Below are 42,621 nucleotides of genomic sequence, written 5' to 3' on the forward strand. Positions count from 1 at the left end.
CCGGCCAACTGGCCGCAGGCGGCGTCGATATCGTCGCCGCGGGTCTTGCGGATGGTGGTCACGATGCCTGCATCCATCAGCACCTGCGCAAAGCGCCGGATCTGATCGTTGTTGGAACGCTTCAGGCCCGATTCGGGGAACGGATTAAACGGGATCAGGTTGAACTTGCACGGCACGTCGGCCACAAGCTTCAGCAGTTCCCGCGCATGCTCGACGCCGTCGTTGACGCCATCCAGCATGCAGTATTCGAAAGTAATGAAATCGCGCGGCGCGAATTCCAGATAGCGGCGGCATGCCGCCATCAGTTCGGCCAGCGGGTACTTCTTGTTCAGCGGCACCAGCACGTCGCGCAGGGCGTCGTTGGACGCGTGCAGCGACACGGCGAGAGCCACCGGGAGATCCTTGGACAGCCGGTCCATCATCGGCACCACGCCGGAGGTGGACAGCGTCACGCGGCGGCGCGACAGGCCGTATGCGTTGTCGTCGAGCATCAGGCGCATGGCCGGCACGACGGCGTCGTAGTTCAGCAGCGGCTCGCCCATGCCCATCATCACCACGTTGGAGATGACGCGGTCATCCTTGGGGCCGCGGCCCAGTTGTTCGCGCATGGCGAACTCTGCCATCCACAGCTGGCCGATGATTTCACCGGTGCTGAGGTTGCGCGAAAAACCTTGCTTGCCGGTGGAACAGAACCGGCAGTTGACGGCGCATCCTGCCTGCGAGGAAACGCACAGCGTGCCACGCGTTTCCTCGGGGATGTAGACCGTTTCCACCGCGTTGCCCTGGCCGACGTCGAGCAGCCACTTGCGCGTGCCGTCGGCCGACAGGTTGTCGGTGATGGCGGCAGGCGCGCGGATCTCGGCCCGCGTCGCGAGCTTTTCGCGCAGCGACTTGGCGAGATCCGACATGGCGTCGAAGCGGCTGGCACCGTAGTGGTGGATCCAGCGTTGCAGTTGCCGCGCACGGAACGGCTTCTCGCCGAGCTCGCCGCAATAAGCGGTGAGCGCGTCCGCGTCGAGGTCGAGCAGGTTGACGAGAGCGTTCATGACGGCAAACTCAGCTTCGGTGTCAGTCTAGTCCTGGCAGCAGCGCCGGACAATCAGCGGCTGTAGACGTTCATGCCCGGGAAGAAGAATGCCACTTCCACGGCAGCCGTTTCAGCAGCGTCCGAGCCGTGCACGGCGTTGGCGTCGATGCTGTCGGCGAAATCGGCACGGATGGTGCCCTTCTCGGCCTTCTTCGGGTCGGTGGCGCCCATCAGGTCGCGGTGCTTGGCGATGGCGTTCTCGCCTTCCAGGGCCTGGATAATGACCGGGCCGGAAATCATGAAGTCCACCAGGTCCTTGAAGAACGGACGCTCCTTGTGGACAGCGTAGAACTGCTCGGCTTCGCCGCGCGACAGGTGCACCATCTTGGCAGCAACGATCTTCAGGCCGGCGGCCTCGAAACGGGCGTAGATCTGGCCAATCACGTTCTTGGCCACGGCATCCGGCTTGATAATCGACAGGGTGCGTTCGATCGCCATGAAAAACTCCGAAAAATGAAGGGGTTACAAATGGATTAAACATGGGATTCTAGCACGAAGACTATGACCCTTTCGAGGGTCTTCCCTGCTCTGGCGTGTGTCGAGCCACCCTTGCCGCACAACCCGGCACCAAGTAGATCAAAGAGCACATTACAACCTTGTCATGCCAGGAACACGCCGCCCCGGCTAACATCCAATGTGAGCGGCACCGAACGGGCGCAAAGCATGTGCGAGGTGACTCCTGGGTTACCCCGCCCTTGCAATTCGATCTCCCAGGTGCCACATTGACGATGGTTCCGTCCGGGTTCCATACGAATCTTCGCATCCGAAGCCTCGCAGCCCCGGCGCCTCACCGTTTTGAGACAGGAGTCACCATGGATAACAAGCTGAACACCTACGGTTTCGGCAACAGTGCGTCGACCGTCACTGACGTCGTCGTTCGCAACCGGGTCTTGCGCAACACTTACTGGCTGCTGGCCCTCTCGATGATCCCCACCGTGCTCGGCGCGTGGATCGGCGTGGCCACCGGCTTCAGCTTCATGGCGGGCAGCCCCGGCCTGTCGCTGATCCTGTTCCTGGGCATCGCGTTCGGGTTCTTCTACGGCATCGAGAAGACCAAGAACAGCAGCATGGGCGTGGTTCTGCTGCTGGCCTTCACCTTCTTCATGGGCCTGATGCTGTCGCGCCTGATCGGCGCGACGCTGCAGTTCTCGAACGGGCCGGCGCTGATCATGTATGCCTTTGGCGGCACGGCGGCGGTGTTCGGCACGATGGCCACCATCGCCACGGTCAGCAAGCGTGATTTCTCCGGCCTGGGCAAATTCCTGTTCGTCGGCGTGGTCCTGCTGATCCTGGCCAGCGTCGCCAATATCTGGCTGCAACTGCCCTCGCTGATGATCACGGTGTCGGTGATCGCCATCGGCATCTTCTCGGCGTACATCCTGTTCGATGTGCAGCGCGTGGTGAACGGCGGCGAAACCAACTACATCACCGCCACGCTGGCGATCTACCTGGACGTGTACAACGTCTTCGTCAACCTGCTGGCGCTGCTGGGCATCTTCGGCGGCAGCCGCGACTGACGGCAACCTCCCCTGCAGCATGAAAAAACCGGCCTGATGGCCGGTTTTTCTTTGGTGCGCCCGCCGCGATCAGCCGCGATCGAACACCGCGATCGACTCCACGTGCGAGGTATGCGGGAACATGTTGACCACGCCCGCGCCAGCGAGCCGGTAGCCCGCCTCGTGCACCAGCAGGCCGGCGTCGCGCGCCAGTGTGGCGGGACTGCACGAGACATAGACGATGCGCTGCGGCAGCACGTCGCTGCCCTGCTGCGCCAGTTCGCCCAGCGCCTTGCACACGGCCAGCGCGCCTTCGCGCGGCGGATCGACCAGCCAGCGGTCGAAGCGGCCCAGCGCGGCAATGTCCTCGGCCGTGACTTCAAACAGGTTGCGGCATGCAAACTCGGTCCTGGCCGCCAGCCCGTTGTATTCGGCGTTGGCCAGCGCACGCGTAGTCAGCACCTCGCTGCCTTCGATGCCCATCACCGACTTGCCCTGCGTGGCCAGCGGCAGCGTGAAGTTGCCGATGCCGCAGAACAGGTCGAGCAGGCGGTCCTGCGGCTGCGCGTCCAGCAAACGCAGCGCGCGGCCGATCAGCACGCGGTTGATCTGGTGGTTCACCTGGGTGAAGTCGGTCGGCTTGAACGGCATGCGGATGCCGAATTCCGGCAGCGTATAGGCCAGCTCGGCATCGGCCGGGTAGAACGGATAGACCGTATCCGGGCCCTTGGGCTGGAGCCAGAACTGCACCTGGTGCTGGTCGGCGAAGGCGCGCAGCAGGTCCTTGTCGGCATCGGTCAGCGGCTCCAGGATGCGCAGCACCAGCGCGGTGACTTCCTGCCCCACGGCCAGCTCGATCTGCGGCATGCGGTCGCGGATCGACAGGCCGCCAACCAGCTCGCGCAGCGGCACCAGCATGGCCGACACATGCGGCGGCAGGATCTCGCAACGGGTCATGTCGGCCACATAGCTGCTCTTGCGCTCATGGAAGCCGACCAGCACCCCGCCCTTCTTGGCCACGTAGCGCACGGTCAGGCGCGCGCGGTAGCGATAGCCCCAGTCCGGGCCGGCGATCGGGCGGAACACCACGTCGGGCTTCACCTTGGACAGGTGCCACAGGTTGTCTTCCAGCACGCGCTGCTTGATCGCCAGCTGGGCGCGGGAATCCAGATGCTGCATCGAGCACCCGCCGCAGACCCCGAAATGCTGGCAGCCGGGCTTCACGCGCATCACCGATTCCTGCCGGACCTCGACCAGATGGGCCTGCTCGTAGCTGGGCTTGCGGCGAAAGCTGCGGTAGCTGACGGTCTCGCCGGGCAGCGCGCCCTCGACGAAGATCACCTTGCCGGGCGTGCCGTCCTCGTTCACCAGGCGGCCAACGCCGCGGGCCTCCATGTCGAGGCTGTCGATCGACACCACGGGATCGGCCGCGGGGGCACCAGCGTCGGCGCGGACACGGGACTCTTTTGCGGCGGGAGCAGCACCTTGATCGGCAACAGCGGCCGGGGCTGCCGGCGTTTCTTGTGGGAAGGACACGGCTTGGGACACCAGACGAAACCTGACGTATTGTTTTGCGAAAGCGGGATTGTATGCCAGACCGGGCCCGCACCGGTGGCAGCAGCCTGACGATACAACGGAGACAGCAAATGGAACTGATTTCCTGGAATATCCAGTGGGGCCGAGGCGCCGACGGTCATGTCGACCTGGGGCGCCAGGTCAACACCTTGCGCGGCATTGCCGACGCCGACGTCATCTGCCTGCAGGAGGTCACGCGCGGGTTCGGCGAACTGCGCGGCAGCCCGGGTGAAGACCAGGTGGCGGAGTTGACCGCCTTGCTGCCCGGCTACCACCTGCTCTACGCGCCAGGTGTCGACCGCCGCACCGCCACCGGAGGGCGCAAGCAGTTCGGCAACCTGATCGCCACGCGCCTGCCGGTGCGCGAAGTCTTCCGCCATGCCTTGCCCTGGCCGGCGGACCCGCAGGTCGCCTCGATGCCGCGCGTGGCGCTGGAAGCCACCGTCGAAGTCGGCGGCACCCGGCCGCTGCGCGTGATCTGCACGCACCTGGAGTATTACTCATCACACCAGCGCGCCGCGCAGGCCGAAGCCTTGCGCACCTGGCACGCCGAAGCCTGCGACCATGCGCGCCGCCCCGGCCGCAGCGAGAAATGGCCGGGCCCGTTCACGCCCGAGCCGCGCCCGGCCGAGGCCGTCCTGTGCGGCGACTTCAACAGCAAACCCGACGATATCGCCTACCGCCGCGTGCTCGAGCCCTTTGACGATGCCACGCCGCCCTGGCGCGATGCCTGGCTTCACACGCACCCAGGCCAGCCGCACGCGCCGACCTGCGCCCTGTACGACAAGGAGCAATGGCCGGAGGCGCCGTTCGCCTGCGATTTCATGTTCGTGACGGAGAATCTCGCCGGGCGTATCCGGCGCTGCGAGGTCGATGCCGATACGGCCGACTCGGACCACCAGCCGATCCTGCTGTCGCTGGATCTGTGAATCCGTGTCGGCGCGTCTGCGGCGTCCTCAGTCTTCGAGGTCTTCGGCTTCGGGCGTGAGACGCTGCAGCCGGAATGCCTGCAGGTATTCCATCCACTGCTCGCCGGGCAGCTCGGCCAATGATTCCTGGACGAATTCCATCTCGACGTCGAACTCGCGCGGCGACATGCCGCCGCGCATCAGCTGGAAGCGGCAGTACATCAGGTAGGTGTTGACGACGTCGGTCTCGCAGTAGGCGCGGATCTCGTCGAGCTGGCCTGCCTGGAACGCCTGCCAGACCTTGCTGCCGTCCATCCCCATCTTGCCTGGGAAGCCGCACAGCTTGGCTAGGTCATCCAGCGGCGCGCTGGCGCGGGGCTGGTACATGGCCAGCAGGTCCATCAGGTCCAGGTGCCGCATGTGGTAGCGGCTGATGTAGTTGTTCCACTTGAAGTCGCGGCTGTCGTCGTCGCGGCCCTCGCCCATTTCCCAGTAGCGCGGCGCGGTGACACCGTTGACCAGGCCGCGGTAGTGCAGCACCGGCAGGTCGAAGCCGCCGCCGTTCCATGAAACCAGTTGCGGACTGTAGCGCGCGATCAGTTCATAGAACTTCTGGATCAGCGTGGCCTCGCCGTCTTCCGGCGTACCCAGCGAGCCGACGTGGAACACCGCCGAGCCATCGCGGTGCGTGCGGCGCAGCACGCAGGAAATCGCGGCGATGCGTTGCAGGTAGTGCGGGAGAAAATCGCTGCCGGTCTTTTCGCGGCGGGCGGCAAACGCATGCTCGGCGACTTCGGCGTCGCTCATCGCATCGGGATGGTCATGCAAACGGCGCAGGCCGGCAACATCGGGAATGGTCTCGATGTCGAATACCAGCACAGGGGTCATAGAACGGCGTCCTTCCTGACACCTTGCGAAGCGAAATGCCGCTTGAGCTTGACCAGCGCCTCCTGCTGGATCTGGCGCACGCGCTCGCGCGTGAGGCCCATTTCCTCGGCGAGCTCTTCCAGCGTGGCGGGCTCGATATGGTTGAGGCCGAAGCGGCGCTCCACCACATAGCGATGCTTTTCCGACAGGCGCGCCAGCCAGAGCTTCATCAGCCCTTCCAGCTCGCGGTGGGCCACCTCCTGGTCGGGGGCGGCGTTGTGCTCGTCGGAGAGGAAATCCAGGAGGCTCGAGCCGGGATCGAGATCGAACGGCGTATCGAGCGAGGTGGTATGTTCGTTGAGTGCCAGGACGTCCTGCACTTCGTCCGGCGTCTTGCCCAGCAGGTGGGCGATGTCTTCCAGGCTGGCGTCGCGCCCGTCGGTGCCGCCCTTCTCCAGATGGCGCTTGGCGCGCAGCACCTGGTTGAGTTCGCGGATCACGTGAACCGGCAGGCGGACCGTGCGCGCCTGGTTCATGATGGCGCGCTCGATGCTCTGGCGGATCCACCAGGTCGCGTACGTTGAGAAGCGGAAACCGCGCGACGGATCGAATTTTTCAATCGCGTGCATCAGGCCCAGGTTGCCTTCCTCGATCAGGTCGAGCAGCGGCACGCCGCGATTGAGGTAGCCCTTGGCGATGCTGACCACCAGCCGCAGGTTGCGCTCGATCATGACCTGGCGCGCGGCAAAGTCGCCGTCCTTGGCCAGCGTGGAGAAATGCAGTTCTTCCGGCGCGGACAAGAGCGGCTTGATGCTGATGCGGTTCAGGTAGTGCTGGACGGTATCCGCGGCCAGCTCGGTATGCAGCACGGTGCGGAAATCATCATGCTCGGGGGCGGCGCCGTCGGTGCCATTTTCCGCGCTCTCTTCTTCCTCGTCATCCGACTCGTCCTCTTCGTCGTCGCGCACGATGCGCTCGTTGTCGTCGGCGAGCAGGTCGGCCTCGCGCAGGCCCACCGAAGCGGACGTGGCGATGGGCTCGTCGGTCACGGGAATCAGTTCGGCGGCGAGATCAGGCTCGAAGCCTTCGGCATCGGCGCGCGCGTCGGGATGTGCCACACCAGCCTTCACTTCCGGCTGCTTGGGACGGCGAGCCCTGCTGACGGTTCCGGAGGAGACAGTTTTCTGGCGTGGCATGAACCCTCACTGTGGCGGCAGGTACCGCATCGGATCAACCGGTTTTCCGTTCTTGCGAACTTCGAAGTGAAGCTTTACCCGGTCGGTATCGCTGTTGCCCATCTCCGCAATCTTCTGGCCCTTTCGGACCGCGGATTGCTCAGCCACGAGCACCTTGTCGTTGTGCCCGTAAGCAGTAAGAAATGTCTCATTGTGTTTGATGATGACAAGATTCCCGTAGCCGCGCAAGGGGCCAACGTGAATCACCCGGCCATCGTCCGCGGCCAGCACCGCATCGCCCTTCTTGCCCGCAATATCGATGCCTTTATTGCCCTTGTCGTCGAATTTCCCGACCGTCTGGCCGGTTGCCGGCCAGGCCAGCTTCATCGCGCCATCGGCGACCGGTGCCGCGGCCGCGGCGGGCGCGGCGGGCGTTGCCGCGGGCGCCGAAGCGGCCGCAGCCGGGGCCACCGGCGTGGCGGCCGGGCGGGCCTGGTCTATCGGCTGCGCCTGCACCGTGCCCGGCGCCACCGGCATGGTGGCCACGCCAGGCGCAGTGTTGACGTCGGCACCCGGCGGCACGATGCGCAGCAGCTGGCCGACCTCGATCTGGTTCACATTGCTCAGATTGTTCCACGTTGCCACATCGCGATACGACTGGCCGTTCTCCAGCGCGATACGGTAAAGGGTATCACCTCGCTTGACCCGATAGTATCCGGGGGGCGCCGGTTCCAGCGTCGCGGCCGTGGTACCGGAAGTGGAGGTACGGTCAACCACGGGTGCCGGCATCGGCGAATTGGCGCAGGCGGCCAGCAGGGCCGTCAGCGCCGAGGCCGCAAAAAGTTGTCCGGCGCGTGCGAAATATTGCGATTTCACGATGTTGTGCATAGTTCGACTCAGATGGTGCCCGATTTTAAGGGCACAAAGAAAACGGCTTCAAGCGCGGTTCTGTGAAAGCGATGGCGGTTGCGCCGCTCGATCAGCAACAGCTGCTGCGTGACGGTCTGGCCCGGCACGCCCGCCGGCGGCATCACCGCCACCGGGGCGATCAGGCGCCCGCCGATGGCCAGTTGCTCAAGCAGCGCCTCGGGCACCTCCATGCCGGCCGCGGCCAGGATGATGGCCGAAAACGGCGCCGCCTGGGGCAGCCCCAACATGCCGTCGCCGTAGTGCAGGCGCAGGTTGGGCACGCGCAGCGGCCGCAGGTTCGCCTTGGCCTGCTCGTGCAGCGGGCGGATGCGCTCGATCGAGAAGACTTCGCGCGCCACCTGGCTCAGCACCGCGGCCTGATAGCCGCAGCCGGTGCCGATCTCGAGCACGCGCTCCAGCGGCGCGTCGGCGGCCAGGCCCTCACGCAGCAGCTCGATCATGCGCGCCACCACCGACGGCTTGGAAATGGTCTGCTGATGGCCGATCGGCAGCGCGGCGTCCTCATACGCCTGCGATGCCAGTCCCGGCTCGACGAACAGGTGGCGTGGCACGGTGGCGATGGCCGACAGCACGCGCTCGTCGCGGATGCCCGCGGCACGCAGCCGCGCCGCCAGCGCCACGCGCGCGCGCGCCGAGGCCATGCCGCCGCCGCCTGCGGTGGCCGCCGAGGCGCGTTGCTCGACCGCACTTGCAGGCACCGGCGCGGGCGCCGGTGCGGCGGTGCGTGGCAGGCGCGGCTTGGCCGGCTTGGCTGGCGTGGGCGTGGGCGCGGCCGGCCGCGGCGTGCCCACGGCAGGCATGCCGGCAGTGCGGGCCGGTGCGGGCTTGCGCTCGACTACGGCATCGAGCGGCAGCGGAAACTTGTTGCGACGGGGCGTGGAACTCATCGGGGGCGCGACACTGCGGATCGGTGGCCTACTTCAACCACTGGTCGAGCGCGTCGAGCTGCCCGCGGTGCGTCAGGTCGAGCTGCAACGGCGTGAGCGAGACGTAGCCCGCCGCAGTTGCATGGAAATCGGTGCCCTCGCTGGCATCGCGCGCATCGCCCGCCGGGCCGATCCAGTAGTTGGTGTCGCCGCGCGGATTGACCTGCGTGATCACCGGCTGCGACGGATGACGCTTGCCCAGGCGCGTGGCGCGGTAGCCCTTGATATGTTCGAACGGCAGGTTCGGGATATTGACGTTGAGCAGGAACGGCTCGGCCGGCGGCGTGCCGATGATGCGCTCCACCACGGTGCGCGCCACGCGTGCCGCGGCGTCCAGGTGCTCCCAGCCCTTGTCCACCTGCGAGAAGGCGATCGACGGAATGCCCAGCAGGTAGCCCTCGATGGCGGCGGCGACGGTGCCGGAGTACAGCACGTCTTCGCCCATGTTCTGTCCCTGGTTGATGCCGGACACCACCAGGTCGGGTTTTTCTTCCAGCAGGCCCGTCAGCGCGATATGCACGCAATCGGTCGGCGTTCCGTTGACGAAGCGAAAACCTTTTTGCACGCCTTCGCGCGCTTCGTAGATCGACAGCGGCCGCTGCAGGGTCAGGGAGTTGGAGGCACCGCTATGGTTCTGCTCCGGCGCGATGACCGTGATCCGGCCCAGCGGCGCGAGCGCGGCATGCAAAACGGCCAGTCCCGGCGCGAGATAACCGTCGTCGTTGGCGAGAAGGATATGCATGGCGCGATTGTACCTGAGCGCGCGCGCGCAAGCGGCCCGCGCGCCGCCCTGAAAGCACGTTTCTGGCGCTGTATGCAGGCAGCAAATAACCACCTCCATCGCTTGGGCATGGAACAGAACGACCGTGCTATTTCTGCGCTACACTTGCCCTGCCCGCCCGCATAAGCTTGACTGGCGTGAAATGCCACCAACATCACCGGAGACAAGATGAAAGCCGTAATGTGCAAAGCCTGGGGCCCGCCCGATTCGCTGACCATCGAAACCCTGCCCGACCTGGTGCCGGCCAAGGGCGAAGTGGTCATCGACGTCAAGGCGGCCGCCGTCAACTTCCCGGATGTGCTCATCATCCAGAACAAATACCAGGCCAAGCCTGCCCTGCCGTTCAGCCCGGGCTCGGAGCTGGCCGGCGTGGTCAATGCGGTAGGCGAAGGCGTCACCCACGTCAAGCCGGGCGATAAGGTGATCGCCTACCTGGGCAACGGCGCGTTCGCCAGCCAGGCCAAGGCGCCGGCGGCGTCGGTGGTGCCGATGCCGCCCGGCATCGACTTCGAGACCGCGGCGGCTTTCACGCTGACCTACGGCACCTCGCACCACGCGGTCATCGACCGGGGCGAGCTGAAGGCCGGCCAGACCATGCTGGTGCTGGGCGCGGCCGGCGGCGTGGGCCTGGCGGCGATCGAGATCGGCAAGGCCATCGGCGCGCGCGTGATCGCCGCCGCCTCGACCGACGAGAAACTGGCGGTGTGCAAGGAGCATGGCGCCGATGCGCTGATCAACTACAGCACCGAAGACCTGCGCGAGCGCATCAAGGCACTGACCGACGGCAAGGGCCCGGACGTGATCTACGACCCGGTGGGCGGCATCTATGCCGAACCGGCCTTCCGTTCGATCGGCTGGCGCGGCCGCTACCTGGTGGTGGGATTTGCCAATGGCGAGATCCCAAAGCTGCCGCTGAACCTGGCGCTGCTCAAGGGTGCGTCGCTGGTGGGCGTGTTCTGGGGCGACTTCGTTCGGCGCGAGCCCAAGGCCAACCAGGCCAATATGGCGCAGATGCTGGGCTGGATGAAGGAAGGCAAGATCCGCCCGCATATCTCGGCGCGCTATCCGCTGGAGCAGGCCCCGCAGGCGCTCAAGGACATGGAAGCGCGCAAGGTCACTGGCAAGATCGTGATCGTGCCCTGAGCGGCACGCACGCCGGCGGCGCGCCCTGCCCGCCGGTAAAAGAGGGGCGCAAGGCGTGCGGCTACGCCCTGCGCCCGGCTGAGGCAACGCGCCTCAAGCTGCCAGCCGCCCTGGATGGCGCACACCCATGCGCCAGGCGGCGGGCAGTTCCCAACAGGCCGGTGCGGCCATTCAGGCCACTCAGGCCGCCCCTTCCTCAGAAGCGATGCTGCAGGCCGGCCATGACGCCGGTCTGGTTGTTGGCGAAGCCGACCAGGTCGCGCGAGACGCTGACGTTCTGCCCGTTGCGCGCATCGGCATAGCCCACCGACAGGTAGGCCGCCGTGCGCTTGGACAGCGCGTACTGGCCGCGCAGCGAGAACAGGATCGGGTCGGCATTGTTGCCGCCCTTGATGTTCTGCTTGTAGACCGCACCGTACAGCGTGAAGGCCGGCGTGAAGTCATAGCTGGCGCCGCCCCAGTACATGTCGCTGCGGTCCGTTGCCGCGCCGGTGGTGAAGGTGCGCTTGTAGTTGCGGTAGCCGGCAAACAGCTTCAGGTCGCCGAAATCATAGCTGGCGCCGGCATGGATGCCCTGGATGTAGTCGGTGCTGTCGGCCGGCGTGGTGCTGCTGCCGGCGCCGTTCTGGCGGTCCCAGGTGGCGGCCGCGGCAAAGTTGCCGGCGCTGTAGCCCACCCCCAGCGCGTACTTGGACGAGCTCTTGAAGTCCCCCGCCACTTCGCCCATGGCCACGGTCGCGCCCAGCTTCAGGCCGCCGAAGCTGCCGTCATAGCGGACCGCGTTCGAGGCGCGCGAGAACAGGCCGTCCTTGCGGCCGCCGGTCGCGGTCGATGAGGTGGCCCACGAATAGGCTGGCGCGTAGCCCATCGGGTCGAACGGCAGCATGAAGTCGTAGGTCGTGGTGAAGGTGCGGCCCAGCACCACCTGGCCGTAGCGGCTTGCCAGGCCCACCGTGGCACGGCGGTCGAACAGCGTGTTGTCGGTGTCCAGCTTGCCGGTGTCGATGGCGATGCCGCTTTCCAGGGCGAAGATCGCCTTCAGGCCGCCGCCCAGGTCTTCGCTGCCGCGGATGCCCCAGCGCGAGGTGTTCTTGCCGCCCGAGGTCAGCTTGACCGCCGAGCCGTCCGGGCCCGCGTGGCTGACATATTCGATGCCGGCGTCCACCAGGCCATACATGGTCACGCTCGATTGGGCGGATGCCGACCCGGCTGCAGCCAGACCCATCGCTGCAAATGCCATTGCCGTACGCTTCATGCTATCTCCTTGCTTGTGCTTGTTGTGTGAATCGTTAGCCGGCCGGATGGTAGGGGACGCGCACTTTCAGTTCGCTTTCGGAATGCAGGCTTTTCGCAGGCGCGGCGCCGCAGCGGGGTTGGTGGTTTCCCTAGCTTCTAAGCCGGCACACTTCCCTGTATCTGTCTGGCCTCGGCCGTTCCGGCCGTTTTTCCGTATTGCCGCCTGACTGCCCTGCCCCATGCGTATCCTGCTTGCCGAAGACAATGTGATGCTGGCCAATTCCCTGAGCCAGGCCCTGGGCCAGGCCGGCTTCACGGTCGACTGCATGCACGACGGCCGCAGCGCCGACAACCTGCTCAGCACGCAGGACTACGCGCTGCTGATCCTGGACCTGGGCCTGCCCGGACTGGATGGCCTGGAAGTGCTGCGCCGCCTGCGCCAGCGCCGCAACCCGCTGCCGGTGCTGATCCTGACCGCGCACGGCTCAGTCGAAGACCGCGTGCGCGGCCTGGACCTGGGCGCCGACGACTACCTGACCAAGCCCTTCGACCTGTCCGAACTGGAAGCGCGCGCCCGCGCGCTGATCCGCCGTGCCCACGGGCATGAGAGCACGCAGATCGCCTGCGGCCCGCTGCACTACGACAGCGTCAGCCGTGCCGTCCTGCTGCACGGCGAGCTGCTCCCGCTGACCGGGCGCGAGCGCGCCGTGTTGGAGGTGCTGCTGCTGCGCGATGGCCGCGCGGTGAACAAGGCGGCGCTGTCGGAGAAGATCTTCGGCATCGACGAATCGGTCAACCCGGATGCGATCGAGATCTACGTGCACCGGCTGCGCAAGAAGCTCGACGGCAGCGGCGTGGCCATCGTCACGCTGCGCGGGCTGGGCTACCTGCTCGAAGCGCGGCCGGTGGCATGAAGCGCCCACGACAGGCGCCCAGCCTGCGCCTGCAGCTGTCGCTATGGCTGCTGCTGCCGCTGATGGGCCTGCTCGCCTTCGATGCGTGGCTGACCTATGAGCGCGCCATGTCGGCCGCGCATATCGCCTTCGACCGCACGCTGGAGGCGTCGCTGCGCGCGATGCGCGAAGGCATCCGCCTGCGCGAGGGGCGGCTCCAGGTCGACGTGCCCAACCTGGCACTGGAACTCTTCGACGACCAGGCCGGCCCGCGCATCTTCTACCGCATCCGCGACGAGGACGGTGCCACCGTGACCGGCTACGACGACCTGCCGATGCCGGCCGAGGCACCGCTGCGGCTGTACCGCACCGAGTTCTACGACACCGTCTTCCGCGAGCACCCGCTGCGCATGGCGGCCCAGGCGCTGCCGGTGCACGACGTGGGCTCGGCACGCACGCGGCTGGTGTGGGTGCTGGTGGGCGAGACCATCGAGCCGCGCCAGCTGCTGGCGCGCGACATCCTGATCGGCTCGCTGCTGCAGGAACTGATGCTGGTGACGCTGGCGCTGGGCATCGTCTGGCTCGGCGTGCGGCGCGGGCTGCGGCCGCTGAACCGGCTGTCGGACACGGTGGCGCGACGCGGCACGCAGCTCGACCCGATCGAGCAGAAGGACCTGCCCGCCGAGATGAAACCGCTGGTGCAGGCGCTGAACCAGTACATGGACCGGCTCCACGGCATGGTGCAGGCGCGCAAGCGCTTCTTCGCCGATGCCGCGCACCAGCTCAAGACGCCGCTGGCGATCATCCAGGCGCAGTCCGAGCTGGCGCTGCGCGAGCGCGACGGCGAACGCGTGCGCGAGCATATGCGGGTGCTGCACGGCACCGTGCGCCATGCCTCCAAGGGCGTGCAGCAGCTGCTGTCGCTGTCGCGACTGGAGCCTGATGCGGGTTATATGCCCAAGCTCAGGCCGCTGCGACTCGATGCGCTGGCGCAAGGCGTGGCACTGGACTGGGCGCCGGTGGCGCGTGGCAGCGAGGTCGACCTGGGCTTCGAGCAGGAAGAGCCGGTGGAGGTCGCCGGGCAGGCCGAGCTGCTGCAGGAATTGACGGGCAACCTGATCGACAATGCGATCCGCTATGCGGGACATGGCGCAGTGGTCACGGTGCGCGTGGCGCTGGACGGCGGCGTGCCGTGGCTGCAGGTGATCGATAACGGCCCCGGCATCGCGCCGGCAGAGCGCGATGCGGTGTTCCGGCGCTTCTATCGCGGCGAGAGCGGGCGGGCCGTGGAAGGCACCGGGCTGGGGCTGTCGATCGTGCGCGAGATCGCGCGGCTGCATGGTGCAGCGGTGGTGCTGGGGGATACGCCGGGAGGCGGGCTGACCGTATCGGTCTGCTTTGATACGCCTGAGGCAGGCGCCGCAGACTGAGCGCTGCCGGCAAAGCAAAAGGGCGGCCGCAGCCGCCCTTCCCTTCGCTTCGGCACTTCAGTTCAAAGCTTCTCCGTCTCCCCGCTCTGCGGCTGCCACTTCATCAGCCGCTTCTCACCCCTGCCGACCATCCAGTCCAGCACCAGCGCAAACGCCGTCAGCACCACGATGCCGGCAAACACGGTATTGATGTCGAAGGTGCCTTCGGCCTGCAGGATCAGGTAGCCAACGCCGCGCGCCGAGCCCAGGTATTCGCCCACCACCGCGCCCACGAAGGCCAGGCCCACCGAGGTATGCAACGACGAGAACACCCAGCTGGTGGCGCTGGGCAGGTAGACATGGCGCAGCAGCTGCTTCTGGTTGGCGCCCAGCATGCGCGCGTTGGCCAGCACCACCGGGCTCACTTCCTTGACGCCCTGGTAGACGTTGAAGAAGACGATAAAGAACACCAGCGTCACCGCCAGCGCCACCTTCGACCAGATGCCCAGGCCGAACCAGACCGCGAAGATCGGTGCCAGGATCACGCGCGGCATCGAATTCATGGCCTTGACGTAGGGGTCGAGGATGGCGGAGGTCAGCGGGCTCAGCGCCAGCCACAGGCCCACGCCCAGCCCCGCCACCGTGCCGATGCCGAAGGCCAGCACGGTTTCGATCAGCGTTACGCCCAGGTGCAGGTAGATATCGCGCTCGACGATAAACCAGCTCCAGATGCGCTGCGCCACCATCAGCGGCTCACCAAAGAAAAAGGCAACCTGCTGCGAGCGCGTGGCCATATGCCACACGCCGAGGATCACTACTAGGACGAGCAGCTGCCAGACGCGCAGCATGCCCTTGGAGTCGTTACGGAATGCCATCGTGAATTCAGGTCTTGTTGTGATGGGAAGGCTCAGGCCACCTTGAGCTGCTGGGCATAGCCCTTGAGCACTTCTTCGCGCAGCACGTCCCAGATCGCGGCGTGCAGTTCGACAAAGCGCGGATGGTTGCGGATCTCGGCCACGTCGCGCGGGCGCGGCAGGTCGATGGCAAACTCGCCGATCGGGTGTGTGCCCGGGCCGGCCGACAGCACCACCACGCGGTCGCTCATGGCAATGGCCTCGTCCAGGTCGTGGGTGATGAAGAGCACGGCCTTGCGCTTGGCGGCCCACAGCTCCAGCACCTCGTTCTCCATCAGCTGGCGGGTCTGGATATCCAGCGCCGAGAACGGTTCGTCCATCAGGATGATGTCCGGGTCCAGCACCAGCGTCTGCGCCAGCGCGACACGCTTACGCATGCCGCCCGAGAGCTGGTGCGGGTAGCGGTCGCCAAAGCCGCCGAGGCCCACGCGGCGCAGCCATTCCTCGCCCTGCTGCACGGCCTCGGCGCGCGCCACGCCGCGGAACTCCAGGCCGGCGACGACGTTATCCAGCGCGCTGCGCCAGGGCATCAGCGCCTCGGTCTGGAACATATAGCCGGCGCGCCGGTTGATGCCGCGCAGGGGTTCGCCGAACACGCGCACCTCGCCGCTGGAGGGTTCCAGCAGGCCGGCGCCAACGTTCAGCAACGTGGACTTGCCGCAGCCGGTGGGGCCGACCACGGAGACGAATTCGCCGGGCTGGATCGACAGCGTGACGTCCTGGACCGCGGTATAGCGCTGGCTGCGGTCATCGCGCGAGACAAAGGTGCAGGTGACCTTGTCGAGGGAAAGTGCGGGAGTGCTCATGGTGAACCGTCTCGGTCCCGCCGTGGCGGCGCCGGGGGGCGCGGTGCGGGCGGGTGATGATGGATTGGCCGTCAAGGTTTCAAAGCAAAGGCCCGCTGCGGACAGCGGGCCGATGGCATCGACGGCGAGGGTCTTACTTGTACTTGGCGTTGGCCTTCTGCACGAAAGCGTTGGTGTAGGTCTCTTCCAGCTTGACCGGCTTGCCCTTGAGCTCGGCGTCGAACTGGCTCAGCGCGTTGAACGCGGTGCGCGGGCCGTCGGCCGGCATGGTGCCGTCCGGCGAGATCGCTTCCTTGACCTTGTCCCACGCGGCCAGGTACAGCGCGCGGTCACCCAGCAGGTAGCTTTCCGGCACGGTCTTGACGATGTCCGACGGGCCCGCCTTCTGCAGCCACTTGAGCGCGCGCACCATGGCATTGGTCAGCGCCTGCGTGGTGTTGGGGTTCTGCTGGATAAACGCCTGCGACGCATACAGGCAGCCCGACGGCATGTTGCCGCCGAACACGGCCTGGGTGTCCTTGAGCGTACGGGTGTCCGAGGCGATGCGCACTTCGTTCTTCTGCGTCAGCATCGACACCACCGGGTCCAGGTTGGCCATCGCATCGATCTGGCCCGAACGCATCGCCGCCACCGCGCCGGCGCTGGCGCCCACACCGATGAACGACACGTCGGACGGCTTCAGTCCGGCCTTGGCCAGCACGAAGTTGGCCATCATGTTGGTCGACGAGCCCGGCGCGGTCACGCCGATCTTCTTGCCCTTCAGGTCGGCGATCGACTTGAAGTTGGGCATGGTCTTGTTCGACACCACCAGCACGATCTGCGGGGCGCGGCCCTGCAGCACGAATTCCTGGTAGCGCTGGCCCTTGGCCTGCAGGTTGATGGTGTGCTCGTAGGCGCCCGAGACCACGTCGGCGCTGCCGCCCACCACGGCCTGCAGCGCCTTGGCGCCGCCGGCGAAGTCGACAATCTCGACGTCCAGCCCTTCTTCCTTGAAGTAGCCGAGGCGCTCGGCAATGGTCAGCGGCAGGTAGTAGAACAGGTTCTTGCCGCCCACCGCGATGGTGACCTTGGTCTTCTCGGGCTTGCCCTGCGCCTGCGCCTGGCCGAAGGTGAACCAGCCGGCCAGGAACAGCGCCAGCGCGATCAGGAATTGCTTCCAGAATTTTTTGTTATACATGCGAGATCTCCTACCCGTGTGGACTGGCGCTGCGGCAACATGCGCTCGAAGGGGGCGCGCCGCGGTGCGGCAAATTGCGATGCTACCGGACGGTGCGATGCACCGCATCGGTATCAACACCTAGCAAACCCGCCAGCTTAGCGCCCTTACCTTTCGATCACCTTGCCTCAGCCCTCGCCATCATTCCGCGTGGATGTCGGCGGACTTGATCACCTTGCCCCAGCGCGCCAGCTCCGCCTTCTGGTACTGCCCCAGTTGCTGCGGGTTCATGTACTTGGCCTCGGCGCCCAGGTCCTCGGCCTTCTTGCGGAAGGCTTCGGTGCGCATGATCTTCTCGATCTCGCCGGTCAGCTTGTCGATCACCGGCTTGGGCGTGCCGGCCGGCGCGTACATCGCAAACCACGACGACACGTCCAGGTCGGGGTAGCCAGCCTCGGGCGCCGACGGCACGTCCTTCAGGCTGGGCAGGCGGGTCTTGCTGGTCACTACCAGCGGACGCAGCTTGCCGGCGGCGATATGGGCCATCAGCGGCGGCGGCGTGGTGATGGTCAGGTCCACCGAGCCGCCCAGCAGGTCGGTCATGGCCGGGCCGGTGCCCTTGTAGGGCACGTGCGTGATTCTCGTGCCGGCCATCTGGTTCAGCAGCTCGGTCGAGACGTGCTGCAGCGAGCCGTTGCCCGACGAGGCGTAGTTGAGCTTGTCCGGATTGGCCTTGGCGTAGGCCACCAGTTCCTTCAGCGACTTGACCGGCAGGCTCGGACGCACCACCAGCACCTGCGGCGCCGACAGGATATTAGCCACCGGCGCAAAGTCCTTGACCGGGTCCCACGACAGGTTCTTGACCAGCAGCGGCGTGATCACGTGGAAGCCCGAGTACTGCAGCATCAGCGTGTAGCCGTCCGGCTTGGCCCGCGCCACCAGTTGCGCGGCGATGCTGCCGTTGCCGCCGGGACGGTTGTCCACCACCACCGGCTGGCCGAGCGCCTTGGACAGCGGTTCCGCAATCATGCGCGCCGCGATGTCGGTGGTGCCACCGGCCGCGGCCGATACCACCAGCGTCACCGGACGGGTGGGATAGGTACCGTCCTGCGCCAGGGCGACAGGCGCGAACCATGCCACACCGAGTGCCGCCAGCGTGGCGGCTACGGCCTTGCGCCGTGCGGGCATGGCGGACTTGCGTTGAAGGGCTTGCTTCATGAGGGTCTCCGTTATCTGTTGGATGTGTTGTTTTTGTCTGGGTGCCGGCTATGCCTGCCCGGCGAAATGCTCTGCCATCCAGGCCGGCGGCTGGTGCGTGCGCAGGCGCGGGCCGGCGCTCAGCAGCTGGCTGTGGATGTCGCGCCCGACCAGCGCCGGCATGCCGGCCACCACGTCGAGCAGCGCGCCCAGGTCGACGCCGGTCTCGACGCCCATGCAGTCGAACATATGGACCAGGTCTTCGGTGCTGACGTTGCCGCTGGCACCGGGGGCGTAAGGGCAGCCGCCCAGGCCGCCGGCGGCCGCGTCGAAGCGCGTCACGCCGGTCTGCCAGGCTGCCAGGGCATTGGCCAGGCCCATGCCGCGGGTGTTGTGCAGGTGGATGGTCAGGCCGGTATCGGGCAGCGTGGCCTGGAAGGCCTCGCACAGCGCCGCGACCTGGTTCGGGTAGGCCATGCCGGTGGTGTCGCACAGCGTGATGCCGGCCGCGCCGGCCTCGGCAAAGCGGGTGGCCAGTGCCATCACCGCGCCGGTATCGACCTCGCCCTCGAACGGGCAGCCGAACACCGTCGACAGCGACACGTTGACCGGCACACCGGCGGCGCCCGCCGCCTCGATCATCGCCAGCAATTGCGCTTGCGACTGCTCGCGCGTCATGCGCAGGTTGGCGCGATTGTGCGTCTCGCTGGCCGACATCACCAGGTTGACCTCATCCGGCTGGCACGACAGCGCACGCTCCAGCCCGCGCAGGTTGGGCACCAGCGCGGTATAGCGCACGCCCGGGTGGCGCCGCATGCGGTGCATCAGTGTCTCGGCGTCGGCCAGCGCCGGGATGGCGCGGGCCGAGGTGAACGAGGTGGCTTCGATGCGGGCAAAGCCGCAGGCCGACAGCGCGTCGAGGAAGGCGACCTTGGCGTCGGTCGGCACCACCACCGGCTCGATCTGCAGGCCGTCGCGCGGCGCGACTTCATTGATCTCGACGCGTGCCGGGCCGCGCAGGTTGGCGGCGGCGCTCATGCGATCACCTTGCGCGCGCGCAGGTCGGCGATGGCGGCGTCATCGAAGCCAGCCTGCTTCAGCACCGCATCGGTATGCTCGCCCAGCGTCGGCGCGCGGTCATGGATTTCCCCCGGGCTGGCCGACAGCTTGGGCACTACGCCCGGCACTTCCACCGTGAGCCCGCCGGCCGAGGTCACCGACTCGATCACGCCACGGGCGCGGTAGTGCGGGTCTTCGGCGATGTCCTTGACGGTATAGATGCGGCCAGACGGCACCTGCGCGTCGCGCAGCACCGCCAGCGCCGAGTCCACCGTCTGCGTGCGGGTCCAGTCCGCGATGGCGGCATCGATTTCGTCCACGCGCTTCACGCGGCCATCGTTCTGCGCCAGCGCCGGATCGTCGGCCAGGTCGGGCCGGCCGATGGCCAGCATCATGCGCTTGAAGATGGCGTCGCCATTGGCCGCCACCAGCACGTATTCGCCGCTGGCGCAGGGGTAGGCATTGGACGGCGCGATCCCCGGCAACGCGCCGCCAGCGGGCTGGCGCACCGCGCCGAAGGCCGAGTATTCCGGCAGCAGGCTTTCGCTCAGGTTGAACAGCGACTCGTACAGCGCCACGTCGATGACCTGGCCTTCGCCGCCGCGCGCGTCGCGCTGATACAGCGCCAGCAGCACGCCCATGGCGCCGTGCAGGCCGGCGATGGTGTCGCCCAGCGACAGCCCGGCGCGCACCGGCGCGCGGCCAGGCTCGCCGGTCAGGTGGCGCAGGCCGGCCATGGCTTCGGCCACGGCGGCAAAGCCGGGCTCATCCTTCTTCGGGCCGGTCTGGCCGTAGCCCGACACGCGCAGCATGATCAGGCGCGGGTTGTCGGCATGCAGCACATCCCAGCCCAGGCCCCACTTCTCCATGGTGCCAGGGCGGAAGTTCTCGATCAGCACGTCGGCCTCGGCGGCCAGCTTGCGCACCAGTGCCTGGCCTTCCGGCTGGCGCAGGTCGATGCAGATCGACTCCTTGTTGCGCGACTGGGCCTCCCACCAGACCGAGGTGCCTTCATGCAGCATGCGCCATTTGCGCAGCGGGTCGCCCTGCCCCGGCGGCTCCACCTTGATGATGTGGGCACCAAAGTCGGCCAGGGTCTTGGCGGCAAAGGGGCCGGCGATGAGTTGTCCGAGTTCGAGGACGCGAATGCCCTCGAGGATCTGTTGCGCCATGGGGTGTCTCCGTGCGATGCGGTGTTTTGTTGCAGTGCGGCAAGCCCAATGACTGGCTTGTCATACATTGCGTTCGAACGGAGTGTGCCCCAGCAGGGGCCCGCCAGGAATCGGCAATCGGAGAAGCGGGCTTTCTCGGAACGCGAAAGGCTCCGGAGGCGCCTCAGCACAGGGGCGTCAGAACGGCGCCCGGTCCCCGCACAGGTGGCTGATCAGCAGCCGCGCCGACACCGTCAGCCCGGCCGGGTCGCGCAGCCCGATCAGCAGCGAGCGGCGCGCCCAGGCGTCCTGCAGCGACACCAGCGACAGCCCCATCGACTTGACATGCGGCTCGGCCGCGATGCGCGGCAGCACGCCCACGCCCAGGCCGGCCATCACCATGCGGCACATGGCATCGAAGCTGCGCACCTGGATGCGCAGCCGGAACGGCCGGTCCAGCCGGCTGCTCTCTTCCAGCAGGCGGGCGGCCAGCGAGGTTTCCTGCGGCAGGCTGACGAAGTCGAATTCCAGCGTATCGGCGTAGTGCACCGGGCCGCGCGCGGCCAGCGGATGGTTGGGCGGCGTGATGATGACCAGCTCGTCCTGCCGGTACTCGATCGTCATCAGCCCGGCCGCGGGGGTGCGGTCGGCAAAGATGCCCACGTCGGCGCGGTTCTCGATCAGCGCGGCGACGATGTCGCGGCTGTTCTGTTCTTCCAGCTCGATGCGGATGGTGGGATGGCGCTGCATGAACGACGCCAGGTCGTCGGGCAGGAACTGCGTGATCGCCGAAGTGTTGGCGCACACCCGCACCTGCCCGCGCACGCCCGAGGCGTAGTCCGACATCACGCCGGCCATGCGTTCGACGTCCTGCAGGATGGTCAGCGCATGGTGGAAGCAGGCCTGGCCGGCCTCGGTCAGCTGCACGCCGGCGGCATGGCGGAAGAACAGCGGCGCGCCGACCGCGGTTTCCAGGTCTGAGATGCGCTTGCTGGCGGCGGCCACGGCCAGGTGCGACTGGCGCGCGCCGGCCGAGATGCTGCCCTGCCGGGCCACGGCGACGAACAAGCCAAGCGTGACGAGATCGAAGCGGGCCAGGTTCATGGGGCAGGCAGGTAGGCGGAGGAATCCGGTGATCGGCGCGCGGGCACGTGGGCGTTCCGGCCCCGCGCGATCGGGCTCAGAGGTTGCGGCGGTCCATCACCGCGCGGGCGATGGTGCCGGCATCGACGTATTCCAGCTCGCCGCCCACCGGCACGCCGCGCGCCAGGCGCGACACCTTGAGGCCGCGCGCCTTGAGCATTTCGCCGATGTAGTGCGCGGTGGCCTCGCCTTCGCTGGTGAAGTTGGTGGCGACGATGACCTCGCCGACCGGGCCGCCCAGCTCAGGCTCGGTGGCGCGCGCGAGCAGCCTGTCCAGGTGGATCTCGCGCGGGCCGATGCCATCCAGCGGCGAGAGCCGGCCCATCAGCACGAAGTACTTGCCGCGGTAGGTCAGGGTCTGCTCGATCATGACCTGGTCGGCCGGAGTTTCCACCACGCACAGCAGCGAGGCGTCGCGGCGGTCGTCCAGGCAGGTCGCGCAGATCTCCTGCTCGGTGAAGGTGTTGCAGCGCTGGCAATGGCGGATATGGTCCGCCGCGCCGCGCAGTGCATCGCCCAGCTTGCGCGCGCCCTCGCGGTCGTGCTGCAGCAGGTGGTAGGCCATGCGCTGGGCGGACTTGGGCCCGACGCCGGGCAGCACCCGCAGCGCTTCGACCAGTGCCTGCAGCGAGGTCGGGGACGATGCCTTCACAGTGGCGTTCAGAACGGCAGCTTGAAGCCCGGGGGCAGCGGCAGGCCCGAGGTCATCGAGCCCATCTTTTCCTGCGAGGTGGCTTCGGCCTTGCGCACGGCGTCATTGAAGGCGGCGGCGACCAGGTCTTCCAGCAGGTCCTTGTCTTCGCCCTCGGCCAGCAGGCTAGGGTCGATGGTGACGCGCTTGACGTCGTTCTTGCAGGTCATGACCACCTTGACGAGACCGGCGCCGGACTGGCCCTCGACCTCGATCAGGGCCAGCTGCTCCTGCATCTTCTTCATGTTTTCCTGCATCTGCTGGGCTTGCTTCATCAGCCCGGCGAGTTGACCTTTCATCATGATGGAATGCTCCTGGATTCGGTAAGAAATTCGGCAAAGTAGTTCGGTAAAGCAAACGCAGGCCGCGGATCAGGCGGCGCGCGGCTGGATCGAGCCCGGCACGATCTGGCCGCCAAAATCGCGCAGCAGGCCCTGTACAAAGGGATCGGCCTCGATCACTGCCTCGGCCTGGCGCTGGCGCTCGGCGCGCGCCTCGGCATCGGCGGCCGCCGCGGTGATGGAAACCCCGCCCACCTCGCAGACCACGCGCACCGGCACGCCAAAGTGGTCGCACAGCGCCTGCTGCAGCCGCTCGGACACGCCGTTCTCGCCCAGGGCCGCGACCGGGATGCGCAGGTGGAAGGTGCGCCCGACCACCTGGGTCAGTTCGCTCTGGTAGGCCAGCTGCTGTGCCAGGCCCTTCAAGGGCAGGCCAGCGGCCAGCACCGGCCATTCGCCGGTGAAGGCCGGCGGGGTGCCATCCTCGCCCGCCGCAGGCGGTCGCGGGGCGACGAATTTGGCGGACTCTGCCGGCGCCGTGGCTGACGGCACGGAAGCGGCCTCGCGCGCCGGCTCGGCCTCGCGCGCGGGTGCCCGGCCCGGCCGGGCCGGGCCGTTACGCGGCGCGGCGGCAGGCGGTGCCGGTTCGTTGAAACCGCTGTCGCGGTAGCCAGGATCGCTGTCATAGGGGCCTATGACCGGCAGGTCAGGCGGCAGCTCTTCCCACGGCGGCACGTCGCTGCCACCCGCCAACTCCCAGGGCGGCACGGATTCCGGCTCCACCTGGCGCGCCGCGGGCTGCGCGGCGGGCCGTGCCGGCGCTGCCGGAGACTGGACTGGCGGCTGCATGGGCGCCTTCGCAACCGGTGCCGGCGGGCGGCTCACGGCTGCGGCGCCGGGCGCGCGCAAGGGTTGGGCCGGCGGGCGCTGCGCGGCAGCCGGCGCTGGCGGCATGGCCGGCGGCGGCGCCTTGCGGCCGCCACCACGAGCAGCGGAACCCTGGCGGGCAGCGGCCAGCGCGGCGGCGGCGGGCGACATGGCCCCGTTGCCGGCGGCTGCGGCCGGGCGCGCTGGCGCTGCTTCAGGGGATGCAGCAACTGTGGCAGGCGCTGCCGCAGCTTCGGCCATGGGCGCAGGCTGTACCGCCCGTGCGGGCACAGAGGCAGGGACAGGCGCCGCCGCAGTACCGGCATTGGCCTGCGCGGCGGCGTTGGCACCAGCCGCCGCATAGCGGGTATCAACGGGCGGGGCGGTCTCCAGCACGGCAGCGCCGCGCTGACGCGCAGGCGCGGCACCACCGCCCTGCCCTTGCGTCGTGGCGGGTTCAGACGACGGCCGGAACGCCAGCATGCGCAGCAGCGTCATGGTGAAGCCGGCGTACTCGTCCGGCGCGAGCGCCAGCTCGCTGCGGCCGAGGTTGGCGATCTGGTAGAACAGCTGCACTTCCTGCGCGTCGAACACGCCGGCCAGGCGCCGCACCTCATCGGCTTCGGGCCATTCGTCCTGCACCGAGGCCGGCACGGCCTGCGCCAGCGCCACCTTGTGCAGCAGCGAGCCCAGGTCCTGCAGCGCGCCGGCAAACGACAGGCTGCGGTCGGCCATGGCATCGGCAATCGCCAGCATGGCGGCGCCGTCCTCGGCGGCCAGCGCATCGAGCAGCTGCACCAGGTAGCCCTGGTCGATCGCGCCCAGCATGCCGCGCACCGCGTCTTCCGACACCTGGCCCGCGCTGTAGGCGATGGCTTGGTCGGTCAGAGACAGCGCGTCGCGCATCGAGCCGTGCGCGGCCTGGGCCAGTAGCCGCAGCGCGTTGCCGTCGTGGGCAATGCCTTCCTGCGCCAGGATATGGTCCAGGTGCGAGACGATATGCCCCGGCGGCATCTGCTTGAGGTTGAACTGCAGGCAGCGCGACAGCACCGTGACCGGGATCTTCTGCGGATCGGTGGTGGCGAGGATGAACTTGACGTGCCCGGGTGGCTCCTCCAGCGTCTTCAGCATGGCGTTGAAGGCGTGGTTGGTCAGCATGTGCACTTCGTCGATCATGTAGACCTTGAAGCGCCCGGAGGTCGGGGCGTAGACCGCCTTGTCCAGCAACTGCGCCATCTCGTCGACGCCGCGGTTGGAGGCGGCGTCCATCTCGATGTAGTCGACGAAGCGGCCGCTGTCGATCTCCTGGCAGGCCTTGCACTGCCCACACGGCTGGGCGGTGATGCCGCCGTTGCCGTCAGGGCCGATGCAGTTCAGGGCCTTGGCCAGGATCCGCGACAGCGTGGTCTTGCCGACCCCGCGCGTGCCGGTGAACAGGTAGGCATGGTGCAGCCGCTGCTGTTCCAGCGCGTGCGTGAGCGCGCGGACCACGTGCTCCTGGCCGACCAGCGTGGTGAAATCCCTGGGGCGCCATTTGCGCGCTAGAACTTGATAACTCATGGCGGCGATTGTAGCAAAAGGCGGCCCCCCTCCGGCCGCCGCCGCCCCGACCTCGCGGTCTTTATTCGCCACGCGCCGCGCGGGCCGGCTCCGGTGGCCGCAACCCGCCCGCGGCGGGGCTCAGGCGCACTCGCCCACGTAGCCGCAATTGGCGCATTTGGCGCAGCCGTCGACCTTGTGCAGGGCGTGCGCGCCACACTCCGGGCACGGCTTGCCGGTGCCGACACCGGGGGTGCCGGGGGCCCGGGCCTGGCTGGCGAGTTCGGCCCCGGCATCCAGCGCCTGCCCCCCACCCTCGCGCTGGGCGAGCCTGGCGGCCAGCGCCGCTACCGGCACCTGGCCGCCCTCGGCATCCAGGAAGCCGCGCTTGATCAGGATGCGCTGCAGCGCGTAGCTGAGCGCGGCCACTTCGGAGTCATGGAAGCGCGGCACCTCGGTGCCGTCCTGGCGCACCAGCGTGCCGTAGCGCACCGTGCCCTTGTCCCACACCACGTTGCGCATGTCCGCCAGCGCCTTGGCCACCGAGCCGCCCGAGCGCGCCACCATCGACAACAGCCGCATGGTGGAGGTAATCCACTGCTGGCCCTCGCTGCGCTGCCCCGCCGGCATGAAGAACTCCACCGGACGCTCGATCTCCACCGGCTTTCCGTCGGCCACGCCGGCGACGCGCATGAAGTTGACGGTCAGGTAAACGGTCTTGTGGCCTTCGTAGGTCAGGTATTCGACCTTGGACGTCACCCCCTCCAGGTCGCCCACCGGCCGGCTGCCGAAGGGGCGCACCAACGGATTGTCGTCGGCCACGGCAGCGGGCGCCGCCGCCGGCGCCTCTACTGACAGCACGGCCCCCAGCACCGAATTGGGGCGATAGGTCGCCAGCCCCTTCAGGCCGGCCTTCCACGCCTCCAGGTACAGGTTGCGGAAGGCTTCGTACGGATAATCCTCTGGTACGTTGACGGTCTTGCTGATGCTGGTGTCGATATACGGCTGCACCGCCTCCAGCATCCGCATATGGTCCAGCGCCGACATCTGCAGCGCGGTGACGAAGGCGTCCGGCAACTGGGCCATGTCGGCCCCCATGTGACGGTAAAGCCGCCAGGCATGGTCCGCCACCTCGAAGCTGCGGTAGCTGTTGTCCGGCATCCGCTTCTTGCGGTTGTAGGTCCACGAGAAGGCGGGCTCGATGCCGTTGGAGGCATTATCGGCAAAGGCCAGCGTGATCGTGCCGGTGGGTGCGATCGACAGCAGGTGCGAATTGCGCAGCCCATTGCGCGCAATGGCATCGCGCAAGCGTTCGGGCAGCCGCCCGGCAAATCCGCTCTGCAGGTAGGCATTGGCATCGAACAAGGGGAAGGCGCCCTTCTCCACCGCCAGTTCGGTCGACGCCAGGTAGGCATCGTCGCGCATGCGTTCCGAGATCCGCGCCGCCAGTTGCCGCGCCGGCTCGGCGTCATAGCGCAGGCCCAGCATCACCAGCGCGCTGCCCAGCCCCAGGAAGCCCAGCCCGACGCGGCGCTTGGCGTGGGCCTCGGCCTGCTGTTCGGGCAACGGCCAGAAGGTCACGTCGAGCACGTTGTCGAGCATGCGCGTGGCCACGCGCACCACCTCGGCAAAGGCATCGAAATCGAATTCGGCCTGCGGCGAGAACGGCTGGCGCACGAAGCGCGTCAGGTTGATCGAGCCCAGGCAGCAGCAGCCATAGGACGGCAGCGGCTGCTCGGCGCAGGGGTTGGTGGCCTCGATGCGCTCGCAGTAATAAAGGTTGTTGTCGGCGTTGATCTGCGACAGGAACAGGATGCCCGGCTCGGCATGGTCGTAGGTGGCCTGCATGACCTGGTCCCACAGGTTGCGCGCCGGCACGCGCCGGTACACCCACTGGCCGTCGTCGCGGCGATAGGCGCCCGCGGCGATCATGTCGGCGCCCGGCTCGGCCTCATGCACCAGTTCGACCTCGCCGTCGGCCTGCACGGCCTGCATGAAGGCGTCAGTGACGCCGATGGAGATATTGAAGTTGCTGAGGTCGCCCTTGTCCTTGGCGTGGATAAAGCTCTCGATATCGGGATGGTCGCAGCGCAGCACGCCCATCTGCGCACCGCGGCGCGCGCCGGCGGATTCCACGGTGGCGCAGGATGCGTCGAACACCTTCATGAACGACACCGGCCCCGAGGCGCGCGAATGCGTGGCCCGCACAAGCGCGCCGGCGGGGCGGATCGCGGAGAAGTCATAGCCCACGCCGCCGCCGCGGCGCATGGTCTCGGCGGCCTGCGCCACCGCCGTGTAGATGCTGGGGCGGCCCTCGCGCGGCTCCGACACCGAATCGCCCACCGGCTGCACGAAGCAGTTGATCAGCGTGGCCTGGATGCCGGTGCCCGCCGCCGAATTGATGCGCCCGGCCGGCACGAAGCCGTTTTCCTGCGCCCACAGGAAGCGCGCGCTCCAGGCCTCGCGCTGGTCCTCGGGTTCGGCCTGCGCCAGCGCGCGCGCCACGCGTTGCCTGACATCGGCAATGCTGCGCTCTTCGCCCTTGGCGTATTTCTCGATCAGGACTTCGGTGGAGATTTCCTGCGGCGCCAGGGCGCCGCGAATGATCTGGTCGTTTGCGTTCATGTATTGGCTCACCACGGTCTGGGTCGGTGAATGGTCGGGCCGCCGCGGCCCGCGTTCCCTGCGCCAGATCAAGCCGACGCATTTGCCGCGGGCAATGACCCACCATTGCAAAGGGCATTCAACGCAATTTCTCCGCGGTATCGCGGTCTGGGGTACAATCCCGCTCGGACGGGCCTCCTCGCATGGTGGCGCGGTCAACCTGGTCAGGTCGGGAACGAAGCAGCCACAGCCGTTTTCCGCCAGTGCCGAGGGTCAGGCTCGTCCACCTCCCACCCCATCCTGCCGTACCCCTCCCGCTATATCCGCACGCACGAGTCGCTTGCAGCGCAGCCCCTGTCACTTTAGTACAGCCGAGCCGGGATCGCGCGCGCCGCACACCCCATTTTGCGCCGATTCTGGCACCCTGTCCGGGTGCCACGCCAGCCGTCAGAACAGCGAGCCCTGCTGCGGCATCGGCGGCGCCAGGCGCTCGGCGGGAATCCATTCGCCGTCCGCAGTGGCCACGCCGGCCTCGATACGCTTGCCCGGGAACATCGGCGCAATCGCGGCCGCATAGCGGCCCAGCTGCGCGCGGTAGGCGGCATGCTCCTGCGGCAGGAGCCGCAGCTTGTAGTCGACGATCACCACGCGGTCGTCGAATTCCACCAGCCGGTCGATACGCAGCAGCCGGCCGCGCGCGTCATAGAGTTCGACTTCATTGCGCGCGCTGCGGACGTCCCCTGCCCCCAGCAACGGCGCCAGCGCCGGTGCGCGCAGCATCGCAGCCACCGCCTCCAGCGCTTCTGCCACCTGTTGCCGCCACGCCTGCCGTGCCGGCCCGGTGTGCGCGCCCGTCAGCGGGAACCAGCGCAATACGGTGTCGATCCCCGGCACGCCGGCAAAGGCGTCGGGATAGCGCGTCAGGCGTTCCAGCAAGGCATGCACCAGCTCGCCGTGGCGGGCGGCCGCGGCGTTGAAGACGATGCCGTCGGACTCGTCTTCGGCTTCTGCCTCACCCTCTTCTTCAAACCCGATCTCCTGGCGCGCATCCACTGCATCGCGATAGCGCAGCCGGAAGTCGGTAAAGCGCACCGGCTCGCTCAGGCGCGCGGGCATCGGGGCCTGGTCCTGCGCATCGGCCAGCTCGCCCGGATAGGCCGGCACCATCTCGCCAACGCCTGCAGCCTGCAGCCGCACATACCAGCTGCCGGCGATCTCTGCATTGCCCTCGCCCGAACCGCTGCGGCTGGCCCGGCCCTTGACCCCGCTGACCAGCAGGCCCTGCTGCGCGCGCGTCATGGCCACGTACAGCAGGTTCCAGTTCTCGCGCTCGCCCAGCGCCGCCTCCGACTCGAACATCGGCGCCCGCGCCAGCCCGCGCTCGCTGCGCTTGCCGTAGGCCGAGAAATGCCGAGGCACCGGCGACGACGGCGGCCAGTCGACCAGGATGCCGCCCCGGTCCGCGGCCGGCTCGCTGTGATTGGCATCGAGCAGCACCACGAACGGCGCCTCCAGGCCCTTGGCTGCATGCACGGTCAGGATATGGACTGCGTCGAGGCCGGCAAACGCCGGATCGTCCTCGGCCGGCTCCACGTCTTCGGCGCTCTCGCCCATGCCGCCTTCGTCGGGGCTTTCGCCCTCATCCCCGCGGCGGATTTCCTGCAGCTCGTCGATAAACTTCGGCAGGCTCGGATAGCGCCCGCCGTCGAGGTCCAGCGACAGCTTCAGGAAGGCATCGAGGTTGGCCAGCACCTGTTCGCGGATATCCGGCGGCGCGGCCTCGGCATAGCGGCGCCGCACTTCGCCGCCGTGGAAGATCTGGTCGATCAGGTCATGCACCGGCTGGTGCGGCGCGACGCGCAGCCACTGGCGCAAGCGCTGCACGCCTTCGCGCAGCGCATCGGATACGTGTTCGGGCAGGCCGCCTGACTCGATGCGTGCCCACCAGCTGCCCTCGCCTTCGATCCGGGCCAGCGCCAGCAGGTCGTCGTCAGTCGCCCCCACCAGCGGGCTCTTCAGCACGTGCGCGAGATCCAGGTCCGATTCCGGCGTCATCAGGAACGCCAGCAACGCTGACAGGTCCAGCGCCTCGAGCGTGGCCAGCAGGCCGCCGCGGCGCGGGCTCAGGCACGGGATGCCGGCCTCGCGCAGCGCGCGCTCATAGTCAGCCAGATGGGTCTTGCGGCGCACCAGCAGATGCATGTCGCTCCAGCGTGCGGGGCGCTGCTCGCCGCCTTCATGGACCGGCACGGTGTCGCGCACCAGGCGCAGCCACGCGGCCACGCGCCGGCCTTCTTCCAGGCGCAGCGAATCGCCGGCCTGCCGGCGAGGTTGCAGCAGCGTGTCGCGATGGGCCGAGGCGGCTTGCGCCGGTTCGTCTTCGGCGGCGCCGTCCACGGCTTCAGCGGCCTTGTCGTCGGCCTTGTCCTCGGGCTCCACCAGCGGCAGCAGCCAGACCGGTCCGTTGCCGCCGGCCAGTGCCGTGGTCTGGGTCGCGTACAGCGGATAGCGGCCCTCGGCGCGCGCGCTGTCGAACACGGCGTTGACCCAGTCCAGCACTTCGGCACGGTTGCGCCGGGTGCGGTTGGTGCGCAGCACGGTGGCGCCGAACGCATCGCGCAGCATCTCGCCGGCCGCGCCGAACAACCGTGCATCGGCGCGCCGGAAGCGGTAGATCGACTGCTTGGGATCGCCCACCAGGAACACCGTCGGCCGCTCGCCCAGGCCCGCGTAGCCGGCCAGCCAGCCCTGCAGGATGCGCCACTGCAGCGGGTTGGTGTCCTGGAACTCGTCGAGCAGCAGATGGCGGTAACGCGCGTCGAGCCGCACCTGCAGGTAGGTGGCGGTCTCTTCGTCCGACATCAGGCGCGCGGCCTGCCATTCCAGGTCAGCGAAGTCCATCGCGCGCTGCTCGTCCTTGTGCCGCTGGTAGCGCGTCAGCAAGGCATCGCCGATGCAGAACAGCGCTCGGTTGATCGCCAGCACCGCAGCTTCGCAACAACGCGCGCTGATGTCGTCAAGCATGGCGCAGATCGATGCATGCTCGTCCAGCAACGCATCGACCATGCCTTCGCCGCCGGCGGCCTTGACCAGCGCCGCGGTGCGCCGCAGCGAACGCGGGCCGCCGGTGGTGGTGAAGAACGCGGCGCGCAACTGCGCGAACACCCGTTCGGCGGGCTTGCCGGGCGCCGCGCCCGCTTCGCGCCACGCGGTGATCGCCATCAGCGCATCGGTGATGCGGGCGGCGTGGGTCTGCTCGGTCTTGCCGGCCGCGCCCAGGCGCAGCGCCAGCGACTCGCAGGCATCGCGCCAGCCTTCGTCGGCCAGCGCCTGCAGCAGCACGTCCCCCTGGGCGTCTTCGCCCAGGCAGTCGGACAGCGCCTGCAGCGGGTCGCCGCCCTCCTGCATCGCCCACCATTCGCTGCGGGCATGGAACATCGCGTCCAGCAGCGCGCGTGCCTGGAAGTCGCCCACGGTATCGACCAGCGTTTCCCAGGCTTCGCGCAAATCGGTGTATTGCGGCGTCGCCAGCGCGCGCCAGACCGGGGCCCAGGCTTCGCGCTTCATGCGCAGCGCATCTTCGCGCAGCGCCGCGCCCGGCACGATGCCGGAGGCCAGCGGCGCACCACGCAGCAGCGTGCCGAACCAGCCGTGGAAGGTATCGATGGCCATGCGCCCGGGCGCGGCCAGCACCTGCGCGTGAAGGCGCCGCGCACGCGGCAGCGCCTCACGTGCGGCGTCGGGCGTCAGGCCACGCTGCACCAGCGCGGCGATCACGTCGTCGTCGCTGTCGCGCGACAGCTGTGCCAGCACCTCCAGCAGGCGGTCGCGCATTTCTTCGGCGGCCTTGCGCGTGAAGGTGATGGCCAGGATCTCGTGCGGCGCGGCACCGGCCAGCAGCAAGCGCACCAGCCGCGCCACCAGCAGCCAGGTCTTGCCGCTCCCGGCGCAGGCTTCCACCACGACGGAGCGTGCCGGATCGCAGGCGGCGCGCGTGAATTCGGCCTCGGAGACGGGCTCGCCGTCGCGCTGGTAAGGCTGGACGTGGTGCGGATCGTGAGGCGTCATGATGTCAGCGCCGGCACGGCGGTGGATTCCCAGAAGCCCTTGCGGCACAGGCCGCGGGCAGTGCAATACAGGCAGGCGGAGGCATCGCCGAAGGCCGGCAGCCTGGCGCCCTGGCGCAGGCGCATGACGTCGTCGCGCATCTGCCGTTCCAGCCAGATGACGGCGGCTTCGAAATCGGGCAGGCCGACTTCGCGCTGCGCCGCCGGTGCGCCCTCGCGCGCGCCTTCGAGCGATACCCAACTGCCCGCTGCCGCATCGGCGCGCAGCAGGCCGTAGAACGGCAGCTGGCAGTCTTCCTCGACCTCGGCCAGCTTGCGCTTGAGGCGGGTGGCGCTCTGCGTCTTGTAGTCGAGCACGGCATGCGCCCCGCCCGGGCCCTGGTCAAGCCGGTCGATGCGCCCCGTCAGGCGCAGCGGCTGGCCGTCGGGCATCGGCAGGTCGATGCCGGCGTCGAGCTCGCCGCCGCGCCAGAACCAGCCCTCGGCCTCGCGCGCGGATTGCCAGGCGACGTACGACGGCATCACCTCGCGCCAGCGCCGGTAGTAGGCAATGGCATTGCCGTCCTCGGCCATCAGCGCGCCGAACACGTCGTCGGAAATCTCGGCCAGGCGGGCCAGGCGCTGGTCTTCCGCCAGCGTCTCGCCGCGCTCGCGGCGCGCCTGCAGGTCCTTGTGGTAGCGCAGCAGCACGTGGTGCAGGTGTTCGCCGATCTCGCGTTTTTCCAGCTCGTCGCTGACTGTCTCCAGCCCGGCCAGGCCCAGCATGCGGCCGGCGAAGAACTGGTAGGGGCAGCGGCGCAGCATGTTGTAGGCCTGCGCGCTCCAGCGCACCGGCACCAGCGCGGGCTCTGCCGCCGGCGCCGGCATGCCCTGCGGATCGGCAAAGGTCTCGTGCGCCTGCGGTGCGGCGGCGGCTTCGATGCTGACGCCCGCGCGCGCGCAGCACGCCGCCAGCCGCTCGATCCAGCCCGACACATGATGCGGCTCGCCGCGGCTGCCGTAGCGTTGCCAGGTCAGCACCACGTCGTCGTTGTTCAGCAGCACCTCGGCCAGGTCGCGCGCCTGTTGCGCAAAGCGGGCCTCGCGGTCTTCCAGGTCCAGCTCGCGCCGCATCTGGTTGGAGAAGAACATCAGCTCGGCGGCGCTGGAGGGCAGTTGCGCGTCATCGCAGCCGACGATCACCACGCCCTCGAAGCGGCGCATGCGCGCGCCGTTCAGCGGCAGGATGGTGATGCGCGCCGGGCCGCTGGCCGAGGGCTCCTTGTAGGCGACCGATTCCAGCAGCGCCGACAGCATCGCGCGGAATTCGCCCTGCGACAGCGTGGCATGGCCGCCGGTCTCGTCCAGCGGCAACTCCTGCAGCCGCGCCAGTGCATCGAGCAGCTGGCTGCCGGCATCGTCCGCGGCCAGCGCCGCGCGCATGCCGAGGCCGTCGAGCATGCCGTCGAGCCGTTCCAGCCAGGTTGCCAGCGGATGCTGCGCCAGGCCGCGCGGCCAGCGCGCGGCTTCGTCGGCGAGCACGGCGATGAGCGCGTGCGCGGCGCGGCGCGGCGCTTCAGCGGCATCCTCATCTTCCGCGGCAGCTTGCTGCGCGTCGGTCGGTGCGTGACCGAACAGCTGGCGCAGGCGCGCCCAGCCGCCGGTGATGCCCTCGCGCCGCACCTGGCGCTCAAGCAGCGCGATGGCCGCGCCGCGCCCGGCAGCGTCCGGCAGGCAAAATGGGCTCTTGAGCAGGTCCAGCAGCGCGGCGGTGTCGCCATCGCGCACCAGCAGGTCGAACCAGCGCATCAGCGCGGCGGCGGCGCGCGTGGTGGAAAGCTTCCAGCCGGTCTCGTCGCGCACCGGTGCGCCGGCGCGCGCCAGCAAGGCGCGGGCGCGCCGCGCCACCACGCGGTCGTGCGCGACCAGCGCCACCTGGCGGCGGCCTTCATTGAGCCACTGCACCAGTTGCGCGGCTGCCGCGGCGGCTTCATCCTCGAAGCGCGCGCTGCCGACCACGCGGATCGCCGGACGCTGCGGCGGCAGCGCAGGCATGGCCGGCGGAGGGGCGACGCCTTCGGCATCGTCGGCGATCCTCGCTTCCGGCCACAGCGCCAGCAGCGTCTGGTACCAGTCGGCATCGCTCTCGCCCTGCCCGGTCCAGTCATAGCCGACCTGCAGCACCGGCACCAGCTCGGCGGCATCGCGCAGGAACGCGGCCTCAAGCGGCGTGGGCGGGGTCGGGGCAATCCATATCACCGGGCCGCGCAGCTGCTGCGACAGCTCGCGCAAGGTGCGGCGCCGCGCCGGCAGCGGATCGTCCGGGCCGGACAGCGCCTGCCAGAATGCCAGCACGATGCGCGCCTCTTCGCCGAGGAAGCGCTCAGACAGATGCGAATAGGTCCGTTCCAGCGCGCCCTGCAGCAGACCGGCGCGATCGTCGCCGTCGATCTCGTCATCGTCGCGGATGGCGGCGTCTTCGAGCCAGCGCGCGTTGAGCTCGTCGCAGATCGACAGCAGCGTCTGCGACAGGCCCCATGCGGCGGTCTCGTTCTGGGCGCCGAAGGCGCGGCGCAGCCAGTCCTGCCCGCGCACCGCCTGCTGCACGGCCAGCAGGCGTGCGGCAGGGCTGCGCACCGGGGCGCCCTCTGGCGGCAGGTCGAGCAGCCAGTGGCCCAGCGTCAGCACGCGCGGTAGCAGCCGCGGGCGGCCCGCCGCGCGGGCGGCGGCGTCCAGTGCCTGGCGCACGCCCGGGATCTGCGCGGCGGTGGGCACGACCACGTGCGCGCCCGCCTCCGGCGCGCCGCAGCGGTCGAGGAAATACCAGGCAGCAGTGGCCGCCTGGTCGAGGAAATCAGGGCCAGGGCGAAAACGTAGCGACGTCATGGGCGCGTGGGGCACAGCCCGGAATGGCTGCGCGAACTGCGTCGGTCGGCGAAAGCGTCAGGATGCAACGGAAACAATACGGGCGCCGCCGGCCTGAGCGGCTGGCGGCAAGTGCGATGCGGGACAGGCGGAGCCGGCTCAGTCCGAACCGCTTTCCAGCCGGGCGCGGATCTCGCGCGCGGTCTCGAGCAGGCCCTCATAGCCGGAGCGCGCATGCTCGGGCAGGTCCGGGTCGCCCACCAGGGTACCGAGGGTCTCGATGATGCTGTAGACCAGGCCGCGTGCGGCACCGCTGGCGATGCTGTTGGTCTCCACGGCGCTGCTGATATGGTCCAGCGCATCGCTCAGGTGGTCCACGTCCGGCGCCTGGCCGGGCTCGGGCTGCGAAGGCTTGCGGGGATCGGTGTTCATGTCGATGACCTAGTCAGTGGCGCAGGATGCAAGATTGGCCCGCTGGCGCCGCCCGCGAACCGCTTTCTATTCTACGCGCACGCCACTCGCATCCGGCACCCGCGACGCACGCATAAGTGCATTCTATGACACACCCCTTCGTGTGCCGCGAGCGATTGCCCGAATCTCTCGGCGCCATAGAAAATAAGCATTTCAATGAATCCCCCGATTGCAGCAGAATCATTTCCGTGCCGGCGCCCTTTCGAGTGTTGCCAGGCCGGTCTTGAAAATCGGCAAACTGGTAACATATCGGCAGCACCGGGCGCGGCAGCGGCCCCCACAGCCTGTTTGCGGCTGCGGAGGCGGCCCGACGGGTCCGCGCAATCTCGTGTAAGGTAACGGTTCGGCCCTCCGAAGTCTCCAGCCTTCAACATAAACAGAGCGAAACCAGAGGTTTTCCGCCATGAGCGAACAAATCAAGTATGTGAGCGACGCCTCCTTCGACGCTGACGTCCTCCAGTCCGACAAACCCGTCCTGCTCGATTTCTGGGCGGAATGGTGCGGCCCCTGCAAGATGATCGCGCCGATCCTGGACGAAGTCGCCAAGGACTACGGCGACAAGCTGCAGATCGCCAAGATCAATGTCGATGAAAACCAGCAGGTGCCGGCCAAGTTCGGCATCCGCGGCATCCCGACGCTGATCCTGTTCAAGAACGGCGCGGTCGCGGCCCAGAAGGTCGGCGCGCTGTCCAAGTCGCAACTGACCGCCTTCCTCGACGGCAACCTGTAAGCTGCGCGCCGGGACCTGACCCACGGTCCCGGTTTTGCCACGATCCGACGTGCGTGCGCCACATCCTGGCGCGCCGGTCGGATTGTGCTAAGATGCCACCAACAACTCCCCGAGCGTTCGCTCATTTCCCCCCTTCCCTTTAGGTCTCGCCCGTCCGGGCCCATCTGTACCCCTCGTCTATGCACCTGACAGAACTCAAATCGCTTCACGTGTCTGCGCTTCTCGAAATGGCGGCTACGCTCGAGATCGACAATGCACAACGGATGCGCAAACAGGAACTGATGTTTGCGATCCTGAAGAAGCGCGCCAAGATGGGCGAAACCATCTTTGGAGACGGCACGCTCGAGGTGCTGCCCGACGGCTTCGGCTTCCTGCGCTCCCCCGAAACCTCGTATCTGGCCAGCACGGATGACATCTACATCAGCCCGTCCCAGATCCGCCGTTTCAACCTGCACACCGGCGATTCGATCGAGGGTGAAGTGCGTACGCCCAAGGACGGCGAACGCTACTTTGCACTGGTCAAGGTGGACAAGGTCAACGGGCAGCCGCCTGAAGCGGTCAAGAACCGCATCATGTTCGAGAACCTGACGCCGCTGCACCCGAACCGGCCGCTCACGCTCGAACGCGATATCAAGGCTGAAGAAAACATCACCGGCCGCATCATCGACATGATCGCGCCGATCGGCCGCGGCCAGCGCGCGCTGCTGGTGGCATCGCCCAAGTCCGGCAAGACCGTGATGCTGCAGCACATCGCCCACGCGATTGCCAACAATCATCCGGAAGCCGACCTGTTCGTGCTGCTGATCGACGAGCGCCCGGAAGAAGTGACCGAGATGATGCGCTCGGTGCGCGGCGAAGTGGTTGCGTCGACCTTCGACGAACCGGCCATCCGCCACGTCCAGGTTGCCGAAATGGTGATCGAGAAGGCTAAGCGCCTGGTTGAACTGAAGCGCGACGTGGTGATCCTGCTGGACTCCATCACCCGCCTGGCGCGTGCCTACAACACCGTGGTGCCGGCCTCGGGCAAGGTGCTGACCGGTGGTGTGGACGCCAACGCGCTGCAGCGCCCGAAGCGCTTCTTCGGTGCCGCGCGCAACCTGGAAGAAGGCGGTTCGCTGACCATCATCGCCACCGCGCTGATCGAAACCGGCAGCCGCATGGACGACGTGATCTATGAAGAGTTCAAGGGCACCGGCAACATGGAAGTGCACCTGGAACGCCGCCTGGCCGAGAAGCGCGTCTACCCGTCGATCAACCTGAACAAGTCGGGCACGCGCCGCGAAGAGCTGCTGATCAAGCCGGAAATCCTGCAGAAGATCTGGATCCTGCGCAAGTTCATCTCCGACATGGATGAAGTGCAGGCGATGGAATTCATCATGGACAAGATGAAGGCCACCAAGAACAACGCCGAGTTTTTCGATATGATGCGCAGAGGCGGCTGAGCCCTCGCTGCAGCATCGCCGCAAGGCGGACAGGAAGGCGTGCCCCGGCACGCCTTTTTTGTTGCCCGACCTTTTGTTGCCGGACCATTTCACAGCGCACGGCGCTACGCCCATGCTCGGCAAACTGACCTCATTCCTGCGCACCCGCTCGCTGGCCCGCAAGCTGGAGCACTACGCCATCCCCGACGCGCTGTGGACGCGCACGGTCGCCACGCTGCCGTTCGTGCAGCGCTACGGCAGCGAAGACCTGGCGGCGCTGCGCGAGCTGGCCACGCTGTTCATCGCCGACAAGGAATACTCCACCGCGCACGACCTGCCGCTGGCCGACGACATGGTGGTCAGTGTTGCCGTGCAGGCCTGCGTGCCGATCCTGAAGCTGGGGCTGCCCTGGTACCGGGGCTGGCACGGCATCGTGCTCTACCCGGGCGAGTTCATCATCCGCCGGACCGTGCAGGACGAGATCGGCCTGGTGCACGGCGTGGTCGAGGAAGCCACCGGCGAGGCCTGGGAGCACGGGCCGGTGATCCTGTCATGGCCCGACGTGCACACCCCCGGGGCCGGCATCGACAGCGACCACGAACTGCCGGCCGATACCTACAACGTGGTCATCCACGAATTCGCCCACAAGCTGGACATGCTCGACGGCGAGCCCGATGGCGTGCCGCCCTTCTCGCGCGTGCTGCACCCGGGCATCGACGCGGAAGCCTGGGCCGAGACCTTCCTGACCGAGTACGACCGTTTTGCCGAGGCCTGGGACGCGCGCGACGAGGCCGACTGGGAGCATCCGGAGCGGCTGCCACCGGCGCTGCGCATCATCGACCCGTATGGGACCGAGGCGCCGAGCGAGTTCTTTGCCGTGACGTCAGAGGCTTTTTTTGTCGAGCCGACCGGGCTTGCGCGACACTGGCCGGTTGTATACCAGTCGCTGGCCGCCTTCTATCGCCAGGACCCGGCCTCCATGTGATGTTTTTGCCGCAATTCTGCGCAATACTTTCTGTGCCGCACGTGGCGCAGGCTCTTCCCCAAGTATTTGTTTTTCTGCCATAATCCCGGTTTGCCCGTTACCGGCAAGTGGTTCGTTCGTCGCCGCGCCATGCACGCTCTCGCCCTCGGCAGAGAACAGCGGATTGCAACGGACTGGCTACCCAACCAGAAAGGACTCATCATGAAAGAAGGCATTCACCCGAATTATCGCGAAGTCGTGTTCCAGGACATGTCCAGCGACTTCAGCTTCATCACCCGCTCGACCATCCAGACCAAGGACAAGATCGTGAAGGACGGCAAGGAATACCCGCTGGCCAAGATCGAAGTCTCGTCGGAATCGCACCCGTTCTACACCGGCACCCAGAAGATCATGGACACGGCCGGCCGCGTGGAAAAGTTCCGCCAAAAGTTCGGCAACAAGCTGGGCAAGGCTGCGAAGTAATCGCTTTCAGCGAACCCCGCTTCGCAAGGCCTGCGGACAGATGCTCCGGGGCCTGTGCGAAACAGCAAAGAGGCAGCATCGGCTGCCTCTTTGCTTTTGTGCCGGACCATGACCGGTACCGCCGCATTCATTGGATTTACCCCACACCCCGTGAGGCTTCCACGCCATGCCACGGCCCGCGTGGCCGCCGCATGCGCGATACTGTGGCCTTCGCGCCATTGCGCCACGGCCCGACCTGAGCATCGATGCGTCAAGCCAATACCTCACCCGTCCAGTTGACCGCTGCCGCGACCGGCGCCCTGCCGCGCGCGCTGCTGCTGGCGATCTGCATCATCTATGGCCTGGTCGGCCTATTCGGCCGCGATCCGTGGAAGAACGAGGACGCCGCTGGCTTTGGCGTCATGTGGCAGCTGGCCACCGGCAACCTGCACGACTGGCTGATGCCGAATATCGTCGGCCGCCCGTACAGCGAGGACGGCCCGCTGGTGTTCTGGATCGGCGCGCTGATGATTCGCGGCTTCGGCAACTGGCTGAGCGCGGCCGACGCCGCCCGGCTGGCCACGGCACTGTTCTTCTTCGCGACCTGCGCCTGCATCTGGTACACCACCTACCTGCTGGGCCGGCGCGACGAGGTCCAGCCATTTGCCTATGCCTTCGGCGGCCAGCCCAATGCGCGCGATTACGGCCGCACGCTGGCCGACGGCGCGCTGCTGATCTTCCTGGCCTGCGTGGGCCTGGCCGTGCGCGGGCACGAGACCACGCCGCAGGTCGGCCAGGTCGCCTTTATCGCTCTGGCCCTGTACGGCATGGTGCGCAGCCTCGACAAGCCAATCCAGGGCAGCCTGGTCTATGGCGCCGCGCTGGGCGGGCTGGCCCTGGCCAGCGGGCCCATGCTGCCGCTGGCGCTGCTGGGCGGCAGCGCGGTCTGCGCGCTGGTGTGCAAGCCGCTGCCGTGGCGGCGCCTGGCCGCCATCGGCATTCCGCTGGCGCTGCTGACGGTGTCGGCATGGCTGGCGGCCGCCTACTTCGGCGCAGCCGACCGCGACGAGGCGGTGACCTTTATCCGCGAATGGTCGCGCTATGACCGCCGCAGCTACGGTTCGCCCAATATGGCGACCTTCGGCTTCAATATGCGCAACCTGTTCCTGTACACGTGGCCGGTCTGGCCGATCGCGGGCTGGGCCTGGATCGCGTGGACCGGCATGCGCCGCGCACCCCATGTGGCGACGCCGCTTGCGCTGCTGCTGCCGGTGCTGGTGCTGCTGTTCCTGCAGCGCAGCGCCGGCGACGTGCAGTTCATCCTGCTGCTGCCGCCGATGGCCGTGCTGGCCGCATTCGCGCTGCCCACGCTGGCGCGCGGCGTGATCAACGCGATCGACTGGTTCGCGCTGCTGTTCTTCACCATCTTCGGCGGCACGGTCTGGTTCATGTGGATCGCCAAGACCACCGGCTGGCCGCCGCGCATCGCGCGCAATGTCTTCCGCCAGCTGCCCGGCTACCAGCATGAGTTCACCATCGCCGCGGTGGTGTTCGCGCTGGCGGCCACGGTCGCGTGGGTGCTGATCGTGCGCTGGCGGCTGTCGCGCGCGCCCAAGCAGATCTGGCGCCCGGTGGTGATTTCCGCCGCCGGCACCACCCTGATGTGGGTCATGGCAATGACGCTGTGGCTGCCCTCGATCAACTACGGCAAGACCTACCGCGACGTGGCCCAGGCCGCGGCGATGGCGCTGCCGCCTGCCTATCAGTGCGTCCAGCCGATCCGCATGGGCGATGCGCAGCTGGCATCGTTTGCCTATTTCGGCCATATCCGCTTTGGCGGCCCCAACGACGGCTGCGACGTGCTGCTGCGCCATGACTCGGTCGACTATGGCGAGCCGGGCAGTATCTCGCATTTCGAGTGGCGGCTGATCTGGGAAGGCCGCCGTCCCGCGGACCGCGACGAGCGCTTCCGCATGTATCGGCTGGTCGATACCGCGCGCGCCGTCCATCCGCGCCCCGACCTGCCGCGGCGCCGCCTGCCGCGCCAGCCCTGAGCCCTTTCCGGCGTCACCACCACTGCAGCGCCTGTCGCGCCATCGAACCATTCCGGCCGCGGGCGGCTGCGGGGCTGACCATCCAGCCCCGACCAAGCCTGCCGAGCCCTGAATGACCCTGTTCCAAGATCTTCGCCGTATCGCCGGCCTGGCCGGCCCAGTGCTGGCCGGCCAGCTTGCCGTTATCGCCTTTGGCGTCATCGATACCGTGATGGCCGGGCGCGCTTCGGCGACCGACCTGGCCGCCGTGGGCCTGGGCGGCTCGATCTACGTCACCATCTATATCAGCCTGATGGGCGTATTGCAGGCGCTGTCGCCCATCGCCGGGCAGCTCTATGGCGCCGGCCGCATCGAGGCGATCGGCGCCGAGGTCCGGCAGGCCGCATGGCTGGGCGCCGCACTGGCGATTCCGGGCGTGCTGCTGCTGGCCTTCCCGGCCCCGCTGCTCGCTTTCGCCAAGGCACCGCCCGAACTGGTCGAGAAAGCCACCGCCTACCTGCATTTCGGTGCCTTCGGGCTGCCGGCGGCGCTGGGTTTCCGCATCTACTCGGCGCTGAACAATGCGCTGTCGCGCCCGGTCATGGTGACGGTGCTGCAGATTGGCGGGCTGGCGCTGAAGGTGCCGCTCAATGCATGGTTCATCCACGGCGGCCTGGGCGTGCCGGCCTTGGGCGGCCCCGGCTGCGGCCTGGCCTCGACGCTGATCAGCTGGGCCTGGTGCATCGCCGGGCTGCTGATCCTGCGCTACGGCAGCGCCTATCACCCGCTGCGGATCTTCAGTACCTGGAGCTGGCCGGCTGCTGGCCCGCTGCGCGCGCTGCTGCGGCTGGGCCTGCCGATGGGCCTGACCTACCTGATCGAGATCACCTCGTTCACGCTGATGTCGATCTTCATCACGCGCCTGGGCACGGTGACGCTGGCCGGGCACCAGATCATCGCCAACCTGGGCGCGGTGGCATACATGCTGCCGCTGTCGCTGGGGATTGCCACTTCGACGCTGGTGGCACAGCATCTCGGCGCGCGCGACCTGGCCGGCGCCAGCCGCCTTGCCTGGCGCGGTATCCGCATAGCGGTGACGCTGGCGGTGCTGACCGGTGCCCTGCTGTGGCTGCTGCGCAAGCCGGTGCTGCATGCCTACGCGAGCGATCCCGCGGTGGTCGCGGCAGCGCTGCCGCTGGTGCTGTTCGTGGCGTTCTACCAGGCCTTCGACGCCGTGCAGGTGATGACGGCGTTTATCCTGCGCGCGTACAAGATCGCGCTGATCCCGACGCTGATCTACGCCGGCTCGCTGTGGGGCATCGGACTGGGCGGGGGTTATGTGCTGGGCTTCGGGCTGATCGAGGGCATGCCCGCCTTCACGCGCGGCGCCAGCGGCTTCTGGCTGGCCAACAGCATCAGCCTGGCGATTGCAGGCGTGCTGCTGGTGCGGTATTTCAGCCGGGTCAGCAAGGATCCGGAAAACTGACTCTGACACTGGCCGCTCGCAAGGGCGGTGGCCCGCAATTTCAGTAGCCGAAAAAGAAAAACGCCCGCTTGCGCGGGCGTTCTAATTTGGCGGAGTGGACGGGACTCGAACCCGCGACCCCCGGCGTGACAGGCCGGTATTCTAACCGACTGAACTACCACTCCATAGTCGGTGCCGACTGGAGCCTTGGCTCCGGACGACTGGCTGGGCGTTTGATTACGCCCTGCTGTTTTGGCGTCCCCTAGGGGATTCGAACCCCTGTACTCACCGTGAAAGGGTGATGTCCTAGGCCTCTAGACGAAGGGGACA

Annotated in this window: 34 protein-coding genes, 2 tRNA genes and 1 other RNA gene (1 of these 37 cut by a window edge); 12 read left to right on the forward strand and 25 right to left on the reverse strand. The window is 67.8% G+C overall.

From position 1 onward, the window contains the following. A protein-coding gene (gene rlmN, locus AC1Q7H_RS14560) for a dual-specificity RNA methyltransferase RlmN (protein ID WP_013957222.1) crosses the window boundary here: on the reverse strand, window positions 1–1,046 show its 5' portion. The gene continues 109 nt to the left of window position 1, outside the view; 1,046 of the gene's 1,155 nt are visible here — the first part of the coding sequence; it begins with the start codon at window positions 1,044–1,046; its stop codon lies off the left edge, out of view. A gap of 53 nt (window positions 1,047–1,099) precedes the next feature. Next, window positions 1,100–1,525, reverse strand: coding sequence for a nucleoside-diphosphate kinase (gene ndk / locus AC1Q7H_RS14565; protein WP_013957223.1), 426 nt, complete (start codon window positions 1,523–1,525; stop codon window positions 1,100–1,102). 374 nt (window positions 1,526–1,899) lie between these two features. Here ndk and AC1Q7H_RS14570 point away from each other — a divergent pair, with 374 nt between their 5' ends. Next, entirely contained in the window at window positions 1,900–2,604 is a 705-nt protein-coding gene (locus tag AC1Q7H_RS14570; RefSeq protein WP_013957224.1) for a Bax inhibitor-1/YccA family protein, read from the forward strand. 69 nt (window positions 2,605–2,673) lie between these two features. Here AC1Q7H_RS14570 and rlmD read toward each other — a convergent pair whose 3' ends face one another. Further along, window positions 2,674–4,002, reverse strand: coding sequence for a 23S rRNA (uracil(1939)-C(5))-methyltransferase RlmD (gene rlmD, locus AC1Q7H_RS14575; RefSeq protein WP_371827423.1), 1,329 nt, complete (start codon window positions 4,000–4,002; stop codon window positions 2,674–2,676). Between the two features lie 227 nt (window positions 4,003–4,229). Here rlmD and AC1Q7H_RS14580 point away from each other — a divergent pair, with 227 nt between their 5' ends. Continuing rightward, window positions 4,230–5,087 (forward strand): endonuclease/exonuclease/phosphatase family protein, encoded by an 858-nt coding sequence (locus AC1Q7H_RS14580; protein WP_492381408.1) that lies wholly within the window; start codon window positions 4,230–4,232, stop codon window positions 5,085–5,087. 27 nt (window positions 5,088–5,114) lie between these two features. Here the strand turns inward: AC1Q7H_RS14580 and AC1Q7H_RS14585 are convergent, their stop codons facing one another. From AC1Q7H_RS14585 to surE, 5 genes are read right to left on the reverse strand one after another with little or no spacing between them, the layout of a single operon-like run. Continuing rightward, entirely contained in the window at window positions 5,115–5,954 is an 840-nt protein-coding gene (locus AC1Q7H_RS14585; protein WP_013957227.1) for a 3'-5' exonuclease, read from the reverse strand. Continuing rightward, entirely contained in the window at window positions 5,951–7,129 is a 1,179-nt protein-coding gene (gene rpoS / locus AC1Q7H_RS14590) for an RNA polymerase sigma factor RpoS (protein ID WP_492381409.1), read from the reverse strand. Before rpoS ends, AC1Q7H_RS14585 begins: the two co-directional genes overlap by 4 nt. A gap of 6 nt (window positions 7,130–7,135) precedes the next feature. Then, window positions 7,136–7,996, reverse strand: a complete 861-nt coding sequence (locus tag AC1Q7H_RS14595; RefSeq protein WP_013957229.1) for a peptidoglycan DD-metalloendopeptidase family protein — start codon at window positions 7,994–7,996, stop codon at window positions 7,136–7,138. An 8-nt stretch (window positions 7,997–8,004) separates the two neighbouring features. Continuing rightward, window positions 8,005–8,925: a protein-L-isoaspartate(D-aspartate) O-methyltransferase gene (locus AC1Q7H_RS14600; protein ID WP_211979880.1), complete on the reverse strand. Its 921-nt coding sequence runs from the start codon at window positions 8,923–8,925 to the stop codon at window positions 8,005–8,007. 28 nt (window positions 8,926–8,953) lie between these two features. Further along, window positions 8,954–9,706: a 5'/3'-nucleotidase SurE gene (gene surE / locus AC1Q7H_RS14605; protein ID WP_013957231.1), complete on the reverse strand. Its 753-nt coding sequence runs from the start codon at window positions 9,704–9,706 to the stop codon at window positions 8,954–8,956. A gap of 207 nt (window positions 9,707–9,913) precedes the next feature. On the opposite strand from surE, the gene AC1Q7H_RS14610 reads away from it, so the two are divergent. Further along, complete coding sequence (locus AC1Q7H_RS14610; RefSeq protein WP_492381410.1) at window positions 9,914–10,888, forward strand: NADPH:quinone oxidoreductase family protein; 975 nt, start codon at window positions 9,914–9,916, stop codon at window positions 10,886–10,888. A gap of 196 nt (window positions 10,889–11,084) precedes the next feature. Here AC1Q7H_RS14610 and AC1Q7H_RS14615 read toward each other — a convergent pair whose 3' ends face one another. Further along, window positions 11,085–12,143 (reverse strand): porin, encoded by a 1,059-nt coding sequence (locus AC1Q7H_RS14615; protein WP_153953635.1) that lies wholly within the window; start codon window positions 12,141–12,143, stop codon window positions 11,085–11,087. A 220-nt stretch (window positions 12,144–12,363) separates the two neighbouring features. On the opposite strand from AC1Q7H_RS14615, the gene AC1Q7H_RS14620 reads away from it, so the two are divergent. Further along, a complete protein-coding gene (locus AC1Q7H_RS14620) occupies window positions 12,364–13,038 on the forward strand; it encodes a response regulator (protein ID WP_492381411.1) in 675 nt (224 codons plus the stop codon). Next, entirely contained in the window at window positions 13,035–14,447 is a 1,413-nt protein-coding gene (locus tag AC1Q7H_RS14625; protein WP_492379016.1) for a sensor histidine kinase, read from the forward strand. The genes AC1Q7H_RS14620 and AC1Q7H_RS14625 overlap by 4 nt, the downstream gene beginning before the upstream one ends. 62 nt (window positions 14,448–14,509) lie before the next feature. On the opposite strand, the gene AC1Q7H_RS14630 is transcribed toward AC1Q7H_RS14625, so the two are convergent. From AC1Q7H_RS14630 to AC1Q7H_RS14680, 11 genes are all read right to left on the reverse strand, one after another. Next, window positions 14,510–15,301, reverse strand: coding sequence for an ABC transporter permease (locus AC1Q7H_RS14630; protein WP_013957235.1), 792 nt, complete (start codon window positions 15,299–15,301; stop codon window positions 14,510–14,512). Window positions 15,302–15,333: 32 nt separating this feature from the next. Beyond that, window positions 15,334–16,146, reverse strand: a complete 813-nt coding sequence (locus tag AC1Q7H_RS14635) for an ABC transporter ATP-binding protein (RefSeq protein WP_013957236.1) — start codon at window positions 16,144–16,146, stop codon at window positions 15,334–15,336. Between the two features lie 133 nt (window positions 16,147–16,279). Beyond that, complete coding sequence (locus AC1Q7H_RS14640; RefSeq protein ID WP_013957237.1) at window positions 16,280–17,323, reverse strand: ABC transporter substrate-binding protein; 1,044 nt, start codon at window positions 17,321–17,323, stop codon at window positions 16,280–16,282. A gap of 180 nt (window positions 17,324–17,503) precedes the next feature. Further along, window positions 17,504–18,520, reverse strand: coding sequence for a Bug family tripartite tricarboxylate transporter substrate binding protein (locus AC1Q7H_RS14645; RefSeq protein ID WP_492381412.1), 1,017 nt, complete (start codon window positions 18,518–18,520; stop codon window positions 17,504–17,506). A 48-nt stretch (window positions 18,521–18,568) separates the two neighbouring features. Then, entirely contained in the window at window positions 18,569–19,537 is a 969-nt protein-coding gene (locus AC1Q7H_RS14650) for a hydroxymethylglutaryl-CoA lyase (RefSeq protein WP_211979883.1), read from the reverse strand. Further along, window positions 19,534–20,730, reverse strand: a complete 1,197-nt coding sequence (locus AC1Q7H_RS14655; RefSeq protein WP_013957240.1) for a CaiB/BaiF CoA transferase family protein — start codon at window positions 20,728–20,730, stop codon at window positions 19,534–19,536. Before AC1Q7H_RS14655 ends, AC1Q7H_RS14650 begins: the two co-directional genes overlap by 4 nt. A 177-nt stretch (window positions 20,731–20,907) precedes the next feature. After that, a complete protein-coding gene (locus AC1Q7H_RS14660) occupies window positions 20,908–21,813 on the reverse strand; it encodes a LysR family transcriptional regulator (protein WP_013957241.1) in 906 nt (301 codons plus the stop codon). A gap of 76 nt (window positions 21,814–21,889) precedes the next feature. Then, window positions 21,890–22,504 (reverse strand): recombination mediator RecR, encoded by a 615-nt coding sequence (gene recR, locus AC1Q7H_RS14665; RefSeq protein ID WP_013957242.1) that lies wholly within the window; start codon window positions 22,502–22,504, stop codon window positions 21,890–21,892. 8 nt (window positions 22,505–22,512) lie between these two features. Next, window positions 22,513–22,845 (reverse strand): YbaB/EbfC family nucleoid-associated protein, encoded by a 333-nt coding sequence (locus AC1Q7H_RS14670; protein ID WP_013957243.1) that lies wholly within the window; start codon window positions 22,843–22,845, stop codon window positions 22,513–22,515. Between the two features lie 69 nt (window positions 22,846–22,914). Further along, window positions 22,915–25,251 carry a DNA polymerase III subunit gamma/tau gene (locus tag AC1Q7H_RS14675; RefSeq protein ID WP_492381413.1) on the reverse strand — a complete coding sequence of 779 codons (2,337 nt, stop codon included), beginning with the start codon at window positions 25,249–25,251 and terminating at the stop codon, window positions 22,915–22,917. A gap of 120 nt (window positions 25,252–25,371) precedes the next feature. Continuing rightward, window positions 25,372–27,855 carry an adenosylcobalamin-dependent ribonucleoside-diphosphate reductase gene (locus AC1Q7H_RS14680; protein ID WP_492381414.1) on the reverse strand — a complete coding sequence of 828 codons (2,484 nt, stop codon included), beginning with the start codon at window positions 27,853–27,855 and terminating at the stop codon, window positions 25,372–25,374. Window positions 27,856–28,022: 167 nt separating this feature from the next. On the opposite strand from AC1Q7H_RS14680, the gene ffs reads away from it, so the two are divergent. Continuing rightward, an RNA gene (gene ffs / locus AC1Q7H_RS14685) (signal recognition particle sRNA small type) lies at window positions 28,023–28,121 on the forward strand. A 160-nt stretch (window positions 28,122–28,281) separates the two neighbouring features. On the opposite strand, the gene AC1Q7H_RS14690 is transcribed toward ffs, so the two are convergent. From AC1Q7H_RS14690 to AC1Q7H_RS14700, 3 genes are all read right to left on the reverse strand, one after another. Next, window positions 28,282–31,902 (reverse strand): UvrD-helicase domain-containing protein, encoded by a 3,621-nt coding sequence (locus AC1Q7H_RS14690; RefSeq protein ID WP_153953638.1) that lies wholly within the window; start codon window positions 31,900–31,902, stop codon window positions 28,282–28,284. Next, window positions 31,899–34,766: a PD-(D/E)XK nuclease family protein gene (locus AC1Q7H_RS14695; protein ID WP_153953639.1), complete on the reverse strand. Its 2,868-nt coding sequence runs from the start codon at window positions 34,764–34,766 to the stop codon at window positions 31,899–31,901. Before AC1Q7H_RS14695 ends, AC1Q7H_RS14690 begins: the two co-directional genes overlap by 4 nt. A 138-nt stretch (window positions 34,767–34,904) precedes the next feature. Next, window positions 34,905–35,177, reverse strand: a complete 273-nt coding sequence (locus AC1Q7H_RS14700; RefSeq protein ID WP_013957248.1) for a hypothetical protein — start codon at window positions 35,175–35,177, stop codon at window positions 34,905–34,907. A gap of 442 nt (window positions 35,178–35,619) precedes the next feature. On the opposite strand from AC1Q7H_RS14700, the gene trxA reads away from it, so the two are divergent. The 6 genes from trxA (at window position 35,620) to AC1Q7H_RS14730 (ending at window position 42,312) form a co-directional block, all read left to right on the forward strand. After that, on the forward strand, window positions 35,620–35,946 hold the full coding sequence (gene trxA, locus AC1Q7H_RS14705) for a thioredoxin TrxA (RefSeq protein WP_010814265.1): 327 nt from the start codon (window positions 35,620–35,622) through the stop codon (window positions 35,944–35,946). A gap of 179 nt (window positions 35,947–36,125) precedes the next feature. Further along, window positions 36,126–37,388, forward strand: a complete 1,263-nt coding sequence (gene rho, locus AC1Q7H_RS14710; protein ID WP_010814266.1) for a transcription termination factor Rho — start codon at window positions 36,126–36,128, stop codon at window positions 37,386–37,388. Window positions 37,389–37,500: 112 nt separating this feature from the next. Beyond that, window positions 37,501–38,352, forward strand: coding sequence for a M90 family metallopeptidase (locus tag AC1Q7H_RS14715; protein ID WP_153953640.1), 852 nt, complete (start codon window positions 37,501–37,503; stop codon window positions 38,350–38,352). A gap of 201 nt (window positions 38,353–38,553) precedes the next feature. Continuing rightward, window positions 38,554–38,814, forward strand: coding sequence for a type B 50S ribosomal protein L31 (locus AC1Q7H_RS14720; protein WP_010814268.1), 261 nt, complete (start codon window positions 38,554–38,556; stop codon window positions 38,812–38,814). A gap of 245 nt (window positions 38,815–39,059) precedes the next feature. Then, window positions 39,060–40,847 (forward strand): ArnT family glycosyltransferase, encoded by a 1,788-nt coding sequence (locus tag AC1Q7H_RS14725; protein ID WP_153953641.1) that lies wholly within the window; start codon window positions 39,060–39,062, stop codon window positions 40,845–40,847. A 112-nt stretch (window positions 40,848–40,959) separates the two neighbouring features. Continuing rightward, entirely contained in the window at window positions 40,960–42,312 is a 1,353-nt protein-coding gene (locus AC1Q7H_RS14730) for an MATE family efflux transporter (protein WP_211979890.1), read from the forward strand. An 87-nt stretch (window positions 42,313–42,399) separates the two neighbouring features. Here AC1Q7H_RS14730 and AC1Q7H_RS14735 read toward each other — a convergent pair. Both AC1Q7H_RS14735 and AC1Q7H_RS14740 read right to left on the reverse strand, forming a co-directional pair. Continuing rightward, window positions 42,400–42,476, reverse strand: a tRNA-Asp gene (locus tag AC1Q7H_RS14735). A 68-nt stretch (window positions 42,477–42,544) separates the two neighbouring features. Further along, window positions 42,545–42,620: transfer RNA gene (locus AC1Q7H_RS14740), tRNA-Glu, on the reverse strand. Window position 42,621 lies beyond the last annotated feature (1 nt).

Source organism: Cupriavidus sp. GW823-FHT06D04, from assembly GCF_058795055.1.

Coding starts and splice junctions, on each gene's coding strand:
- AC1Q7H_RS14720 (WP_010814268.1), top strand. CDS start 38,554: ATGAAAGAAGGCATTCACCCGAATTATCGCGAAGTCGTGTTCCAGGAC.
- AC1Q7H_RS14595 (WP_013957229.1), bottom strand. CDS start 7,996: ATGCACAACATCGTGAAATCGCAATATTTCGCACGCGCCGGACAACTT.
- AC1Q7H_RS14700 (WP_013957248.1), bottom strand. CDS start 35,177: ATGAACACCGATCCCCGCAAGCCTTCGCAGCCCGAGCCCGGCCAGGCG.
- AC1Q7H_RS14650 (WP_211979883.1), bottom strand. CDS start 19,537: ATGAGCGCCGCCGCCAACCTGCGCGGCCCGGCACGCGTCGAGATCAAT.
- AC1Q7H_RS14725 (WP_153953641.1), top strand. CDS start 39,060: ATGCGTCAAGCCAATACCTCACCCGTCCAGTTGACCGCTGCCGCGACC.
- AC1Q7H_RS14630 (WP_013957235.1), bottom strand. CDS start 15,301: ATGGCATTCCGTAACGACTCCAAGGGCATGCTGCGCGTCTGGCAGCTG.
- AC1Q7H_RS14600 (WP_211979880.1), bottom strand. CDS start 8,925: ATGAGTTCCACGCCCCGTCGCAACAAGTTTCCGCTGCCGCTCGATGCC.
- AC1Q7H_RS14730 (WP_211979890.1), top strand. CDS start 40,960: ATGACCCTGTTCCAAGATCTTCGCCGTATCGCCGGCCTGGCCGGCCCA.
- AC1Q7H_RS14695 (WP_153953639.1), bottom strand. CDS start 34,766: ATGACGTCGCTACGTTTTCGCCCTGGCCCTGATTTCCTCGACCAGGCG.
- AC1Q7H_RS14615 (WP_153953635.1), bottom strand. CDS start 12,143: ATGAAGCGTACGGCAATGGCATTTGCAGCGATGGGTCTGGCTGCAGCC.
- AC1Q7H_RS14655 (WP_013957240.1), bottom strand. CDS start 20,730: ATGGCGCAACAGATCCTCGAGGGCATTCGCGTCCTCGAACTCGGACAA.
- ndk (WP_013957223.1), bottom strand. CDS start 1,525: ATGGCGATCGAACGCACCCTGTCGATTATCAAGCCGGATGCCGTGGCC.
- AC1Q7H_RS14660 (WP_013957241.1), bottom strand. CDS start 21,813: ATGAACCTGGCCCGCTTCGATCTCGTCACGCTTGGCTTGTTCGTCGCC.
- AC1Q7H_RS14580 (WP_492381408.1), top strand. CDS start 4,230: ATGGAACTGATTTCCTGGAATATCCAGTGGGGCCGAGGCGCCGACGGT.
- AC1Q7H_RS14635 (WP_013957236.1), bottom strand. CDS start 16,146: ATGAGCACTCCCGCACTTTCCCTCGACAAGGTCACCTGCACCTTTGTC.
- AC1Q7H_RS14690 (WP_153953638.1), bottom strand. CDS start 31,902: ATGACGCCTCACGATCCGCACCACGTCCAGCCTTACCAGCGCGACGGC.
- AC1Q7H_RS14675 (WP_492381413.1), bottom strand. CDS start 25,251: ATGAGTTATCAAGTTCTAGCGCGCAAATGGCGCCCCAGGGATTTCACC.
- AC1Q7H_RS14645 (WP_492381412.1), bottom strand. CDS start 18,520: ATGAAGCAAGCCCTTCAACGCAAGTCCGCCATGCCCGCACGGCGCAAG.
- AC1Q7H_RS14640 (WP_013957237.1), bottom strand. CDS start 17,323: ATGTATAACAAAAAATTCTGGAAGCAATTCCTGATCGCGCTGGCGCTG.
- AC1Q7H_RS14610 (WP_492381410.1), top strand. CDS start 9,914: ATGAAAGCCGTAATGTGCAAAGCCTGGGGCCCGCCCGATTCGCTGACC.
- AC1Q7H_RS14620 (WP_492381411.1), top strand. CDS start 12,364: ATGCGTATCCTGCTTGCCGAAGACAATGTGATGCTGGCCAATTCCCTG.
- AC1Q7H_RS14670 (WP_013957243.1), bottom strand. CDS start 22,845: ATGATGAAAGGTCAACTCGCCGGGCTGATGAAGCAAGCCCAGCAGATG.
- surE (WP_013957231.1), bottom strand. CDS start 9,706: ATGCATATCCTTCTCGCCAACGACGACGGTTATCTCGCGCCGGGACTG.
- AC1Q7H_RS14680 (WP_492381414.1), bottom strand. CDS start 27,855: ATGAACGCAAACGACCAGATCATTCGCGGCGCCCTGGCGCCGCAGGAA.
- AC1Q7H_RS14625 (WP_492379016.1), top strand. CDS start 13,035: ATGAAGCGCCCACGACAGGCGCCCAGCCTGCGCCTGCAGCTGTCGCTA.
- AC1Q7H_RS14570 (WP_013957224.1), top strand. CDS start 1,900: ATGGATAACAAGCTGAACACCTACGGTTTCGGCAACAGTGCGTCGACC.
- AC1Q7H_RS14715 (WP_153953640.1), top strand. CDS start 37,501: ATGCTCGGCAAACTGACCTCATTCCTGCGCACCCGCTCGCTGGCCCGC.
- AC1Q7H_RS14585 (WP_013957227.1), bottom strand. CDS start 5,954: ATGACCCCTGTGCTGGTATTCGACATCGAGACCATTCCCGATGTTGCC.
- trxA (WP_010814265.1), top strand. CDS start 35,620: ATGAGCGAACAAATCAAGTATGTGAGCGACGCCTCCTTCGACGCTGAC.
- rpoS (WP_492381409.1), bottom strand. CDS start 7,129: ATGCCACGCCAGAAAACTGTCTCCTCCGGAACCGTCAGCAGGGCTCGC.
- rho (WP_010814266.1), top strand. CDS start 36,126: ATGCACCTGACAGAACTCAAATCGCTTCACGTGTCTGCGCTTCTCGAA.